The organism is bacterium 336/3, assembly GCA_001281695.1.
Taxonomy (GTDB): Bacteria; Bacteroidota; Bacteroidia; order Cytophagales; family Thermonemataceae; genus Raineya.
This window is the reverse complement of record LJIE01000001.1, coordinates 2,658,994-2,716,664: the sequence shown is the minus strand read 5'-3', so window position 1 is coordinate 2,716,664 and position 57,671 is coordinate 2,658,994. Positions and strand designations below refer to the sequence as shown.

64 protein-coding genes (2 of these 64 only partly in view) are annotated in these 57,671 nt (G+C 32.6%); 38 read left to right on the top strand and 26 right to left on the bottom strand.

Annotated features, from left to right (window positions below):
• Positions 1-368, bottom strand: partial view of a Fur family transcriptional regulator gene (locus AD998_12625; GenBank protein KOY86875.1) — the 5' portion only. It extends 58 nt beyond the left edge of the window; only the first 368 of its 426 coding nucleotides appear in the window; its start codon is at positions 366-368; the stop codon falls past the left edge of the window.
• 123 nt (positions 369-491) lie between these two features.
• Between AD998_12625 and AD998_12620 the strand changes: the two genes are divergently transcribed.
• Positions 492-1,160 carry a TetR family transcriptional regulator gene (locus AD998_12620; GenBank protein KOY86874.1) on the top strand — a complete coding sequence of 223 codons (669 nt, stop codon included), beginning with the start codon at positions 492-494 and terminating at the stop codon, positions 1,158-1,160.
• A 34-nt stretch (positions 1,161-1,194) separates the two neighbouring features.
• Here AD998_12620 and AD998_12615 read toward each other — a convergent pair whose 3' ends face one another.
• Entirely contained in the window at positions 1,195-1,482 is a 288-nt protein-coding gene (locus tag AD998_12615; protein KOY86873.1) for a hypothetical protein, read from the bottom strand.
• Between the two features lie 155 nt (positions 1,483-1,637).
• On the opposite strand from AD998_12615, the gene AD998_12610 reads away from it, so the two are divergent.
• The 4 genes from AD998_12610 to AD998_12595 all read left to right on the top strand — a co-directional run bounded on the left by AD998_12610 (position 1,638) and on the right by AD998_12595 (position 4,363).
• Entirely contained in the window at positions 1,638-2,426 is a 789-nt protein-coding gene (locus AD998_12610) for a 16S rRNA methyltransferase (protein KOY86872.1), read from the top strand.
• A 97-nt stretch (positions 2,427-2,523) separates the two neighbouring features.
• A complete protein-coding gene (locus tag AD998_12605) occupies positions 2,524-3,117 on the top strand; it encodes a Clp protease ClpP (protein ID KOY86871.1) in 594 nt (197 codons plus the stop codon).
• Positions 3,118-3,192: 75 nt separating this feature from the next.
• Positions 3,193-3,687, top strand: coding sequence for a hypothetical protein (locus AD998_12600; protein KOY86870.1), 495 nt, complete (start codon positions 3,193-3,195; stop codon positions 3,685-3,687).
• The gene (locus tag AD998_12595; GenBank protein KOY86869.1) at positions 3,671-4,363 is read left to right on the top strand and encodes a hypothetical protein; all 693 of its coding nucleotides are present in this window, start codon (positions 3,671-3,673) and stop codon (positions 4,361-4,363) included. The genes AD998_12600 and AD998_12595 overlap by 17 nt, the downstream gene beginning before the upstream one ends.
• Positions 4,364-4,464: 101 nt before the next feature.
• Here AD998_12595 and AD998_12590 read toward each other — a convergent pair whose 3' ends face one another.
• From AD998_12590 to AD998_12525, 14 genes are all read right to left on the bottom strand, one after another.
• The gene (locus tag AD998_12590) at positions 4,465-5,166 is read right to left on the bottom strand and encodes a hypothetical protein (protein ID KOY86868.1); all 702 of its coding nucleotides are present in this window, start codon (positions 5,164-5,166) and stop codon (positions 4,465-4,467) included.
• A gap of 27 nt (positions 5,167-5,193) precedes the next feature.
• Positions 5,194-5,679 (bottom strand): hypothetical protein, encoded by a 486-nt coding sequence (locus tag AD998_12585; GenBank protein KOY86867.1) that lies wholly within the window; start codon positions 5,677-5,679, stop codon positions 5,194-5,196.
• 120 nt (positions 5,680-5,799) lie between these two features.
• Complete coding sequence (locus AD998_12580; protein ID KOY86866.1) at positions 5,800-6,003, bottom strand: hypothetical protein; 204 nt, start codon at positions 6,001-6,003, stop codon at positions 5,800-5,802.
• Between the two features lie 76 nt (positions 6,004-6,079).
• Positions 6,080-6,421 carry a hypothetical protein gene (locus AD998_12575; GenBank protein KOY86865.1) on the bottom strand — a complete coding sequence of 114 codons (342 nt, stop codon included), beginning with the start codon at positions 6,419-6,421 and terminating at the stop codon, positions 6,080-6,082.
• A gap of 34 nt (positions 6,422-6,455) precedes the next feature.
• On the bottom strand, positions 6,456-6,884 hold the full coding sequence (locus tag AD998_12570; protein KOY86864.1) for a hypothetical protein: 429 nt from the start codon (positions 6,882-6,884) through the stop codon (positions 6,456-6,458).
• Between the two features lie 72 nt (positions 6,885-6,956).
• Positions 6,957-7,490: a TetR family transcriptional regulator gene (locus AD998_12565; protein ID KOY86863.1), complete on the bottom strand. Its 534-nt coding sequence runs from the start codon at positions 7,488-7,490 to the stop codon at positions 6,957-6,959.
• A 131-nt stretch (positions 7,491-7,621) separates the two neighbouring features.
• Positions 7,622-8,047: a hypothetical protein gene (locus AD998_12560; GenBank protein ID KOY86862.1), complete on the bottom strand. Its 426-nt coding sequence runs from the start codon at positions 8,045-8,047 to the stop codon at positions 7,622-7,624.
• The gene (locus AD998_12555) at positions 8,044-8,730 is read right to left on the bottom strand and encodes a hypothetical protein (protein KOY86861.1); all 687 of its coding nucleotides are present in this window, start codon (positions 8,728-8,730) and stop codon (positions 8,044-8,046) included. The genes AD998_12560 and AD998_12555 overlap by 4 nt, the downstream gene beginning before the upstream one ends.
• 55 nt (positions 8,731-8,785) lie before the next feature.
• Positions 8,786-9,151, bottom strand: coding sequence for a hypothetical protein (locus AD998_12550; GenBank protein KOY86860.1), 366 nt, complete (start codon positions 9,149-9,151; stop codon positions 8,786-8,788).
• 32 nt (positions 9,152-9,183) lie between these two features.
• Entirely contained in the window at positions 9,184-9,738 is a 555-nt protein-coding gene (locus tag AD998_12545; GenBank protein ID KOY86859.1) for a hypothetical protein, read from the bottom strand.
• Between the two features lie 16 nt (positions 9,739-9,754).
• Positions 9,755-11,146, bottom strand: coding sequence for a hypothetical protein (locus tag AD998_12540; protein KOY86858.1), 1,392 nt, complete (start codon positions 11,144-11,146; stop codon positions 9,755-9,757).
• A 63-nt stretch (positions 11,147-11,209) separates the two neighbouring features.
• Positions 11,210-12,589, bottom strand: a complete 1,380-nt coding sequence (locus tag AD998_12535; protein KOY88189.1) for a tRNA modification GTPase MnmE — start codon at positions 12,587-12,589, stop codon at positions 11,210-11,212.
• Positions 12,590-12,833: 244 nt separating this feature from the next.
• The gene (locus tag AD998_12530) at positions 12,834-14,228 is read right to left on the bottom strand and encodes a hypothetical protein (GenBank protein ID KOY86857.1); all 1,395 of its coding nucleotides are present in this window, start codon (positions 14,226-14,228) and stop codon (positions 12,834-12,836) included.
• A 39-nt stretch (positions 14,229-14,267) separates the two neighbouring features.
• Positions 14,268-15,674, bottom strand: a complete 1,407-nt coding sequence (locus AD998_12525; protein ID KOY86856.1) for a hypothetical protein — start codon at positions 15,672-15,674, stop codon at positions 14,268-14,270.
• Positions 15,675-15,835: 161 nt separating this feature from the next.
• Between AD998_12525 and AD998_12520 the strand changes: the two genes are divergently transcribed.
• The 3 genes from AD998_12520 (at position 15,836) to AD998_12510 (ending at position 19,416) form a co-directional block, all read left to right on the top strand.
• Complete coding sequence (locus AD998_12520) at positions 15,836-16,075, top strand: hypothetical protein (GenBank protein ID KOY86855.1); 240 nt, start codon at positions 15,836-15,838, stop codon at positions 16,073-16,075.
• A 129-nt stretch (positions 16,076-16,204) separates the two neighbouring features.
• On the top strand, positions 16,205-18,364 hold the full coding sequence (locus tag AD998_12515) for an aminopeptidase (protein KOY88188.1): 2,160 nt from the start codon (positions 16,205-16,207) through the stop codon (positions 18,362-18,364).
• 161 nt (positions 18,365-18,525) lie between these two features.
• Positions 18,526-19,416: a 4-hydroxy-3-methylbut-2-enyl diphosphate reductase gene (locus AD998_12510; GenBank protein KOY88187.1), complete on the top strand. Its 891-nt coding sequence runs from the start codon at positions 18,526-18,528 to the stop codon at positions 19,414-19,416.
• A gap of 5 nt (positions 19,417-19,421) precedes the next feature.
• Here the strand turns inward: AD998_12510 and AD998_12505 are convergent, their stop codons facing one another.
• Positions 19,422-19,892, bottom strand: coding sequence for a hypothetical protein (locus AD998_12505; protein ID KOY86854.1), 471 nt, complete (start codon positions 19,890-19,892; stop codon positions 19,422-19,424).
• 89 nt (positions 19,893-19,981) lie between these two features.
• Here AD998_12505 and AD998_12500 point away from each other — a divergent pair, with 89 nt between their 5' ends.
• Positions 19,982-21,208 (top strand): 3-phosphoshikimate 1-carboxyvinyltransferase, encoded by a 1,227-nt coding sequence (locus AD998_12500; GenBank protein KOY86853.1) that lies wholly within the window; start codon positions 19,982-19,984, stop codon positions 21,206-21,208.
• Positions 21,209-21,227: 19 nt separating this feature from the next.
• Here the strand turns inward: AD998_12500 and AD998_12495 are convergent, their stop codons facing one another.
• Positions 21,228-21,476, bottom strand: coding sequence for a hypothetical protein (locus AD998_12495; GenBank protein KOY86852.1), 249 nt, complete (start codon positions 21,474-21,476; stop codon positions 21,228-21,230).
• A gap of 395 nt (positions 21,477-21,871) precedes the next feature.
• On the opposite strand from AD998_12495, the gene AD998_12490 reads away from it, so the two are divergent.
• From AD998_12490 to AD998_12410, 17 genes are all read left to right on the top strand, one after another.
• The gene (locus AD998_12490) at positions 21,872-22,978 is read left to right on the top strand and encodes a hypothetical protein (GenBank protein ID KOY86851.1); all 1,107 of its coding nucleotides are present in this window, start codon (positions 21,872-21,874) and stop codon (positions 22,976-22,978) included.
• Positions 22,979-23,019: 41 nt separating this feature from the next.
• Positions 23,020-24,270: a damage-inducible protein CinA gene (locus AD998_12485; GenBank protein ID KOY86850.1), complete on the top strand. Its 1,251-nt coding sequence runs from the start codon at positions 23,020-23,022 to the stop codon at positions 24,268-24,270.
• Positions 24,271-24,305: 35 nt separating this feature from the next.
• Complete coding sequence (locus tag AD998_12480; protein ID KOY86849.1) at positions 24,306-25,790, top strand: hypothetical protein; 1,485 nt, start codon at positions 24,306-24,308, stop codon at positions 25,788-25,790.
• A gap of 106 nt (positions 25,791-25,896) precedes the next feature.
• Positions 25,897-26,193, top strand: coding sequence for an ArsR family transcriptional regulator (locus AD998_12475; GenBank protein KOY86848.1), 297 nt, complete (start codon positions 25,897-25,899; stop codon positions 26,191-26,193).
• Positions 26,194-26,235: 42 nt separating this feature from the next.
• Positions 26,236-27,066, top strand: a complete 831-nt coding sequence (locus AD998_12470) for a permease (GenBank protein ID KOY86847.1) — start codon at positions 26,236-26,238, stop codon at positions 27,064-27,066.
• 12 nt (positions 27,067-27,078) lie between these two features.
• Positions 27,079-28,491: an MBL fold metallo-hydrolase gene (locus tag AD998_12465; GenBank protein ID KOY86846.1), complete on the top strand. Its 1,413-nt coding sequence runs from the start codon at positions 27,079-27,081 to the stop codon at positions 28,489-28,491.
• A gap of 13 nt (positions 28,492-28,504) precedes the next feature.
• Entirely contained in the window at positions 28,505-28,888 is a 384-nt protein-coding gene (locus AD998_12460) for a hypothetical protein (GenBank protein ID KOY86845.1), read from the top strand.
• Positions 28,889-28,898: 10 nt separating this feature from the next.
• Positions 28,899-29,210, top strand: coding sequence for a sulfurtransferase (locus AD998_12455; GenBank protein KOY86844.1), 312 nt, complete (start codon positions 28,899-28,901; stop codon positions 29,208-29,210).
• An 11-nt stretch (positions 29,211-29,221) separates the two neighbouring features.
• Positions 29,222-29,431, top strand: a complete 210-nt coding sequence (locus AD998_12450) for a hypothetical protein (protein KOY86843.1) — start codon at positions 29,222-29,224, stop codon at positions 29,429-29,431.
• Between the two features lie 22 nt (positions 29,432-29,453).
• The gene (locus AD998_12445; GenBank protein KOY86842.1) at positions 29,454-29,750 is read left to right on the top strand and encodes a thioredoxin; all 297 of its coding nucleotides are present in this window, start codon (positions 29,454-29,456) and stop codon (positions 29,748-29,750) included.
• 4 nt (positions 29,751-29,754) lie between these two features.
• Positions 29,755-29,994 (top strand): hypothetical protein, encoded by a 240-nt coding sequence (locus AD998_12440; GenBank protein ID KOY86841.1) that lies wholly within the window; start codon positions 29,755-29,757, stop codon positions 29,992-29,994.
• A 74-nt stretch (positions 29,995-30,068) separates the two neighbouring features.
• The gene (locus tag AD998_12435) at positions 30,069-30,287 is read left to right on the top strand and encodes a heavy metal transporter (protein KOY88186.1); all 219 of its coding nucleotides are present in this window, start codon (positions 30,069-30,071) and stop codon (positions 30,285-30,287) included.
• A gap of 221 nt (positions 30,288-30,508) precedes the next feature.
• On the top strand, positions 30,509-33,355 hold the full coding sequence (locus AD998_12430) for a hypothetical protein (GenBank protein KOY86840.1): 2,847 nt from the start codon (positions 30,509-30,511) through the stop codon (positions 33,353-33,355).
• Positions 33,356-33,376: 21 nt separating this feature from the next.
• Positions 33,377-34,747, top strand: a complete 1,371-nt coding sequence (locus AD998_12425) for a hypothetical protein (GenBank protein KOY86839.1) — start codon at positions 33,377-33,379, stop codon at positions 34,745-34,747.
• A gap of 105 nt (positions 34,748-34,852) precedes the next feature.
• Positions 34,853-35,134: a hypothetical protein gene (locus AD998_12420; GenBank protein ID KOY86838.1), complete on the top strand. Its 282-nt coding sequence runs from the start codon at positions 34,853-34,855 to the stop codon at positions 35,132-35,134.
• Positions 35,134-35,907: a hypothetical protein gene (locus AD998_12415; protein ID KOY88185.1), complete on the top strand. Its 774-nt coding sequence runs from the start codon at positions 35,134-35,136 to the stop codon at positions 35,905-35,907. The genes AD998_12420 and AD998_12415 overlap by 1 nt, the downstream gene beginning before the upstream one ends.
• A 21-nt stretch (positions 35,908-35,928) precedes the next feature.
• Positions 35,929-36,939, top strand: coding sequence for a hypothetical protein (locus AD998_12410; protein KOY86837.1), 1,011 nt, complete (start codon positions 35,929-35,931; stop codon positions 36,937-36,939).
• A gap of 27 nt (positions 36,940-36,966) precedes the next feature.
• On the opposite strand, the gene AD998_12405 is transcribed toward AD998_12410, so the two are convergent.
• Together AD998_12405 and AD998_12400 are read right to left on the bottom strand one after the other, a co-directional pair.
• On the bottom strand, positions 36,967-37,983 hold the full coding sequence (locus AD998_12405; protein KOY88184.1) for a hypothetical protein: 1,017 nt from the start codon (positions 37,981-37,983) through the stop codon (positions 36,967-36,969).
• A 33-nt stretch (positions 37,984-38,016) separates the two neighbouring features.
• Entirely contained in the window at positions 38,017-39,219 is a 1,203-nt protein-coding gene (locus AD998_12400) for a hypothetical protein (protein KOY86836.1), read from the bottom strand.
• Positions 39,220-39,287: 68 nt separating this feature from the next.
• Here AD998_12400 and AD998_12395 point away from each other — a divergent pair, with 68 nt between their 5' ends.
• From AD998_12395 to AD998_12355, 9 genes are all read left to right on the top strand, one after another.
• A complete protein-coding gene (locus tag AD998_12395) occupies positions 39,288-40,580 on the top strand; it encodes a hypothetical protein (GenBank protein KOY86835.1) in 1,293 nt (430 codons plus the stop codon).
• A gap of 64 nt (positions 40,581-40,644) precedes the next feature.
• Complete coding sequence (locus tag AD998_12390) at positions 40,645-40,839, top strand: cold-shock protein (GenBank protein ID KOY86834.1); 195 nt, start codon at positions 40,645-40,647, stop codon at positions 40,837-40,839.
• 291 nt (positions 40,840-41,130) lie between these two features.
• The gene (locus AD998_12385; protein ID KOY86833.1) at positions 41,131-41,442 is read left to right on the top strand and encodes a hypothetical protein; all 312 of its coding nucleotides are present in this window, start codon (positions 41,131-41,133) and stop codon (positions 41,440-41,442) included.
• Between the two features lie 132 nt (positions 41,443-41,574).
• Positions 41,575-41,985, top strand: coding sequence for a ubiquinol-cytochrome C reductase (locus tag AD998_12380; protein ID KOY86832.1), 411 nt, complete (start codon positions 41,575-41,577; stop codon positions 41,983-41,985).
• Entirely contained in the window at positions 41,969-45,238 is a 3,270-nt protein-coding gene (locus AD998_12375) for a hypothetical protein (protein KOY86831.1), read from the top strand. Before AD998_12380 ends, AD998_12375 begins: the two co-directional genes overlap by 17 nt.
• Before the next feature lie 55 nt (positions 45,239-45,293).
• Positions 45,294-47,798, top strand: coding sequence for a hypothetical protein (locus tag AD998_12370; GenBank protein KOY86830.1), 2,505 nt, complete (start codon positions 45,294-45,296; stop codon positions 47,796-47,798).
• Between the two features lie 62 nt (positions 47,799-47,860).
• On the top strand, positions 47,861-48,052 hold the full coding sequence (locus AD998_12365; protein ID KOY88183.1) for a hypothetical protein: 192 nt from the start codon (positions 47,861-47,863) through the stop codon (positions 48,050-48,052).
• Between the two features lie 85 nt (positions 48,053-48,137).
• Positions 48,138-48,518 carry a hypothetical protein gene (locus tag AD998_12360; GenBank protein KOY86829.1) on the top strand — a complete coding sequence of 127 codons (381 nt, stop codon included), beginning with the start codon at positions 48,138-48,140 and terminating at the stop codon, positions 48,516-48,518.
• 145 nt (positions 48,519-48,663) lie between these two features.
• Positions 48,664-49,056 (top strand): hypothetical protein, encoded by a 393-nt coding sequence (locus AD998_12355; protein ID KOY88182.1) that lies wholly within the window; start codon positions 48,664-48,666, stop codon positions 49,054-49,056.
• A gap of 103 nt (positions 49,057-49,159) precedes the next feature.
• On the opposite strand, the gene AD998_12350 is transcribed toward AD998_12355, so the two are convergent.
• The 4 genes from AD998_12350 to AD998_12335 all read right to left on the bottom strand — a co-directional run bounded on the left by AD998_12350 (position 49,160) and on the right by AD998_12335 (position 53,878).
• Positions 49,160-50,167, bottom strand: a complete 1,008-nt coding sequence (locus AD998_12350) for a hypothetical protein (GenBank protein KOY86828.1) — start codon at positions 50,165-50,167, stop codon at positions 49,160-49,162.
• Positions 50,168-50,980 (bottom strand): orotidine 5'-phosphate decarboxylase, encoded by an 813-nt coding sequence (locus AD998_12345; GenBank protein KOY86827.1) that lies wholly within the window; start codon positions 50,978-50,980, stop codon positions 50,168-50,170. It lies immediately after the preceding gene.
• Positions 50,981-51,051: 71 nt separating this feature from the next.
• Positions 51,052-52,608, bottom strand: a complete 1,557-nt coding sequence (locus AD998_12340; protein ID KOY86826.1) for a hypothetical protein — start codon at positions 52,606-52,608, stop codon at positions 51,052-51,054.
• A gap of 103 nt (positions 52,609-52,711) precedes the next feature.
• Positions 52,712-53,878, bottom strand: a complete 1,167-nt coding sequence (locus AD998_12335) for a hypothetical protein (GenBank protein ID KOY88181.1) — start codon at positions 53,876-53,878, stop codon at positions 52,712-52,714.
• A 96-nt stretch (positions 53,879-53,974) separates the two neighbouring features.
• Here AD998_12335 and AD998_12330 point away from each other — a divergent pair, with 96 nt between their 5' ends.
• Complete coding sequence (locus tag AD998_12330; GenBank protein KOY86825.1) at positions 53,975-54,235, top strand: 50S ribosomal protein L31 type B; 261 nt, start codon at positions 53,975-53,977, stop codon at positions 54,233-54,235.
• A gap of 34 nt (positions 54,236-54,269) precedes the next feature.
• Here the strand turns inward: AD998_12330 and AD998_12325 are convergent, their stop codons facing one another.
• On the bottom strand, positions 54,270-55,076 hold the full coding sequence (locus tag AD998_12325; GenBank protein ID KOY86824.1) for a hypothetical protein: 807 nt from the start codon (positions 55,074-55,076) through the stop codon (positions 54,270-54,272).
• Positions 55,077-55,159: 83 nt separating this feature from the next.
• Positions 55,160-55,534, bottom strand: coding sequence for a hypothetical protein (locus tag AD998_12320; protein ID KOY86823.1), 375 nt, complete (start codon positions 55,532-55,534; stop codon positions 55,160-55,162).
• Between the two features lie 98 nt (positions 55,535-55,632).
• On the opposite strand from AD998_12320, the gene AD998_12315 reads away from it, so the two are divergent.
• Complete coding sequence (locus tag AD998_12315) at positions 55,633-56,172, top strand: hypothetical protein (protein KOY86822.1); 540 nt, start codon at positions 55,633-55,635, stop codon at positions 56,170-56,172.
• 59 nt (positions 56,173-56,231) lie between these two features.
• Positions 56,232-57,671, top strand: partial view of a hypothetical protein gene (locus AD998_12310; GenBank protein ID KOY86821.1) — the 5' portion only. Its footprint extends 579 nt past the window's final position; 1,440 of the gene's 2,019 nt are visible here — the first part of the coding sequence; it begins with the start codon at positions 56,232-56,234; its stop codon lies beyond the right edge, outside the window.

The following is a 57,671-nucleotide window of genomic DNA, read 5'->3' as shown; positions in this document are numbered from 1 at the left end:
GCTTTAAAACCATTGGGTAACGAAATAGTTGGAATGGCTATGTCATCAAGACATTGAGTATGTCCACAAGTATCACACTTAAAGTGTACATGATTATGGTGGTGTTGATGAACTTCACAGTGTGAAGAACAGATAGCATATTTAGGAGTACCCTCATCATTCAATACTTTATGAATAATACCTTTTTCCAAAAAGGTTTTGAGCGTTCTGTACACAGTAACTCTATCAAATTTATTTGCTAAAGAATGCTCCAAATCAGCATGAGAAAGAGCAAACTTTTGTGTAAGAAAAATATCTAACACATCATATCTACAATCTGTATTACGTAATTTATGGTCTTTTAAGATATGTTCTATTTCGGGTTTCATAACAAGGAATGAATTTGATTCTATAGAATTAGTTTTTTTCAAAACAATTTTGAGATTAGAAAAGTTTTAATAGCTTTACAAGCTTTAATTACAACAAAAATACTTTAATAAAACATTTAAGCCATGACAGCTACCATCCGAATGACAATCAACGAAAAAATCTATGTGAGAGATCCTGAACAAACTGCTCTCGGGCGTAAAATTATTAATTTTGGAATTTTACTGATTGATGAAATGGGTTTTGAAGCATTTACATTTAAAAAGTTAGCAGATAAAATAGATTCAACGGAAGCCTCAATATATCGATATTTTGAGAATAAGCATAATTTTTTAGTATATCTTGTAAATTGGTATTGGAATTGGCTTGAATTTCAGATTGATTATCAAAGCAATAATATCATAGATATAAGAAAGAAAATAAATATTGCTATCAAAACTATTAGCGAAGTATCTTTTGTAGAAAGTTCACTAGGTAGTGTAGACAAAAAAGCTTTGCACAGAATAGTGGTCATGGAATCTCCGAAAGCATATCACACCAAAGGAGTAGATGCTGAAAATAAAGAAGGCTTTTTTAAAAGCTATAAATCTTTATGCAAAAAAATAGCAGAGATGATAAAGGAATTACACCCTAATCATCCTTATCCTTTTGCATTGAGCAGTACTATATTAGAAGCATCACATCTTCAAGTTCACTTTGCCAAACATCTTCCTTCTCTTACAGAAATAAGAATTGAGAAAGAAGATTATAATCCTCTTATAAAGTATTTAGAATTCTTGGTATTTGAAAAATAAAAATAAAGGCTATTGAGTAAATAGCCTTTATTTTCTATAACAATTCTTTGATACTACCTAAAATATCTTTAATTTTTGGGCTACCAAGCATATAATAAATATTCTTTCCATTTCTTTTGCTCGTAAGCAAACCACTCTTTCTCATACCTGCTAAATGGTGAGATGTAAGAGATTGTTCTAAATCGAGCTTTTCACAGATGGTATTGACTGTAAGTTGCTCTTGCTCCATCAGTAGTTGAACAATGCTCATGCGAGTTGGATGAGCTATCGCTTTGAAAAAAGCGACCAACTTCTTATTTTTATCAGTGTTTTTTTTTGCCATGATTTTAATTTCTTTAATTTTAACTATGATTTATTTAGTGATGTTTGATTTTTACTACTTGTAAGGTTTTAATAAAAATTTTACGAAATTACAAAAAAAAACTTTTTTTTCACAACAAAATTTTATTCATTTGTCGTTTTTTACATATCCTTTACATGGTAAAACCTAAAAAAAGCTTAGGTCAGCATTTCTTAAAAGACCTAAATATCGCAGAAAACATAGCCAAACTACTTGAGATAGACTCTTCTAATACTGATGTCCTCGAAATAGGACCAGGTACTGGAGTACTGACGAAATTTGTACTAGATTCATATACAAATAGTTATGTAATTGAGATTGATACAGAATCTGTTGAATATTTAAAAAAGAATTTTCCAATACTATCTGATAATCAAAGAATTATAGAAGGAGACTTTTTAGAATATGACTTAGGAAAAAAATTTAAAAATAATTTAGCCATCATTGGAAATTTCCCTTACAATATTTCTTCTCAAATTTTCTTTAAAATCTTACAACATAAAAACCAAGTAAGCCAAGTGGTCTGTATGTTACAAAAAGAGGTAGCTGTTCGAATAGCTTCTAAAGAAGGTAACAAGGATTATGGCATACTAAGTGTTTTATTACAAGCTTATTACGATATTGCTTACCATTTTACAGTAGATGAGCATGTTTTTTTGCCACCACCCAAAGTAAAGTCTGGAGTTATTACATTAAAACGTAATTCTGTAGAAAAATTGGATTGTGATGAAAAATTATTTTTTAGAGTGGTCAAAGCTGGCTTCAACCAAAGACGTAAAATGCTTAGAAATGCTCTGAAAGAATTTATTAAAACTGAAGAATTTAAGTCTGAATCAATACTAGATAAAAGAGCAGAACAGCTTTCAGTTGAATCCTTTATTTTGCTTACTCAAAAAATTCAGGCTCAAGAATTGAATAAATCTTGAATTTTTTTCCGTTTTGGAATGTTTTGTGTATGTTGCGTTTAAACAATCAAGTATTAGCAATAATCAAAGAACATTTATAAACCATAACTCATTTATTATGTTTACATCTGACGATAAAACCCTCCGAGAACTATTTGAAGACCTCAGTAGTGGTAATAAGTTTGACAATAAATTTTTAGAACAACGTAAAGTATTTTTGTGGGGTGCAGTACATGATGGAACTGCAAAATATATTGTAGATAGACTCTTATATTTGGAAGCCCAAAAACCTGGTGAAGAAATTACATTTTATATCAATAGCCCTGGAGGAGTTGTAACTTCTGGTATGATTATCTATGATACCATGAAAATGATTTCTTCGCCTGTTAAAACTGTTTGTATTGGACTTGCCGCTTCTATGGGGTCTATCTTGCTTTCAGGTGGCACAAAAGGAAAACGCCTTATCTACCCAAGTGGAAGAGTGATGATTCATCAGCCAGCCATTGGAGGCTATATACAAGGGCAAGCCAGCGACCTTGCCATTACCGCCAAAGAAATTCTGAAAACAAAAGAATTGGGAGCGAGAATTTTAGCCGAAAATTGCGGAAAAACTTTTGAGCAACTCATGCAAGATTTTGACAGAGATTATTGGATGGATGCACAAGAATCCGTAAATTATGGCATTGTAGATGGCATTGTTGATAAAATCTAGAAATTATTTTACATCATTTCAAATATTGCAAAACTACAAAATACTTGTAGTTTTGTTTTTTTATACCAATGAGATATGAAAACCAAATTATTTTTTTGTGGATTATTGATAATCGCCTTTCTCAGTACCTGTGTAAAATTAGAACAAATCTGTGCTGATGCCGTTGAAACACCATTAACAGTAAATTTTAAAACAAGACAAATACTGAAAAATCGGAGTGGAGGAGATTCTATTGTAGTAAAAGATACATTTGTATATGTGAAAGATATTAGAATCAAGGAAAACAATACAATTGTTTATGAAGCTTCTAAAACTACGGACTCCATTACAACCACTAAACTAAAGTATAATCCACTCAAAGATTCTATCACTTATGCTTTTAGTTATAACAAGAATCCCACAAATCAAAAAGACACGTTTGCATTTAGTTACACTCGAAAAATAGCTCTTTCTTCACCAGAATGTGGCGTAAGAACTGACTATGCTAATTTGCAGGTAAAAACCTCATTGATCTCTCCAACTCTCAAAACTACCAATCAAACGACTACTGTTGATGTATATTTTAAATAAAATATTTTTATTGAATATTCTGATATTCAGTTTTTTGTATTTGAATGTGCAAGCTCAAAAGTTAGACAGCCTGCCCAAAAAGAAAGAAAAAGATACCATACAAAAAGGCTTTTCCAAACCTACAGGTATACGTATTGGTATTGATTTAATAGGATTGGGGCAATTTGCTTTTGCAGATAAAAATGCAGTACATATTACGTCTGATATATCATTCAATAACAAGCATTTGTGGGCTTTAGAGTACACACTGGCAAGTAACCAGACCTCTCAAAAAGCAATTTACAAATCGCAAGCTTCTATTATAAGATTTGGTTGGATGTATAATTTTTTAGGAAAACAAAGCCAAGAAGATGTATTTGCTTTGGGTTTGAGGCTTGGAAATGCTTGGTACAATGAAAGTATCAAAGCAGAGGTACAAAGTGCTACCTTTGGAACATTACCTGTCGATCTTTCTAATAGGCTGGGTGCAACATGGATAGAACTTAATATGGAGCTCAAAGCTCGTATCTGGAAGAGATGGCTTACGGGATATACAGCTCGTTATCAGTTTAAATCACAAGTAAGGGGAGATCAAGCTTTTAGTTCTTACTCTATCCCTTCTGTTGGTAGGCTGGGGCGTAATAATTGGGGCTTTCAGTATTGTGTTTGGTATTTGATAGATTTTAAGAAAAAGTAAAAAGTCTAAAGAAAAAATCTTTAGACTTTTATGAAAATGCCCATAATGGCATTAGTTAATCGTCATTTGTGTATATATTCACACAAAAGTCTTAAATATTTTTAGTCTCTTCTAATACCTAAAAGTTGAAGTACATAGTAGGCAAGCATGGCTATAGAACCCAAAGCGGCTACTACGTATGTCATGGCAGCCCAGAATAAAGCGTCTTTAGCCATTGCATGTTCTTGTCCACTTACCACTCCTTGATTTTGTATCCAATTCAATGCTCTCTTACTTGCATCAAACTCTACGGGAAGCGTTATAATGCTAAACAATGTAATGACACTATAAGCTGCAATAATAATTAACAACACCAATTCTGTAGGAAATGCTTGGGATTGTCTAAGTGCAGCCCCACCAATAAAGGAAAGCATCATCACAGCATTGAGTACGGTAGCACTTACATTTTGTACAGGTACCATTACCGAACGGAATTTTAGCATGCTGTAGGCTGTGGCATGTTGCACAGCGTGTCCACATTCGTGGGCGGCTACTGCCATAGATGCAGCCGAATTTCCATAATAAACTGGTTCACTCAGGTTTACAGTTTTATTCATGGGGTTGTAATGGTCTGTAAGCTCACCAGGTACGCAAGTTACATGCACATCTTGAATACCATAATCTCTCAACATTTTTTCAGCAGTTTCTTTGCCAGTGATATTGGCTTTTAAATGAATCTGTGAATAATGACGAAATTTACTCTTGAGTCGGCTACTCACAAGCCAACTTACCAAAAAAGTTACACCTAAAATAATCCAGTACATATCGCTCTAAAAGTTTGGGTTACAAGATTAATAAAAATTTTTGATTTTGTCAATAATTTTTGAGGTAGAAAACCCATCAACTAATGAGATTGTTTTTACCTCTCCACCATGAGCTAATACAAAATCTGCACCAACGATATTTTCGACTTTATAATCGTCTCCTTTTACCAAAATGTCAGGACAAATTGCTTCAATCAGACTTTTTGGCGTATCTTCTTCAAAATAACAGACAGCATCTACAAACTCCATAGCCGCTAGCATTCTAGCCCTTGCATATTCAGGGACAATGGGTCTTTTTTCACCTTTCAATCTTTTTACAGAAGTATCTGTATTTAAACCTACAACCAATCTGCTACCAAGATTTCTAGCTTTTTCAAGATAATCAATATGTCCTAAATGTACAATATCAAAACAGCCATTAGAGAATACAACTTTCTCATTTTGAGACTGCCATGTTTTTACCTGATTTTGTAAATCTGAAAGAGAAAGTATTTTTTTTGAAGAGTTAGACATAAAGCTAAAGATATTAAACTAGATTTTTCTTTTTAATTCATTCAAACAAAATTAAAACAAAAAATCCTAATTTTTCAACTCTTAGAAAAATTAGGATGTACGAATATAACAAATATTTTTTTACTTAGTTCTTATGGTAGCAAGTCTTTTTCTGTTTTTTTGAGATACAATTATGCTCAAAATAATCAAACCAATGGATGTACCTTTGAAGAGTCCGTTGCTAAAATCGGATAATGGACTATAATGATGAATGATAAAACTCAAACTAAATGCCACGATACCCAAAATAAAAAGTATCAAACTGTTTTTTTGCATGTTTTTCATATAATTTTGGTTTTATAAAGATTATTAATAATCAAACGAAAAACAGAGTTTTATTGTATAATTTTTAGGAACTTATTTATCTGTTACCAACCAATACAGTTTTCAAATCTCCGTTTTCTTTGATGATAAGATACACCAAATAAGGTGCAAAAACGATAATACCAATAATAGCTGCTATAATTGCCAGTAAGATAGAGGAACTTGTAAATTGATTTCTCCACATAATCCAAATACCTGAAAGAGTTAAGTAACAACTAAAATCAAAATTGAATTGTCCATTCCAGTTAATAGAAGTGATATTTGTCAGGAAAACACCAAATAAGTTTACTCCTTCATTGCTAAAAGCAAAAAAAGTATAAATAAGTACACCAATTGCCTGAATAATCAATAGTCCTTTGAGAAAATATAATTTTTTCATGATTAGAATTATTTTAAAGAATATGTTAGTTAATTTATTTAGCAGATTTCCAAAGAGGACCTACAGCAATCAGCAATACAATAATGTTGAAAAAGATATTGGATACATTGCCTGAGGCAAAAGAACCTGCACTATCTAGACAACACCAAGCTAAAATTCCAACTAAAACAGATTTTCTAACACCTTCTGGGGCAAGGTCATACACCCATTTTTGTAAACACCAAATACAGACTCCCCAGCCAAATAAAAATCCACCTGTTAATGCTGACAAAAATCTAGTAGTAGGGGCATCATAATTTTGAACACCATCTAAGGGTAAGCTTAGAAAGTCAAGCGTCCATCGGGCTGGTTCTGAAGTAGAAAGCATTGTCCCTAAAAAAAATATTGGACCAAAAGAGCCAATTACAAAGGCTGTAAATTTTAGATATGATTTGTGAAATTTTTGAGTTTGTATGTTACTCATGGTGTTAGGAGTTAAATTTACTGCAAAGGTAAATCAACATCATGAGCTGTTTTAGACGCTTGCGTACAATGGCTATTCAAAGTTTTTGGCAATCTTATTCAAATTCTTAAAAAAATCTGATAACCATTGATAATGAATGTTTTCTGAATTGATTTGTAAGTAAAAATTTTCAAGAGCAAGTTCATACAAACCTTCCATCTGTTTTTGACTTAGGTTTAATTGTGCATCCTTCATCCAAATATGGACAAACTCATATCCTATCATTCTGTTAGCTTCTATTAAAACCTTTTGATAAGCCTTGTTATTTTGATGAAACCTCAATTGTCTATTGAAAAGTAAGTCTGTTTTGTGTTCAACCAAAACATGAATGAGTTCAGGATCAATACATTTTACTTTTCGTTCTTTTTCTGCAAGGATTTGAGATTGATGGAGATGAAGTTTTAGAAGAAACTCCATAAAAACCTCCAAATCAGCAAAATGATGATAAAATGATGATTTGCTAATTCCTACTTTTTTGGCAAGTGTTTCTATTTTAAGACCTGTTTCGCCTTGTAAGGCAAAAACTTCATAACCTGTTTTTACCCAGATTTCTTTGTTTTCAGTCATAGATGCTTTATTCTTAAATGTTTTTGATAAAACAAACAATTCTTGTTATTTCGGAAAAACCAATCTTTTTACGAAAATTGATGCTAGAGGTATTGGTTACTTCTGTTAAGTTATTTTTTATTCTCTAAAAACTACTCAAGTTTTATTCGAAAAAGAAATAGTTTTCTTCTATTCTCTTCGTAAAAGTATACATCAAAATAGTTAGTATTATATTTTTTTTTATATATAAGTAGTTTTGTTGCTGAAACGGAAATAGGGGTGAAAGTACCTTTGTCAGAGCCAATAGTAACAATATAATGTTTCTCATCCTCTACAATTAGCTTTGTTGGACAATCATGACAAGGAGTATCCCGAAAATATGCAACAGTAATACTGTCTTCCTTTTTGATATTTGTAGTTTTAAATACCAATATCTCATGCATATTGTGTCCATTATATTCCTTAACTTTTATTTTATTGTAGAAAACATGCCAAAAACTGAGGGTATCTGCCGAAAAAGATTTAGCATTTGCAATGATTTGAGCAGAAAGAAATAGAGTTAAAAATAATGCTTTCATTGGAATGAATAATATGATTTTACAGATTCTTGTCCAGTATAGTTTTTTCCATGATTATCATCAGCTCCTAAATAAGAAATATTAAAATTAATCGTTGCATATCCATTCTTTATTAAAAGTTTTTTACGAGAATGATATTCAAAATTATTCTTTTTGAGTAGAAAAGTAAGAATATCATTTGATAAAGCATTTTCAACAACAATATCGTTGAAATCAAGATTTGCAATAAAAAGCCAATTTTCTGATAACAGAGAGCATGCTTTTTCTATAGCCTTTAATTTGTCACCAATGTAATGAAGCCCATGAACACATGTAATGAGATCAAAAGTTTCGTTGGATGTAAACTCCAGTAAGGGAGTTATGTAAATTTCTATCTCACTTTCTGAGTCAATATTCGTTTGGAAGTCTTTGACAAGATCAACACCAACTAATTTAATCTTTTTGGATAGATTCTTTTTGCTAAAAAATTGATAAACCTGCGATAATGCTTTGCCCTGACCACAACACAAATCAAGCCAAGCAACTTTTCCTTTTTGATTGAGTATATCTTGAAGATAGATTTCTGGTTTGAAATGAATATCTTGCTCATAGCTATTGATGCCACTTGCATTTCGTTCTCGATTCATTCTTGAATTGGCAACTGTGGCAGACCAAATAAGCTTGTCTTCTGAGAGTAATTGCATAATATTTTATAAATCAAATGTATTGAATTTTATCTTGCAGGAAATAATATTCATTTTATTCCACATTTGGAATAGCAAGTTTCATATTTGTCTCTTTTTCAAATTTCTGTATCCAATCTTTTCCATATTTAGACTGCATCATTGAGCTACTTTTTTGATTGATAACCTTCACACTATCAATTAATTCTGGAGTTACTTCACAGCCTGTAATTCTATGCACACAAAAACCAAATTTTTGTGTGATGCTACTGTCTTTTTCTTCTACATAGCCAGTAGGAGCCAATTCTCCATAAATCAGAAATACAGCTTTATCAGGTTCTTTTTTAGAAAAATTCTGAGTATTTTGATTTTGAGGTTTATCTGTTTCTTGATTACAAGAGAGGGATAAGATGGTAATTATAAAAAAGAAGGTGTATTTCATTTTAAAAAAGTGTTGGAAGCTAAAATTTTATATTACTCATAATCAAGCTCTTTTGCAATAATTGTCTTTGTTTTCTTTCTGTCTTTCTTCTGCTGAAGAGATTTTTCTTTTTTTGGATAGAAAAAATTATTACGCTTATCTGTATAAAAATGCATGCCACCTTCTGCAAAGAAAGAGCCTTGTTTAATCATGAGTCCATTGTAGAAACAATTCTCATCACCACAATTATGTTTCGAATAATCGCCAAAGTTTCTGTGTTTGATTTTTTTGTCAGCTAATATCTTTTTCTGATTATTTCTGAGGTTTCTCCAAATCTGGTCTTTATCAGCTTTTGTAAGAGTTTGTCCTAATGTAGATATTTCTACAAAAATATAAGGGTCTTTTACTTGTAGAAAATCAAAAGGCTTTTTGAAAAACTGATGAGCATATTCTCTTACTTCAACTTTTTCATCAATACTCAGTTTTGAGTTCTCAAGAATGGAACGATACAAACCAAGTGTATTGAAATCAGTAAATCTTTTATGATTATCAATATAGAAAAAATACTCTTTGTAGGTGAATGTATTAAATTTTTTATCAATTTTCATGGTTTTCTAAGTGATTTTAGTTAATAATTCTATTTAACTTCCAATCTTTAATACCCATTAAATTTAAAATTAGTATCCCACTAATTCTGTATAATAATATATTTGCTTTTCTTAGTTGTTCTACATCCACTTTTGAAATACTCCCATGTGTAATATTATTTCGTAAGTCCTTCAAATCTTTAATTTTAATAGGAAAAGAATTAATATCTAAATTTTGGCTTTCTAAAAATGAAATCAACTGATTTTTCATGGGTTTGTTCTGTAGATTAGCTTGAACATCTTGCCAACGTTTTCTAAAATCTTCATGTTCATTTGGAATAATAGTTTCTAATAATTTTTCTAAGGCTTCACCATGTTTTATTTTTATTTGTTGTTTAGTTAAACTAGAAGTAAATTTTTCTGCATCTTGTTTTTGCTTATCACAAATTTCAATGATATTATAACGAATTAGAAATGCAGAATAGTTATCAACCAAAAGGGCTTGATTAAATAATTCAATTGCTTTTGAAAGTAGAATAAAGTTCCTCAATGTTTCTACTTGCCAACTGGACTGTAAAAATTTATTAAAGTCCCAATTAATCCCAAAACCTTGGAGATTGCCATCTATATCATAATAGTTTTTTTGTTCAATAGTTTTTGTGGTGATAGTATATTCTTTCAAATATATTTTACGGATTGTATAATCAATTTTGATGTGGTGATAGAACGAAGCCAACATTAAAACTACATCTCCATACAAAATAGCTTTTTCTTCTGTTATTCCATTTTGATATTTGAATTGAATTTTTGGCTTTTTTATAATTGTAGCTGTTCTATCTTTTTTGTTGTCACTGGAATGAACATCAAATTCTGGACGGAATGAAGACTTCTCAAGTTTATAAAACTTTTTTGAATCATTCATTCGATTGATCTCGAATTTACCGTCATTTTTAAAAAAGGACTTTCGTGTAAAAACTGTATAAAATGGCTCTACAACCCTAAACCCTTTATCATCTAAATAAAACTCTCCAATATTTTGTATTTCTTTATTAGGATTCCAATAAAATTTTAGAGAATTGATTTTTATAATAATATACTTTTTTCCATTCTCATAATATTGAGAACTGCTTTTATAACCAATTAATTCTGCTTCTGATAAATCAATTTTTTGTAAAGATTTATTTGTATGGTTTTTTGTTAATTCCACTTTTATAAATGAACCAAATTTTCGCCAATTAATTTCTCTTGACCATTCCATTAATTTTTCACCAAAATATGTTTGCTCATCATAAAAAAATCTCAATTCAATATTATTTACATCTGTATATAAATGTGCATGATGAACACTATTAACTTTGTTACCTCTAATGTAGTAAGAATCAAAGTTAATATTTGGAAATTCAATATCTAAGCAATGGTAATCACTCATACAATTTTATTGTTTTTATATACAGTTATGTGCAAAATACTGTTTTTTTTATTTATCCTTATTTTACTTTCCAATACAAAATTTGGAGAAAATGTAATCAAGGAGGTCGTCATTGGTAACTTCACCAATAATACTGCCTAAATGCATCACAGCCTCTCGGATGTCCATTGCCAGTAGGTCTGTTGTGAGCTGTGTTTCAATATCTTCCAACACCTTTTCTAAAGACTTTTGCGTAAGAGAAAGAGCTTCAAAATGCCTGAGGTTGTTAATCACCACATCGCCAGTTTTTACTTGCTTATTTTTTACCACCGAAAGTAAAGCATTATGTAATGCTGTAAGGTTTTTTTGTTCTTTGGCAGAAATACAAATGCTGTGTTCAAAGTTTTTAAGTTTCTCAATAACCGTTGAATCCACTTTGTCAATTTTATTAAAAAGCAGAAAATAAGGCTTTTGTAATTTTTTAAGTTCTTGTTCAATCGTTTCTACTTCCGAAATAGGAGTGGAGGCAGCATCAAAGAGATACATCACTAATGACGCTTCTTGTATTTTCTGTTTGGCTCTCTCAACACCAATCGCTTCGATTTGGTCAGTAGTTTCACGCAAACCAGCTGTATCAATGAAGCGGAAACGAATACCTTCTAAAATAATCTCATCTTCAATGCTATCACGAGTAGTGCCTGCAATATCGGAAACAATGGCTTTTTCTTCTTGGAGTAAGGCATTGAGCAGGGTAGATTTCCCTGCGTTGGGTTTTCCTACAATGACAGTCGGGATGCCATTTTTGAGAACGTTGCCCAACTGAAAAGAGCTTAAAAGCTCATTGACATAACTCAAAACTCCATCCAAAAAACTTCTAAGTTGAACTCTATTAGCGAATTCGACATCTTCTTCTGCAAAATCGAGTTCAAGCTCCACAAGAGCAGCAAAACGAATGAGTTCTTCTCGTAAATCCTTGATTTTTTTGGAAAAACCTCCTCGCATTTGGTTCATGGCAACTTGGTGAGAAGCCTGAGAATCAGAGGAAATCAGGTCAGCAACTGCTTCGGCTTGGGCAAGGTCAAACTGTCCATTTAAAAAAGCTCTGCGTGTAAACTCGCCTGCATGAGCCATTCTAGCTCCTTTATTTACAAGCAGTTGCAAAATTTGCTCCACAATAAAAGGCGAACCATGCGAAGAAATTTCAATCACATTTTCTTTGGTAAAAGAACGAGGTTCTTTGAAAAGTGAAACCAACACTTCATCTACAATTTCTCCAGAATCCTTTCGGATTGTTCCAAAATGAATGGTATGAGTTTCTTGAGCTTCTAAATTTTTACCTTTAAAAACACTGTTTACTATTTGAATAGCGTTTTTGCCTGAAATTCTAATGACTGCAATGGCTCCCACACCTTGTGGAGTAGCAGGGGCAACAATGGTATCGGATATATCTAAATATTTCAAAATGAATAAATTTATTTGTGTTAAGACTAAAGATACAAGTTGTTCTTTTTGTCTTGATACAAAAAGAACGAAAAAAATCAAGACGCTCCAATGCTTCTACGCAAAAGCCTTCGCTCACCTCGCTGGAGCGTCAGCCCATGCTCATAAGGAAGTTTCATACACAAAATTACTTGAATTTCCTTAAAAAGACAAAACGCTCTGATTTTCATCAGAACGTTTTGGAAATGAGTTGTTTTGAATTAAAATATTAAAGAATTTCAGCCAATTTACTTGCAAAAGATTCATCAATATTTTTGGAAGCTTTTTGATAAGCATCGTTTCCTGCTCTTTCAAAAGAAGTTTGTCCACCTTTTACTTCGGGTAGGCTCTCATTAAAGATTTCCTGTTCTGTTTTTGCATCAATGGCTTTTACATTTGCAGAAAGAAAGGCAAAGAAAATACCATTTGATTCAGCACCTTGTCTTGTATCAGACTCCAATTCTAACCAAACTTCAGCTTTTTCTTTGCTATTGACAAAAGTATAACCTTTTGATGTAAGCATAGCTTTGAGTTGGTTGCTTAATAGCATAGTTTTGAGTGGATTACCTAAGTTTCTTTCATCACTAATGATAAACAAAGTAGGTTTAGCCAAATTGATGGTAACAGTTTGGGAAGGACTTCTAAAGCTATTGAGTAAAAACTTATAGAATTTATCTTCTGCATTTCCACTGATAATTTTTGTAACATCCACATTGATATTCACTGTAAAGCTATTCCTAACGCCAGAAATTTTATCCAACAAAATGCTTAATTCACCTTTTTCAGTAGTTGTATAATCTTGTTTGTTACGAATATAGCTCGCCAAAATCGGGAAACTACGTTGTGGCTGATTTTTATAGGTAACTTGTACAGGAATAGAAGGTGTTTGAGTTGTTTGTTTTTTGAGCTGGATATTTGCTGAGGGTGTCGAGATAATCACTTTATCCAAAATTTGTTGGATACGTGTATAACTTTCGTTAGAAAGCATTAAACTCTTTCCATTCAGATCGGCTTGTACATTTTCAGCCCAATAATCTTTAAGAGCTAAAGTTGTTTTTGCATAAAAATCAATGGCTGTACCTGTTTGTCCTTCTTGCTCAGCTTGTTCAGCTTTCTGAAAAAAGTCTTTGGCAACAGCCACAGCACCTTCTACTTTTTTGCGTTTTTGCTCAGCGTATTTTGATTTTGACAAACGATAATATATCCAGTAACCTGCTTCTTGAGCATTTTCGTAAGTATCTACAATCTCAAAATCCTCAATTTCATTTCTTACAGTACTCTTGATGGTTGATTCATATTCATCTTTGAAAGAACTTTTCTTATCCATTTGATAAAGTACAGAAGTACTTGAGATATTTACCTTGATTTCGGAGAGCAAATCTTCAAAGGCATTGCTTTTTGCAGATTGCTGATAATTAGGCACTCGTGTAGAAGAATAACCAATGCCCACATAATACATGGAGGTAATAGGTTTGGCAATGACCCAATCAGGTTTGGGCTTAGAAGCTTCTATGGTTTGTTTTTTCTTATTTTTCTTACGTTGTGATTGAGCAGTTTGTGGCGAACAAGCCAAAACTACAAAAGCAAGCAAGAAATATATAAAAGGAGTAAAAAACTTTTTCATACAAAATTTTATTAAGAATTGTTTTCAATAGATATATTGTTATTTTCCAATAGCTCTGAATACATCAGCAGATACTTCATCAGAGATTTGTTTGTAAAGATTTTGTGTAATATCAGTAGTAGGGCGTAAATCTCTTCTGCCTTGGAACAGTTTGTCAAAACGATTTTTTTCATTTCCACCTGCAAAAACACCATTCGCATCACCAGGAAACAAATTTCTTGCATCGCCTTGGTATGTACCATAACGTACTTCATCTTTTACGTTTTTGGTAACTACATTGGAAGCCAATATTTTACCTGTTTCAGAAGAAATAAGTTGATACTCAAAGGTTACATTTACATCTTTATCGTTGTAGTACTCCATATAATTGGTACGGCGATATTTGGTTACATTTTGATACTGATTAAGGGTAGCATTCCATTCTTTAGCCTGATAGCTTTCATAAGCAACCCTTTCTTCGTTACGAAGTCTACCTGTATTTTCTGTAAAATTGGTTACTTTACCAATCAAAACAGCTTTGACACCCAATAAATTACCTACTTTGGCTGCTGTAGCTTCATCTACTTGTCCAGAAAGACCGAATTTCTGTTCATCCAAAATGGTTTGTAAATTTTCTCTATCTACCAAATCTATAAAAGGACTTTTTAAGCCTATCACAGAAGAAATTACACCACCCTGAATGGTACGCTCTACATTGTTATAACGAGTATAATTTTGGAAAGGCAATACAGAAACAGTGATAGCAGCCTCTTTACGAGCTTTTTCACGTAGAGTTGTGGCATCTTTGTAAGATTTATCATTCTGATAAATTTGGTCAAAGAAATAATAAGCTTGTTTGTAATTCTTAGCATCTAATTCTGCTTTGCCACTTCTATACAGAGGCTCATTAGATGAAGTACGCTTCAGCGTCTTAACATCTTTATAGTTAGGGTCAAGTTTCTTGATTTCAGCAAGAATAGGGTCTGCTGACTCAAATTGTTCTTGAGCTAAAAGTTCAGTAGCTTGTTTGTACAAATCATCCAAATATTTTGCTTTGGATTGGTTAAAATATTGCTCATATTGAGGAGGAGTAGAAAGCCCAACATTGTATTGTCCAACCTGATTTGCAAAATCTTGAGCACCCAAGTAAGCATAAACAGCTCCTTTGTGGTTATCAGTGCTATGAGCTTTGAAAACATCACCCAATTTGGTATCTAAAACTGCTTGACCAGTTTTTTTGAGCTGTATTTGGGCATCAATATTATTTCTGTTACGGGCAAGCGATTGTAGATACATCTGAGAGGCTTCTTGGTACATCCCTGCTTGTTCTAGTTTCATGCCTTTTTTAAAATAACTCTTTGAGCCAGAGCAGGCTTGTAATGCAAACACTAAAAATGTTAGAAAGTATAAATATCTCATAAAACAGTTAGATTGATTCTGTACAGATGTAAGTAATAATTGTGCCAAAATTAAGAATTTTGATAAAAAAAACAACAAAACTGCACAATAAAACTAAACTGAAAAAAATCTTTACAATATTTTATAATTTTACTAGCTTTGCCAAAATCCAATAATTTCGGCTTTTACCGAATTAAATTTTTTAATTCTGTTAAAACAAAAAAAAAATTATGGAACGCAATGTTTTAGAAAATGCCCTCCGAGAATCTGTTCGAGAATCTATGAACGAATTGGGTTGGGCTAATTTGGCAGAAATAGGTGCTGCTTTACGTAATAGAGGTATTAAATATGGGAAACTCTCAACTTTTATTGCAAGTTTTCCTCATATCATAGAAACACGTATAGATAACTCGCTTTCTCCACCAGTTATATATGCTAGACTCAAACAACAATACCAAGCTTCTGCTTAACATAAAAAGAAATTTTATAATAATAATTGGTATAATTCGTTACACTTAAATATATTTTTTAGAAATATCATCTTTTTCAACATGAAAAAATACATACTTTCTTTTCTATTTGGAGCAGGTGTGCTAAGTATGCAAGCACAAGTTTTAGGCTCTAAATTTGAACAATTAGATTATTTGTTGCCAACTCCCAACAATTATCGTACAGCTGATGGCTCACCAGGGCATGAGTATTGGCAGCAAAAAGCTGACTATAAAATTAATGTTACCTTAGACGATACAAAGCAGTGGGTAAAAGGTTCAGAAACCATTACATATTATAATAACTCTCCTAATGAGTTACGTTATCTTTGGCTACAATTAGACCAAAATATGTTTTCAAAGGAATCAAATACTTATAAATCAGAAAGTTTTGATTTGGATGGAAATAGTGGTAGAAATCTCTTGGGTTGGGCATCTAGTACCAACTCTCCTCACGGATTTATGATTTCTAATGTAAAAGATAGTAAAGGTGGACTTTTAAAATATACAGAAAACTATACCATGATGCGTATAGATTTGCCTGAACCCCTCAAAAAAGGACAAAAGTTTACTTTCTCTTTGGAATGGAGCTTTTATGTAATTGATGCCAATAAAATGGGAGGTAGAGGAGGATATGAGTATTTTCCTGCTGATGGCAATTATTTGTATGAAATGGCTCAGTGGTTTCCACGTATGTGTGTATATAGCGATGTATATGGCTGGCAACACAAACAATTCTTAGGTCGTGGTGAGTTTGCTTTGGTATTTGGTGACTATGAAGTAAATATCAATGTTCCTGCTGACCATGTGGTGGCAGCTACTGGAGAATTACAAAATGCGTCATCTTTACTTACACCAGCTCAACTACAACGTTGGGAAAAAGCAAAAACAGCTAAAGAACCTACAGTCATCGTAACACAAGATGAGGCTGTTCAGTCTGAAAAGAAAAAAGCAACTGAACGCAAAACCTGGACTTATAAAGCTCAAAATGTTCGTGATTTTGCATGGGCTAGCTCTCGTAAATTTATTTGGGATGCATTCCAAGTAGATAATGGTGGTAAAAAAGTTTGGGCAATGTCTTATTACCCTAAAGAAGGTAACCCACTTTGGGGTGAAAAATCTACATGGACTGTAGCTCATACACTCAATATTTACTCAAAATATAGTATTGATTATCCTTATCCAGTAGCTATTTCTGTTCATGGACCTGTATTTGGTATGGAATATCCTATGATTTGCTTCAATGGAGGAAGACCAATTCCTATGCCTGCAAATGCAACAGAAGAAGACCGTAAGAAAAATGCAGATGCCAACGATAGAACAAAATATGCAATGGTTTCTGTAATTATTCATGAAGTAGGACACAATTACTTCCCTATGATTATCAACTCTGATGAGCGTCAGTGGTCTTGGATGGATGAAGGTTTGAACTCTTTCTTACAATTTAGAGCAGAACAAGAATTGCCTGAAGTAGCTTGGACAAAAGATTTAAAACGTCCTTATCCTTCTCGTAGAGGTCCTGCCGCTAATATTGTAGGTTATATGAAATCTGCTGCTGATACTCAAGTACCTATTATGACAAACTCTGAGCAAGTAAAACAATTCGGAAACAATGCTTATGGTAAACCTGCTACAGCTCTGAATGTACTTCGTGAGACAGTTATGGGTAAAGACTTATTTGATTATGCTTTCAAACAATATTCAAATAAATGGAAATTTAGACATCCTGAGCCTGCTGATTTCTTCCGTACTATGGAAGATGCTTCTGGAGTTGACTTAGATTGGTTCTGGAGAGGTTGGTTCTATACAGTAGATTTCTATGAGCCTAGTCTTGAGTCAGTTACGTTGTATAAGATTTTAGAAAATGGACAATCTTTGCCTACAGCTTCGGCTTTCCCTACTAAAGAAGTAAAGTTAGGCAATGCTGTAAAAAGAATGGAAGAAAATGGTATCATATTAAGTGATGCTGAAAAAAAATCTCTTTCTCCAAACAAAAACTTTTATGTTTTGAAAGTGAAAAATAATGGAGAACTGGTAATGCCTCTGATTGTAGAAGTAACTTATAAAGATGGTACAAAGCAAGTTGAACGTTTCCCAGCTGAGATTTGGCGTATGAACCACAAGGAAATATTCAGAATGATAGCTACTGATAAAGAAGTTTCTTCATTCCGTTTGGATCCAAGTTTGGAAACAACTGATACAGATGCCAATAACAACTCATTTCCTAAAACGGCTGGTTCTGGTAGTTTTGATGGAATTAAAGAAAAATAACATAGAATATTAAATAGAGAAGAATAAAAAATAAGTCGGTTCTACAACCGACTTATTTTTTTTATAACTTTGTACCAAAATGAACAAAAAAAGGCAAAGAATTTGTTATAAGATTGAACAAAGATTGCATTTTTTACCTTAATGCTTTTAAAGACGCAATAATGAAAGTTAATATTGATAAAAACTCTGGATATTGTTTTGGAGTAGAGTATGCTATCACAATGGCAGAAGAGGAATTACAAGAATCTCAGAAACTATATTGTCTGGGCGATATTGTACACAATGACAAAGAAGTAAAAAGGCTAGCCCAAAAAGGACTTACTATTATTGATAGAGAACAATTAGCCACCATTCACGACTGTAAAGTCCTCATCAGAGCCCATGGTGAACCCCCAGAAACTTATCAAATAGCACTTCAAAATAATATAGAACTCATAGATGCTTCTTGTCCTGTAGTTCTCAAATTACAAAATCGAATAAAATCGGCATACGATAAAGCCAAAGAAATGCAAGGGCAAATTGTGATTTATGGTAAAAAAGGACATGCTGAAGTGATTGGCCTTTCAGGACAAACCAATAAAGAAGCTATTATCGTTACAACTGAAGAAGATTTAGACTTGATAGATTATTCCAAGCCAATCGTTTTATTTAGTCAAACAACCAAAAGTACAGAGGGCTTCTATAAAATGAAGGAGTTGATTGAAAAACGTATTGAAGAAAAAGGATTTACGGAAAATTTAGCTCTATTTGATGCCAATGATAGTATTTGTCGACAAGTGTCGAACAGAGAACCTCAATTAGAGAAATTCTCTCAAGACAATGATGTAATTATTTTTGTAAGTGGTAAAAAAAGCTCCAATGGGAAATCTTTGTTTCTGGTATGCCAAAGATATAATATAAAGAGTTACTTTGTTGAGGATGAGCAAGAAATACAGCCTATATGGTTCTCTCCTGAAGACAAAGTAGGAATCTGTGGAGCAACTTCTACTCCTATGTGGCTCATGGAAAAAGTAAAAGAGAAAATAGAAGAGTTAGATTTAATTAGTGCTTAAAAAAATTATATACCATGACAAGCTCTCAAATACTCCAAAAAAGGCTTGAGAGTTTTTTTTAATATTTGATAACCCTCTTCAAAATCTTTGAGTGTACCATAATAAGGGTCAGGAACTTCCAGATTTTTACCTTCCCATTCCCTGATTAAATGCAAAGAAGCCCTGTCATTTGCAGATTGAAAAACTTTCAAATTATTATAATTCGATTTATCAGCAGCTAAAACATAATCAAATAGCTGAAAATCTTCTTTTTGTACTTGTCTGGCTTTGTGTGTGAGTTTTATTCCATGTTGTTCAGCTGTTTGACGAGTTCTGTAATCAGCGAGTTCGCCGATATGATAAGCTGATGTACCTGCTGAATCTACTTTGATTTTATCATTCAATTCAGCTTCTTTGATGAGTTCTAAAAAAACACCCTCAGCAAGTGGTGAACGGCAAATATTTCCTAAACAAACAAATAAAACTTTAATTTCCATTAGTATTTCAATTTTAAGGCAATTTATATAAGAAAATTGAAAATATTTGTAAAAATCTTACTTTTGAGAAAATATCTTTAAACATATTTATGTATTTATCTATTTCGAAAAAAAATATCAAAGAAACCATAGAATTACCAGCCTCCAAAAGTGAAAGTAATAGAACTTTACTTATTGAAGCATTGGCTCAATTTCAAGGTGTTGAAGTTCAGAACACACAACTATCTAATATTTCGGAGGCAAGAGATACCCAGACATTACAGCGTTTGTTGGCATCCAAAGACAAAACTTTAGATGTATTGGATGCTGGAACAACCATGCGTTTCTTGACAGCTTTTTGTACCGTTACTAATAGAGAAACAATCTTGACTGGAACGCCTAGAATGAAAGAACGCCCCATTCATATTTTAGTTGAGGCTCTTATGGATTTAGGTGCTGAAATAGAATATCTTGAAAAAAGGGGCTTTCCACCTATTCATATTAAACATTTTAAACAAACCAAAAAGCAGATAGAAGTTGAAAGCAATATAAGTAGTCAATATATTTCAGCTTTATTAATGATAGCTCCAGTGTTGGAACAAGGTTTAGAAATAACCCTTAAAAATGCAGTGGCTTCCAAGCCTTATATCGAAATGACACTTGCCTTGATGAGCCATTTTGGGATACATCATATTTGGAACAATCATGAAATTCATATCGAACCACAAAAATATCAGCTACAAGCTTATACAATTGAAGCAGATTGGTCAGCAGCAAGTTATTGGTATAGTGTAGTAGCTATTTCCGAAAAAGCGACCATCTTTTTACCACATTTGAAAGAAACCTCACTACAAGGTGATAAAGCAATTGTAGAAATTATGAAGAACTTTGGTGTAGAAACCAAATTTGAGAAAGATGGGATTTTGATTACTAAAACTGAAAATTCAGTAGAAAATAATCAAAGCTATGATTTTACGCATTGTCCCGATTTAGCTCAAACCATTGTAGCGTTGTGTGTAGCCAAAAATATTAGTTTTTTAGCAAAAGGAGTAGAAAGCCTTAAAATCAAAGAAACAAATCGCTTACTGGCCCTAAAGAATGAAGTCGCTAAATTTGGCTTTGATTTTCAAGAGCAAACAGATGGGAGTTGGTTGTTAAGAAAAGTTAAAGAAGTTCAAAATATTGATAATACACAAATTAATACCTACGAAGACCACCGAATGGCTATGGCATTTGCTCCTTTAGCTATGTTGTATCTTTTGGAAATAGAACAAGCTGATGAAGTGGTAAAGAAATCCTACCCTCATTTTTGGAAAGAAATACAAAAGCTCTCCTGATGGAGAGCTTTTGTAATAATTAGCCTGTATGTAACCAATCTTTGAATGTAACATTTGTAAATAGGCCAATAATACTTCCCAATAATGTCCCCAAAGCATCATAATCCTCTGAGTCTGTAGTTTTCTCCTCAGGCTCTGGTGTGTCATTGCCACAGTCAGGACGTGGAGAATAAACTACATTTTCGCTCATAGCTTGGTTTTGCACTAAGCTATCTACACCTTTCCATAAAGTAGGGCACTTTGTACCCTTTTCGTTAAAATTGTTCATAAAATAAAATTTAGAGTTAAAAAATCTTTATAAAGAAAAAGCCCGAACTATGAGCAGTTCGGGCTTTTATTAAACGTTTGTTTTTAAATCAACTTAAAAGAAAAAACGCTTTTTTATTTTCACCCGAATAGTAGAATAGACCTTTGACATACGGCAAATCAGTCCAACCTCTAGAGTTTGGCAGATTGTAATTGCAATATGTGGGTTACTTAAAAGCATTTATATGATGTTTTAGATTATGTCACAAGTGTAAAAAGTTATTTTCTTATTTACAAGAAAAACTTATACTTTTTACATCAAAAATTATGCCTGTTAAATTTGAGTATTAAATTTTTGTGAATATTCGCTTATTTTCATAGCTTCGCTTTTATTCGTTTATTATTTATCACTAAATTATGTCAGAATCCATAGAGCAAAGAAAGCTAATACTTTATATAGATGATGAGCCCAAAAATCTCAGTAGCTTCAAAGCTGTATTCAGAAGGCATTATGAAATTTATTTAGCAAATTCCGCAGATGAAGGACTTGAAATAATGGAGAAAATTCCCATTCAGTTAGTGATTACTGATCAACGAATGCCAAGAACGACAGGTGTGGAGTTTTTAGAAAGAATTAATCATCAATTTCCTGATGTAACACGCATTCTGCTAACGGGTTATTCAGACTTGGATGCTATTATTACAGCCATTAACAAAGGACGAATTTTCAAATACATTTCTAAACCATGGAAAGCCGAAGAACTTAAAGAGACCATTGATCATGCTTTAGAAATAGCAGAGCTAAAAAAACAAAATAAAATTTTAATAGATAGCCTTCAAAAAACCAACCATGAGTTAGACCAATTTGTATATCGTTCAGCACATGATATTAGAGGGCCCATTGCAAATTTACTTGGTTTGATAAATTTGGTAAAGATGGAGAATGATGTAAACCTTATTCGTACATATACAGAACTTCAAGAACAAACTGTTAAACGTTTAGATAGCTTTATTCATGATATTGTAAACTATTCTGGTAATCTGAGAAGATTAGTACATAAAGAAAGTATTAATTTCAAAGAGATATTGGATAAAGTTTTAGAAGGACATTATTATACGCCTAAATCAGAACAAATAACAAAAGAGACCTTTGTGAAGCAACAAGGAGAATTTGTTTCTGATAAAGAAAGGCTATCGATATTATTGAGCAATCTTATCAGTAATTCTATTCGGTATAGTGTTACAAACCGATTTAATCCTGCTTTTGTACGTATAGAAATAGAAAGTGATGAAACAAAAGCTACTATTAAAGTTATTGATAATGGAGAGGGAATAGACGAAGAGTTTTTAGATAAAATATTTGAAATGTTCTTCAGAGCTAGCCCAAATGCTCGTGATGGCTCAGGACTAGGCTTATTTATATGTAAAGAAGTGGTAGAAAAATTGGGAGGAGAAATTTTTGTAGAATCTCAGAAAGACAAAGGCTCTACTTTTACTGTAGAAGTTCCTAACTTAATGATGTAAAATAATAATGTTTTCTAATGAAAAATATTAGATAAGTTTGTATGATAAAAGCAGAAATTTTAAATATAGGTGATGAAATTCTATATGGGCAAATCACCAATACCAATGCCCAGTGGATGAGTAGTGAGTTGGATAAAATAGGTATCAGAGTAATCAGGCATAGTGTTGTATCTGATTTGGAACAAGATATACTTGAAGGCTTACAAGAAGCTCAGCAAAGAGCTGATGTGGTATTGATTACTGGTGGTTTAGGACCTACTAAAGATGATATTACCAAGAAAACGCTCTGTAAATTCTTTGGGACAGAACTTATCAGAAATTCAGAAGCCCTTAAAACAGTTACTGAGTTTTTTGAAAGTAGAGGCAGAGAAATGCTTGAAGTAAACAGACAACAAGCTGATTTACCCTCTAATGCTGTTTATATCCCAAATTTAAAAGGAACAGCTCCTGGTATGTGGTTTGAGAAGTCGGGCAAAATATTTGTGTCAATGCCTGGTGTACCACACGAAATGCAATTTCTAATGGAAAGCTATGTGATAGAGAATCTTCAAAAATTCTTTAAAACGCCTTATATCTTCCATAAAATGATTAAAACAGTTGGTATTGGAGAGTCATATTTGGCTAAAGAAATAGAAAAATGGGAAGATAATTTGCCTGAACACATCCGTTTAGCCTATTTACCAAGTTTTGGAATGGTACGTTTGAGATTAACAGGTTTTGGAAACGATAAAAGTTTAATTCAGAAAGAAGTAGATGAGCAGACAAACCAAGTATTGCCTATTATAGATAAATATGTCTATGGTTTTGATGAAGAAGATTTGGCTCAGTCAGTTGGGAAATTATTAGTTTCTCAAAATAAAACTATTGCACTTGCAGAAAGCTGTACAGGAGGCTTTTTAGCTCATTGTTTTACACAGCATTCAGGCAGTTCAGAGTATCTGAAAGGCTCTTTGGTTGCTTATAGCAATGATATTAAAATCAATATTTTGGGAGTAAAACCTGAAACTATAGAAGAGTATGGGGCTGTTAGCGAGCAAACTGTACTTCAAATGGCTGAAAATGTTAGAAAACTTTTTAAAACGGATGTAGGAATAGCCACTAGTGGTATTGCAGGGCCATTAGGAGCTACTAAAGATAAACCTGTAGGTACAATCTGGGTTGCTTATTCCGATGAAAATGAGACGGTTGCTAAATTATACCAACTAGGAAATGACAGAATGGTGAATATCCAAGTTACTTCTAATCTTTTAATTGACTGGGTTCGTAGAAAACAAGGTGGTAGAGCAAAGTAGAAATAAAGATAAAACCACTTTAACAGTGTGGAGACTTGCGTAGATTTTATTACATATTGTTGATAACATTTATTGGATTTTTATTGGAAAGTAAAGCTCAAAATGCTCTATTTTCTCAATATTATTATCCTACGCCTTTATTTTCTAATCCTGCTTGGGTAGCTGCCCGACAAGAAGTTTTTGTAGGTTTTAATTTCAGGCGACAGCAAATCAGTGTAGGGCAGGGTATCAGTACGTCTGCTTTGGAAGTTTCATTGCCAATTATAGATCAAAATAACAGAAGAGCTGGAGGTTTTGGTTTGGGGGTACTCAATGAAACAGCAGGAAAAGGTGGATTACTTCGAACAAATGCTTTTATTGGAAATTTAGCATATAATGTAGATTTTTCGGATTATGATCACTTAGCATTTGGAATGCAAGGAGGTTATTTCTTTCGCAGACTAGACCCAAACTTACTCACTTCCGAAAGCCAATATACTGTCAATGGTTATAATGCGGGCTTGCCTCTCAATGAGCCTTTTGTGGCTTTCAAGTCAGACTTTCCTGTTGTCAATGCAGGGCTTTTGTGGTACGGAGAAGATGATAACCAAAAGCTATTGTATCATTTTGGGGTATCGGGCTATACACTTAATCGCCCCAATACCACATGGTTTGCTGAAATAAGTCGTATACCTTGGCTTATCAATGCTTCAGGGGAGTTTTTAATTTATGAAAAAGATAGTTGGTCAATTTATCCAACTGTTCGTTATATAGAACAATCTAAAAAAAGAAACTTGCAAATAGGTTCTCATTTTAGATATCAAATAGATGGAAAGAGCCTGCTGTATTTAGGTTCTTGGTATAACACCAATAAAAAAGTGATTGTAAGCTTAGATTTTGCAAAAGAAAACTATCATTTTGCTTTTAGCTACGATTTTGCTTTGGGTAACAGAAATGTACTGGGGCAAACCAATAGTGCTTTTGAACTCAGTATGATTTGGAAGAAGCCTGTAGAAGGTAGGAAAAAACGCCCTAACAAACGTCCAATTATTTATCCAGATAAAAAGAAACCTGTTATTACCAAAGATACAGCCAAAAAAGAAGAAAATATTACAAGAGTTGATACAACTCTTAAATTTAAAAAAGAACTTGGAGATGCTAACAGAGTTGAGAAATCAGGAGGAATGAAAATCATTATTCAAGAACCTTTAGAAGTAAGTGTAAAGAAGAAAAAACAAGCTCTTAAAGATGCTGATAAAAGATTGCTTGTTCCTATTTGGATTCGTCAAGATGATGTTATTATTGACCAAGAAAAACTATATCAAATAGCTCAGTTAATGCTCAACGATACTAGTCTGAAAATCAAAATGGTGCTTTTCACAGAGCCAAATAATGAAAACCAGATTTTGCTTGAAAGCCAAACAGACGAAATACGTAAACAACTAATTCTGCAAGGTATAGAACCTGAAAGGATTCTTAGACAAAATATTAAGAAGAAAGGTGAAAAAAATAGAGTAGAGTGGGTAGTTTTAAGAAAATAAAAATGCTTTTAGGTAGTCTATAAGCATTTTTTGTAAAACAAAGTAAATAAATATTTTTATATATAGATATGTTTATATATATTTGTATCATAATTTTATAAAACCTATGGAAATAATAGAATTTTCTCAAGAACGACTCGAAAAGGTAGCTAATATACTCAAAGCCATTGCACACCCTATTAGAATACAGATTGTAAACTTATTACACATAAATACACGCATGAATGTTTCCGAATTGCTTGAAATTATTCATATAGATCAAGGTTTACTTTCTCATCATCTTATTAATATGAAAGATAAAGGTATTTTGGCTTGTGAGAGAGAAGGGAAAAATATTTATTATTCTTTGAAAGAAACGGCTATTGTAGGCGTTTTGGAATGTATGAAAAAGTGTAAAATCTAAATATATATTAAACATATAAAAAAATAAAGATATTTATATAAAATGCAAGAAATTATAGGTTACATATTGGCATCATTAATAGGCATTTCTTTGGGATTGATAGGAGGTGGAGGCTCAATATTAACCATACCAGTACTTGTATTGGTGATGGGAATAGGGGCTACGACAGCCACGGCCTATTCGCTATTTATTGTAGGTTTTACGGCTTTTGTAGGATGTTTGACTTATCTTAGGAAAGGATTAGTAGATACTAAAATAGGTATTTGGTTTGCTTTACCCTCATTAATAGCAGTTTTTTTGGTCAGAAAATTTTTGATGCCATTAATACCTATAAAAATCATAGAAACAGTTGATTTTACTCTTTATAAAGACAGCCTCTTAATGCTTATATTTGCTGCTATCATGCTTATAGCCTCTTTTTTTATTATTCGAGATAAAAAAACAGAAGAAACAAAATCAGTGAATCAAGCACTAAATTCTTATTTTTTTGTTTTTATAATAGGTTTGGGAGTGGGAGTTATTACAGGTATTGTAGGTGTTGGAGGAGGTTTTATGATTATTCCTACGTTGGTGTTATTTTTGAAATTAGAGATGAAAAAAGCTGTAGGAACATCTTTATTCATCATTGCTATAAACTCCTTATTAGGTTTTTTATTAGCCGATTTGAATAATCAGGCTCTCAAAATAGATTGGAAAATCTTGATTACATTTTCAGTAGTGGCTTCAGGTGGAATATTTGTAGGGTCTTATCTATCAAACTGGATAGCAGGTGAAAAGCTCAAAAAAGGCTTTGGTTATTTTGTACTTGTGATGGCATGTTATATTTTAATACACGAATTATTTATTACGAATAAATTTATCAATCAGAATTAAATATTTGAAAAGATGAAAGTAGAACAAATTTATACAGGTTGCTTGGCTCAAGGGGCTTACTACATTCAATCAGGCAATGAAGTAGCTATTATAGATCCTTTACGAGAAGTAGAAAGTTATATCCAGAAAGCAGAAAAGAATGGAGCAAAGATAAAATATGTTTTAGAAACGCATTTCCATGCTGATTTTGTTTCAGGACATTTGGATTTGGCTAAAAAAACAGGAGCAACCATCGTGTTTGGAACAAATGCTCTTCCAGAATATGATGTACATATTGCTCAAGATGGGGAAATTTTGACACTTGGAAATACAAAAATCAAGGTGATCCATACTCCAGGGCATACGATGGAATCAACTACTTATCTGCTTTTTGATGAACAAGACAAAGAATACGCTATATTCACAGGAGATACTTTATTTATTGGAGATGTTGGAAGACCAGATTTGGCTGTGAAAAGCGATTTGAGTCAGGAGGATTTAGCAGGACATTTATACGAATCTTTGAAAAAGTTAACAGTTTTACCAGATGAGGTAATTGTTTACCCTGCTCATGGAGCTGGTTCAGCTTGTGGAAAAAATATGAGCAAAGAAACCTTTGATACTTTAGGGCATCAAAAACAAGTAAATTATGCCCTTCAAGCGATGAGCAAAGAAGAATTTATTGAAAAAGTATTAGATGGATTAGCACCTCCACCGTATTATTTTCCTCAAAATGTGATGATAAATAAAAAAGGTTATGTGAGTTTTGATGAGGTAATGAATACAGCTTTAAATCCATTGAATCCTGAAGAGTTGGAAATGGTTGTGGAAGCACATGGAGCTTTGGTACTTGATACCAGAAAACCAGATGAATTTGTACAAGGTTTTATTCCTCGTTCTATCAATATTGGAGTAAGTGGCGATTTTGCCCCTTGGGTGGGAACACTCATCACAGACATCAAACAGCCATTAGTAATAGTTGCAGAAGATGATAAATTAGAAGAGGTCATCACTCGTCTGGCTCGTGTGGGTTATGAAAACGTGTTGGGTTATTTGAAAGGAGGCATCAATGCTTGGAAAAATGCTGGAAAAGACGTAGATATGATAGAAAGTATCACAGCTCAAGAATTTGAAGAAAGACTCAAAATAGATAAAACTGCCAAAGTAATAGATGTAAGAAAGAGTTCAGAATTTTCTGCTCAGCACATAGAAGGTGCAACTTTTGCACCATTGGCTCAAATCAATGAACATTTGGTAGATTTTGAAGAAAATAAAACCAATTATATTCATTGTGCTGGTGGTTACCGTTCTGTAATAGCAGCCTCCATTTTGAAATCAAGAGGTATACATAATATAGTGAATATAGCAGGAGGTTTTAAAGCAATTGAACAAACCAATATTCCTAAGACAAATTTTGTTTGCACTTCTACACTGTCTCAACTTTAAAAATAAATTATGTATGAAAAGATATTTTTTGCTTGTGTTTGTAGCATTTATCACAACATTTTGTGTAAATGCTCAGAAAAAAGTTAAAAACTTAACAGTAGAAGAATTTGAAAAAGGTTCACAAACAACAGGAGTAGTTATCTTAGATGTAAGAACCCCTGAAGAATACCAAACTGGGCATTTGAAAAATTCAAAGCTATTAGATATTAGTGAACAGAGCTTTTCTGCTAGTTTAGATAAATTAGATAAAAATAAAGCCTATTATGTGTATTGTCAGGCAGGTGGTAGAAGTAGTACAGCAGTAGAAATTATGTTAGAAAAAGGATTTAAGAAAGTATATAACCTCTCTGGAGGTATAGCAGCATGGAAAAAAGCTCAAAAAGTGGTAGAAAAATAAAACTTAAAAAATTATGTTCGGATTCTTAAAAAAATTGTTTGGTCAAGACGAAAAACTCTCAGAAGCAATTGCAGCAGGAGCTTTTTTGGTGGATGTTCGTACACCTGTGGAGTTTAAATCGGGGAGTGTAAAGGGTGCTGTAAATATCCCATTAGATACGATTTCGGGGCAGTTGCATCGTTTTAAAAGTAAAAATCACATAGTTGTGTTTTGTCGTAGTGGTATGAGAAGTAGCCAAGCCAAAAGTATTTTAGAAAAAAATGGCTTTGAAAATGTAGTAAATGGTGGTTCTTGGGGAAATGTAGCTTCTTTGGTAGATTAAAGGAAAAAACTATGTTAGCATTTTTAAATAAAAATAAATTGTATGTATTGGGAGCTATTTTAGGAGCTTTGGCTGGTTATGCTTACTGGCATTTTGTAGGTTGTGCAAGTGGAACGTGTGCGATTACTTCAAAACCCTTGAATAGTACTTTATATGGTAGCCTGGTGGGCACATTGGGCTTGGGAATGTTTGTTCAGGACAAACCCCAAACTAAAAGCTAATTTTAACTAAAAAAAGTAGAAAATGACATTCCAAGAAATAATCAATCAAGATACACCTGTATTGGTAGATTTTTATGCCGAATGGTGTGGACCTTGCAAAATGATGGCTCCTATTTTGCAAGAAGTAAAGGCAGAGGTAGGAGAAACATCTAATATTATTAAAATTGATGTAGATAAAAACCCTCAAGTAGCCCAAAATTATCAGATTATGGGTGTGCCTACACTCATGTTATTTAAAAATGGAGAATTGCTTTGGAGACAAAGTGGAGTAGTTCCTAAAAATGGACTTGTAAATTTATTGAAACAACATATTTCCTAGAACGATGAAAAACAGAATTTTGACAGGTTGGAATGTGAGAAGAGCAATCTATTTAATCATGGGAATCATGATTATGGTACAGGCTTGGAAAGAAAATCAGTGGATATTGAGTATATTTGGTGGTTATTTTGCAATCATGGGCTTATTTGCTTTGGGTTGTGCGGGTTCAAATTGTGCTATCAATACAGCCTCAAAATACTCTAAAAATGAAATCAAGAAAATAGAATTTGAAGAAGTAAAGTAGTTTTTGTTTACATTAAAAATATTAAAGTTATGGAATATCTAATTCAAGTAGAAAATATAAAATGTGGTGGCTGTATGAACAGCATTAAAAAAGCTCTCAGTAGTTTGGTTGGTGTTGAAAAAGTAGAAGTAGAAAAAGAAACTATAACGGTAATTGGTACAAATGATATTAGAAATAACCTTGTAGAAAAACTTTCTCAGTTAGGCTATCCTGAAAAAGGAAATAACAATTTGCTACATAAAGCGAAATCTTTTGTAAGTTGTGCAGTAGGCAGAATGACAAAAGAGAATTAATACAAGAGAAAAAATTTTTGATACAAAACAGCTTATTTTACGAAATATTTAACAAAACAGGCTGTTTCGTATATTAATTTTATGTAAAGAAATTTATGTTAAGATTAATAAAAAGTCTTTAAAAAGCCTTTAAACATAAAAAATACTTAATATCCTTTTAAGCAAAGCGTAATACGCCTACTATACCTTTGCACCAAAATTTAACGGATATAAGGTTTTTTATGAGACACATTTTTTCACTCATTCTATTTTTTGCTCTCCAAAGTGCTTTTGCACAAAATACTGGAACAATTAAGGGTAATCTAAAAGATGATGCAGCCAATGAAGCAATTATTGGGGCAACTATTTTACTAAAAGGTACATCTTTGGGTGGCTCAACAGATATAGATGGTAACTTTCAGATTACCAATATTCCAGAGGGTAAATACACTGTAGTTATCACTTCAGTAGGTTATGATACCAAAGAAGTTGAAAACGTGGAAGTTCCTGCGGGAAAAATCGTTATCATCAACACATCCCTAAATCCTGAAAATAATAATATTACAGGCATTGAAATTGTAGCTCGTAAAGAAACAGGTACAAGTATTGCTGTTATTGCTGAAATCAAAGAAGCCGAACAAGTAGCTGTAGGGATAGGTTCAGAGCAAATTCAAAAATCACAAGACAAAGATGCAGCACAGGTACTTCGCCGTATTCCTGGTGTATCCCTTCAAGAAAATCGTTTTGCCATTATCAGAGGATTGCCACAACGTTATAACGCTGTCTTAATCAATGATATATATGCACCCAGTACAGAAGTAGATAGCAGAGCTTTCTCTTTCGACTTAGTACCTAGTAACATGATTGATAGAGTTTTAATTTTTAAATCAGGTGGACCTGAATTGCCCGGTGATTTTGCTGGTGGTGCTGTGAAAATTTATACTAAAAATGCTCCAGAAGAAAATTTTGCAAATGTGAGTTTTGGATATGGTGGTAGAGTAGGAACAACATTTAATGAAGTATCTGATTATCAAAGAAGCAATACTGATTTCTTAGGCTTTGACAATGGATTGAGAAAGCTTCCAAGCAATTTCCCTTCTTTTTTAAGTAATGATTTGAGTGCTGTTCAGAGAGCTCAATTAGGTGCAAATGCCTTATCTTCTGATTTAGCATTTATTCGTAAAAAAATAATGCCTGACCACCGTTTTGGATTCAATCTAGGCAGACGCTTCGATAAAGGTCGTTTCCGTTTTGGAACACTTACTTCTATCAACTATTCTAATACACATCAATATTATTCAGCTAACCAGAATAGTTTACTAAACGACCAGATTACATTCCCAGCACAAGTAATTGGTACATTCAAAGATGATACTTATACAAATAACTTGCGTTTGAGTGCTTTACACAATTGGTCTTTGAGTTGGAATGCAGATAACAGAATAGAATTCAAAAATTTATTCAACCAACAATCTTTTAGACAATCTCTTATTCGTGAAGGAACAGATTTATTGAATAACTTTGATTTCAGAAACTTCTCTCAGCGTTTTGAACAAAAAAGCTTTTATGGTGGTCAGATTACAGGTAAACACAAATTGAATGATGAAAGATTTGTACTTACTTGGGCAACTGGCTTGAACTATACCAACAAGCAAGAACCAGATTGGAGACGTTTCAATACCAACAGAACAAGACAAGTAGGTGAAAATAACGAACCTTATGTTATGGCTATCCCTGGTTCTGCAAACTTAACAGATGGTCGTTATTTTTCTAATTTGAATGAATTGGCTTATTCTGCCAATGTTGCTGTAGAACAAAAAATAGGAAAAGAAGTAGAAGGTAGTAATCCTATGAAACTTCGTTATGGATTTTATACAGAACGCAAAACAAGAGATTTTGATGCTCGTTATTTCAGCTATTTACAATCACCAGGAGCAGATATTTCACCTTTGAAATTGCTACCACTTGACCAAATATTCAGACCTGAAAATATCAATGGAACAACAGGCTTCACTTTTGCTGAAGGTACAAGCCCTATTGATAGTTACAAAGGATTTAATACACTGATGGCAGGTTATGTAGGAGGTTATATTCCTTTGGGCAAAAAAATGAGTGTTACACCAGGTGTTCGTACAGAATATAACATTCAAGAATTAGAATCATTAAACCTTTCTGGCTTACCTGAAAATGCAGATAATAGAATATTGAGTGTTCTACCATCTTTGAATGCAGTATATAATCTTTCAGATAAACAATTAATTCGCTTTGCATATTCTCGTACAGTGAATCGTCCTGAATTTAGAGAACTTGCTCCATTTAATTTCTATGATTTCAACTTAAATGCTGATACAAGAGGTAATGTAAGATTAAAAACAGCTACCATTGATAATGCTGACTTACGTTGGGAATATTACCCTTCTACAAGCGAACTCATTTCTTTGGGAGTATTTTATAAAAATTTCCAAAATCCTGTGGAAGCTTACTTACAAAATGCTTCTGCTGGTGGTACAGCTATCGCTTTTGGTTATGGAAATGCTCAAAGTGCACAAGGTTATGGTGTTGAGGCAGAAGTGAGAAAGTCTTTCTATAATTTTACTTCATCTAAATTTATCCAAAGAATGAGCATTGTTGCCAATGCATCTTATTTGGTGAGTAATGTGAATGTTGGAAACCAAGTAGATTTAGGGCCCAGCTCATCAGGACTTACTGATGTAGATGCTCCTAAAAACAGAACATTGGTAGGACAATCACCTTATTTAGTGAATGCAGGTTTGTATTATAATGATGAAGATAGAGGGTTCCAAGTGAATGTGCTTTATAATGTAGCAGGACCTAGATTGTATTTGGTAGGAAATAATAACCAACCCAGTTTGTACGAAGTGCCTCGTAACATTATAGATTTTAATATTTCTAAGTCGTTCTTAGATAAAAAGTGGGAAGCTCGTTTAAGTGTACAAGACGTTTTAAATCAGAAGTTTAAGTTTTTACAAGATTCTAACTTAAATGGTAAAATTGATGGTCAAGATTCTGATTTCAGAGCTTTTAGACCTGGAACAACCGTAAATGCAACCGTTACTTATAACTTTTAATAATAAACCCGACAAACAACCATGAGAAAGCTAACTTTCCTATTTCTAACTTTCATCGCACTATCTATGATAGCTTGTAAAAAAGATGAAACTACAACAACGCCTGTACAAACAACTCCTGATGGTAAAATCATTATTACGGGAGAATTAAAAGGGGAAACAACTTTTAAAGCAACTAACAAATATCTTTTAAAAGGATTTGTGTATGTAACAGAAGGAGCAAAACTTACCATTGAAGCTGGTACAGTTATTTTTGGAGATAAAGATAGCAAGGGTACATTGGTAGTAGAAAGAGGTGGACAACTTATCGCTGAAGGTACTGCTGAAAAACCGATTGTATTTACTTCTAATCAGGTTGCTGGTTCACGTGGTTATGGTGACTGGGGTGGTGTTGTAATTGCTGGAAAAGCACCTGTAAACCAATCATCTCCTACAATGGAAGGTGGTATTCGTGGTTCTTATGGTGGTTCTGATGAAAACGATAACTCTGGTATTTTAAAATATGCTCGTATTGAGTTTGGAGGTATTGCTTTCCAACCCAATAGTGAGATTAACGGTCTTACTCTGTATGGTGTAGGTAGAGGTACTACTATTGAGTACATTCAGGTTTCTTATTGTGGTGATGACTCTTTTGAATGGTTTGGTGGAACAGTAAATTCTAAATATTTAGTAGCTTTCAGAGGTTGGGATGATGATTTTGATACTGATTTTGGATTTAATGGAAAAGTACAATACGGTTTTGCTTTAAGAGATAAAAACTTTGCAGATGCATCTGCTTCTAATGGTTTTGAGTCTGATAACTTCAACCCTGGTACTCCTGAAAGTGGACCTAAAACATCTCCTGTATTTGCTAATATTACAGTTTTTGCTTCAGACACATCTTCTACAATACCTGCTACTGGTTTAGGTTCTGGAACATACCAAAATGCTATGCACTTACGTAGAAATACTTCAAAAAGTGTATTTAACTCTGTATTTGTAGGTTATCCTAATGGTTTGCGTCTAGATGGCTCACCTACTTGGGCTAATGCTCAAAGTGATGCTTTACAAGTAAGAGGTGTTGTAATAGCTGGTACAGTAACAGCAAATAGAACAATTGCTGCGGGTTCTACTACACCTGCATTTACTACTACAGATGTTACAAACTGGTTCAATACAGTTGCTTATGGCAATGCTGTTGCCAATACTGCTGATTTGAGATTAGGTACAATTAGTAGCTTAAATACTCCTCAAACATTACCAACAGCAGGTTCTCCTTTACTTACTGGTGCTGTTTGGACGGGTAAAGGTACAGATGCTTACTTTGATAAAGTAAACTTCAGAGGTGCATTTGGTACAAACAACTGGACAGCTACTTGGACTAACTTTAATCCACAAACTACACAATACTAAGATTTGAAAATATTTTAATATAAAAAGCTTCCCAAAAGTTTAATACTTTGGGAAGCTTTTTTATTTAAAAAACGTATATTTGCAAAAAAGTAAGTTTTCAAACTAATGGAAATCAAATATACACCAGCTTTTTTGAGTAAAATAGAGGATATTTTTGCAGAATCAGATCATTTCTTACGTTATGAAAAAGGGAATTTTAAATCTGGATACTGCATTCTTAAAGAAAAAAAAGTTATCATTGTTAATAAATATTTTTCTTTAGAAGGAAAAGTAAATTGTTTAATAGAAATAGTAAAACAGATTGTTGTGGACACTCAAAAACTCTCTGAAAAAACAGCACAACTGTATGAAGGTTTGATTGCTAAAGAAATTATTACACAGGAATGATTAAAGTAACATTTTTAGGAACAGGTACTTCACAAGGCATACCCGTTATCACCTGCGATTGTGAAGTGTGTAGTTCCCAAAATCCTAAAGATAAAAGATTGCGTTCTTCAGTACTCATTGAAACTGAGGAAACAAACTTTGTGATTGATACAGGACCTGATTTTAGACAACAAATGCTTCGTGAAAAAGTGCAAAAACTTGATGCTGTACTTTTTACTCACGAACACAAAGACCATACAGCAGGTTTGGATGACATTAGGGCATTCAACTTTAAACAACAAAAAGATATGCCTTTGTATGGAACACATAAAGTTTTGAATCAGATCAAAAGTGAGTTTGCTTATATTTTTGCCGAAAAACGATACCCAGGAATACCACAAGTAGAACTTTGTGAAATTACAAAGAGTCATTATTTTCAGGTAGAAAATGTAAAAGTATTGCCTATAGAGGTTTTTCATCATCATTTACCTGTTTTGGGTTTTAGAATAGGAGATTTTACTTATATTACAGACGCAAATTATATAGCAACTGAAGAAATAGCGAAAATATATGGTTCTAAAGTATTGGTTATAAATGCCTTGCAAAGAGCAGATCATTTATCACATTTTAATTTAACTCAAGCCATTGAAATGGCGGAACATATTGGTGCAGAAAAAACATACTTAACACATCTGAGCCATAGAATGGGTTTACATGAAGAAGTAACGAAAGAATTACCTAAGAATATTGAAATAGCCCATGATGGCTTAGTTTTAGAAATAGATTCACAATAAAAATTTTATAAAAATCTGATTATGGTAAGCATGCAAGATTTAATTGCCTCATTTCCTGCTCAATTGAGCAAATCTATAGAAATTGGTCGCAATCAAAAAGTTACAAATCCAACAAACGAAATTAAAAATGTAGTCATTGCTGGTTTAGGAGGCTCTGGAATAGGAGGAAGCATTGTTGAAAGCATCATTATCAATGAAATAAAAGTACCAGTTATTATCTGTAAAACATACGATATTCCTGCTTTTGTGGGTAAACATACATTATTTATCGCATCTTCTTTTTCGGGAGGTACAGAAGAAACTTTGATAGCTTTGAGCCAAGTAAAAGATGCTAAAATTGCTTGTGTAACATCAGGTGGAGAACTTTTAAATATTTGCGTAGAAAATAACTACGATTACGTTCAAATCCCGAATGAAGCACCATGTCCAAGAGCATTTTTGGGCTATTCGTTTATTCAGGTTTTATTTTTACTTAAAAATTACGGCTTGATTAACGATAGTTTTGAGGCTGAACTTGAAAAAGCAGTAAAAGCATTACATGAAAAGAAAGAATTGATACACTTGGAAGCCAAGCGTTTAGCTGATATTTTTCGCGGAGAATTGCCCATTATTTATTCTGATACTCGTTTGCTTGCGACCATTACACGCTTCCAACAACAAATTAATGAAAATGCTAAACAACTTTGTCATATTAACCATATGCCCGAAATGAACCATAATGAACTGGTAGGCTGGCAGTTAGACAAAGAGGTGTATAAAAATACGGCTGTATTGCTTGTAAAAACAGCTTACGATAATCCTCGTACACGCTTACGTATGGATATATGTGAGGAAATCTTTTTGCAAAAAACGCCCAGTGTATTTTCGTTATATGCTGAAGGAGAGAGTTTTATAGAGCAAGTAATTTTCTTGATTAATATTTTTGACTGGGCTTCGTGGTATTTGGCAGAAAAGAATGGAGTGGACTCTTTTGAAGTCAATATCATCTCACATCTTAAAAATGAACTAGGCAAAGTGCCTCTGAGTTTATAATAAAAAAGCCACATTCAAGTGGCTTTTTTATTTTTTGAAACTGATTTCACTGAGTTTGGTAGAATACTCAATACGCTGATTATCTGATATATCCCAAATTTCCATTTTGATAGTAGGATTTTTTTCATCAGAAATGGTAAGTAGCCCAAAATGGTTTTCCATGATAGGTCCTTCGATTCGGTTTTTATTGGGTGTAGCAAAATGCCAAGTAGAAGAAAGTCCACTGGAAGTTATATCATAAATTGGGTATAAATCAGGATCTTGTAGCTTAGAAATTTCTGCATAATGTACATCTCCAGACATAAAAATAATGCCATTGGCTTTGGTTTTTTTGATGAGATTGAGCATTCTTTTTTGTTCATGTGGGAAATTAGCCCAAGCCTCATAACCATTCAATTCTATTCCAAATTGAGAACCAGAACCAATAATACGAATGTCAGCAGGCTTTAAAAGCTCTTTTTCAAGCCATTGCCATTGTTCATTTCCCAAAAAAGTAGAATCAGATGTTTGATAAGGTAAGTAATCGAAATCATAAAACTGATGCCTTTTTTCCTTCTTGAAAGAACTGTGATAAGGTATTAAATCATCTCGAAATGTCCTGTTATCCAATAAAATAACCTGTATTTTTTTATCTTGAAAATGATAGAAATAGGATGTATAAATGCCTTTGTGTTTTCTGCGTTCGGAGTTTTTTGGTTCTTCAAAAAAATCTAAAAAAATCTCTTTGGATTGTGCTTTAAAAGGATAATGCCTGCCTATATCATTTGCTCCATAGTCGTGGTCGTCCCAAGTAGCAATGATGGGTGTATTTTTCTTGAGATTCAAAAATGAGGATTTTCTACCCAATTTCTGATATTTAGCTTTGAGTGTATCCATGTTGTAGGTATCACCATAGATATTGTCGCCTAAAAACACAAACAAATTGGGACGATGTTTTACTACTACATCAAAAATAGGGAGTGAATGGTCTTGATGTCCACAAGAGCCAAAAGCTATTTTAAAAGTGTTGTTCTGAGAAAATCCTAATTGGCTAGAAATTAGCAAAAACAAGAAAATAATTTTACTTTTCATATTTTTTTATGGGTTTTGAGCATAAGCTAAAATTCCTTTAAAGTAAGCTTCTGCAATTTCTAATACTCTTGGAGAAGTATAAATATCACCAACTTTTAATGTTTTTTCATTCAAACGTCTGATTTCCTGTTCACTATCTTGTAAAAGACTTTCCCCATAACACACAATTCCTTCAATGGCTCTTGCAAGTAATAAATTACGGGTATATACGCCTTGTACGCCTGTATAAAGGCATTTATCTTGTAGATAATCTTGGTCATTAGCAAGAGACACAATAGGCACTTTGGCATCTTGCTGATGAAATTGAAGCACTTTTTGAGCCACTGAAATGGATTTTTCTGTATCTTGTGTACACATCAAACGGACAAAATCATCTAAGCTTTCTTCTTTAAGGTCTTCCAATTCAAAAGCTCCACCCACAAAAGCCATTGAAAAGTTTTTTGAAATAGGTTTATTCCAATTTGTATTTTTCTCATCTACATTGTAATGCATAATGAGGGTTAAATCAGGCTGAAAAGCATTGATTTTTTCTACTCGTTTTCTCAATTCATTTCTTTTGAACGAAACCTGAAAAAAAGTGTTTTGAGGAAGTGGCATTCTTGTTTTTTGACTCTTCATAGATTTTCGCATTTTTTGCTCAGCGTACATATGTCTATGAGTATATTCTTGATATTCAGATTTAAAAGTGGACTCAAAGGCTGTATATTCTGGCTTTGAACGGGTAAGCATTACGGTTGCACCTGCATTTGCAAGCTTTTCTTGCAGAAGTTTGGCTGTTGCCCAAGCCAAATGTGATTCCCAAAACTCAATTTGAGTACTATCAGAAAGCGTCATTTGTAGATATTTACCTTCTATTCTGGCTGTTTGCAAATCTCCTGCAAAATGTCCAGGGTCTAAGGCAATTTTCCAACCCAAAAGAGGTTTATTGGGAACAATTGAAAATTGTTGTAACAAAAGACGAGCTTTTTGTTGTTTTATTTTTATTGAATATAGATTTTCAATTTTTTGTAAGCTATCCCAGTTTACTAATATTTTCTTTTTAAAAACTAAGCCAGTTTCATTCACCTTGACTAAGTTAGAATCTTTAGAACTCAAAAGTAAATACTTTTTTATTTTCTGATTGTAGAGAGCTATTTTGGATTGAATATCTTGAGCCAAGCCAATAGAGTTAAAAAATAAAGAAAAACAAAAAATGAAAAGAAAACGCATAAAGTATAGTTATTTTAGCAAAAATAGCATTTTTTTATAGTTTTGCAGTGGATTATTTCTAAAAATCTATGAATTATCAAGAGGCAACAAACTACCTTATGCAACGCCTACCCATGTTTCAGAATGTGGGAGGAGCAGCTTTTAAAGCTGGTTTAGAACGGATTACATGGCTTTGTGAAGCATTGGGCAACCCACAAAATCAATTTAAAAGCATTCATATTGCAGGAACAAACGGAAAGGGGAGCAGTTCTCATTTTTTAGCATCTATCTTGCAAGAAAGTGGCTACAAAACAGGACTAACCACTTCTCCACATCTCAAATCGTTTACAGAAAGAATAAGAGTGAATGGCATAGAAATAGAAGAAAAAGCATTTGCTCATTTTGTAACACATAACCAAAAGCTAATTGAAGATTCTGAAGCCTCATTTTTTGAAGTGGGTATTGCTATGGCTTTTTGGTATTTTTCTGAAAAACAAGTAGATATAGGAGTTATTGAAACAGGTTTGGGTGGAAGGCTTGATGCAACGAATATTATTAAGCCTATTGTTTCTTTAATTACAAACATAGGTTTCGATCATCAGTCTTTTTTGGGAGATACTTTGCCCAAAATAGCCCAAGAAAAAGCAGGAATTATCAAAAATGAAACGCCTGTTGTAATTAGTGAACATCATTCAGAAACTAAACAAGTATTTTTAGATAAAGCAAGCCAAGAAAACGCTCCTATTTACTTTGCAGAGGACTTCTATAGAACTTTAAATCATAGTATAGAACAAAATATTTTAAATATTACGATACAAAACATAGAAAATCAAGAAAATAAAATGATTAAATCTGGTTTACTGGGCAATTATCAACTCAAAAACGTATTGGGCATATTGAAAACAGTAGATGTATTGAATGAGAAACGAATCTTGATTTCAGAAGAAAATTTACAGAACGGACTTAAAAATGTCATAAAAAACACCAATCTGAAAGGGCGTTGGCAAATATTACAACAGCACCCTTTGGTCATTGCTGATACGGCTCATAACACGAATGGAATAGAGGAAGTAGTAGAGCAAATATTACAAACACCTCATCAACAATTACACTTTGTTCTTGGCTTTATGAAAGATAAAGATGTAGATAAAATTTTATCATTATACCCTCCAGAGGCATATTTTTATTTCTGTAAACCCAATTTGCCAAGAGCTATGGATTTGTCAGTATTGGAGGCAAAAGCCGAAAAATTAAAAATCAAATATACCATCATAGAAGACGTAAATAAAGCATTGGAGCATGCTTTAGGACAGTCAGATGAAAATGATTTAATATTGATAGGAGGAAGCACATTTGTGGTAGCAGAAATTAAAAATCTATAATTCTTTTGATTTATGAAAATATACTCTACCTTTGTGGGAGTTATTTATTTATTTTAAAATTACAATGCAAAAAGGAAAAGTAAAATTCTTTAATGAAACTAAAGGTTTCGGTTTCATTAAAACTGAGGGTTCTCAGCAAGATGTGTTCGTTCACGTATCAGGTCTAGTTGATGAAATCCAACAAGATGACGAAGTAAGCTTTGAAATCGAACAAGGTAAAAAGGGCTTAATCGCTGTCAATGTTAAGTTGGTTAAATAAGAATATAGTCTAGAACTTCATTTTTATAATATACATCAACTTTCCGAAAATAGAGCTACATAAATAGCTCTATTTTTTTTATGTTTTTACATTTTTATTACATGCAAAAAATATACTTGTTAAATTAAAAATATTGTTTTAACTCAATCAATGATAGTTAGTAAGTTTATTTACTTGAAAAACTTACACATGTAAAACTCTTTTCAGTATAGTACGTACATATACACAAATAGTAAAACAAAAAGAACACTGAGTCTCATAAAAGTATAACACTAAAACTTTTAATTATCTATGAATCTCAGTATCAACGATATCGACAACCTGCTTTGGAGTTTTCAGAAGCACGTTCCAGAAGATAAATTAGGGCATAAAACTAAAGTACAATTGCTTAAAATAGCTCTTATGCAAGAAATGAATCTTCCTTCTACTCAAATGGAAGCACCAAAAGATCCTTTTTCTGTAAAATGGCATGATCTTTTTGAGACCAATACTACCAAATTGAAAAGTATATTTGGCAATTTGGGAGTAACAGAAGAACAAATAGAAGAAATTCTAAAAGAATACGGAAAGGTTACTCATCAAAGTATTTGGCGTAGAGCTTAATTTCATATATTATTTCCAAAAATTCCCACTTGCTATGAAGTTTGTGGGAATTTTTGTTTATATTCATAAGATTTTATTAAATTGCCATATAAGAAATTTTGACTTAATAATATAAAATTGCGTTGGTAAACTATGAATTGCTGGTTAATCAAATCCGAACCATTCAAATACAGTTGGGAAGATTTGGAAAAAGATACAACAACTTTTTGGGATGGTGTTCGGAATTTTCAGGCTCGTAATAACCTGAGAGCTATGAAAAAAGGGGATTATGCTTTGTTTTATCATAGCAATGAAGGGAAAGAAATTGTAGGAATTGCTCAAATTAGTAAAGAGGCTTATCCAGACCCTACAGATGAAACATGGGTACTTGTGGATGTTGTTCCTTACCAAAAATTGGAAAAAACAATCAGTCTTGAGACACTTAAACAACACCCTATTCTTAAGAATATGGCACTTGTACGCCAAAGTAGGCTATCTGTATGCCCAGTAACTCAAGAGGAATTTGAAATTATTTGTACGCTTGTAAATGCAAAAATTGAATAAAGTATATTATCTTTTAATTGCTTATTGGCTCTGCTTTGTCTTTTCTTATGCCCAAGATAAAGTCAAGAAAGATGTGTTTTTGCTTAGTTCGCCTAAAGTCGGCTTGCCATTTATTCAAAATTTTTCTCCTAAAAATTATCATGCTGGTGGACAAAACTTTTGTGTTTTACAAGATAAGAGAGGCATCATGTATTTTGGCAATAGTGAAGGTATTTTAGAATATGATGGAGCAACATGGAGAGTACTACCTTTGCCTAATCGCTCAGAAGTACATTCGTTGGCAACAGATGATGAAACAGGTGTTATTTATGTGGGTGGTCAAAAAGAATTTGGTTTCTTGACAACAAATACATCAGGTAGTTTAGAATATACTTCTCTTTTAAAATATGTAGATGAGAAATATCGTAGTTTTGGAGATGTTTGGAGCATTACACCTACAAAAAATGGAATTTATTTTAGAACAGCAAGAGCCTTGTATCGTTGGGAGAAAGAAAAACAAAAAATGAAAATTTGGGAGTTGGAAGGAGGGACAAATTGGGGCTATTGGGTCAATAATCGTTTCTTTATTTACTTCGAGAATAAAGGATTGTTTGAACTACAAAATGATGAAATTAAACCTATAAAAATTGGTGAAAAATTTAAAACAGAAGTAATATATGGAATAATTCCTTCTTCTAAAAAAGGAGAAATGATTTTGTTTGCGGAAAATACAGGCATGATGACTTGGGATGGTATCAATGAGCCAAAGGCTATGCAGAATGCACCTGTCAATGCTTTTGTTAAAAAACAAACACTTCAAATAAAAGTAATTAATTCAGAATTGATTGCCATTGGTACTCGTCGAAACGGGCTTATTCTTTGTGATTATCAGGGTAATATACAATATACTTTAAATATGAGCAAGGGTCTACAAGATAATTTTATGTGGGCTCTCTATTTAGATAATACTGGGAATCTATGGGTTGCTTTCAATAATGGTATATCTCTTATTGAAATTAACACACACTTTACTTATTACAACGAAAATGCAGGTTTATATGGGCATGTATATCAGATTTTACCCTACAAAAATTATTTACTAGCAGCCACTTCTGTTGGAACTTTCTATAAGCCATTATTACCTAAAAACGCTGAAGATAATAAATTTAAACCTATTACTAATATTAATACACAAACTTGGAAATTTCAACCAGTAGATGATGGAGTTCTAATTACAGCTAATAATGGAATATTTTTCCTCAAAGATACTGTTGCAACATTGATACCTGTAAATATTAAAGATGAAATCTCCACACCTAGAAGTTGGTTTGTAATGCCTATTCCAAACTATCCTGAAAACTTATTTATCAACACAGCATTAGGGCTTCTATTAGCAGAGAAAAAAGATGGAAAATGGCAAATTACAAAAAAAATAAAGGGGATAGCAAGGGAAAATCTTTTTTACATGGTAAAAGATGATAAAAACAATATATGGATTGATAATTATAGCAGAGGTGTTTTTTCTTTATATTTTCATAAACCAGATTCTGCGACACTAAAACTTTATGGTAAGAAAGATGGATTGCCTGAAGATGTGAAAAATAGGATTTTTAAGAATGATCATACTTGGTTTATATCTAGTAGTAAGGGAATTTTTACATTTAATTATACCAACAATATTTTTGAATATAATCCTCAATTAAGCCAACAATATTTTTCATCAAAAATAAATACAGAAGTCACTTTGACACGAAAAAATGCAATCAAAAATGAGGAATGGGTAGTTATTAATGAAGAAAATAAAGAATTCAAGAAAAAAACAAGGGTTTTTAGTATCCAAAATGGAAAACCCTCAGAGTATTATTTTTTTGGAAAAACAGATAAACTTACAATTCGTGACATTATAGGTGTAGATTCTATCACTTTTTTTGCAACTTCAGAAGGAGTTTATGAACACCACCATAGTTTACCACAAAACAATTTTGCCAATTGGAGAACATATATCAGACAAGTAATATGGAAAGACTCTATTCTATATAATGGTTCGGGTACACCCAAAATATTTACGTTGCCTTACTCCAATACCAATATCAATTTTGTGTGGGCTAGTACAGACTACTCCAACAATGCTTCTATGCACTATCAATTTATTTTAGAAGGCTTTGATAAAGAATGGTCTGATTGGAATATGAGTAGCTCCAAAAGTTACACCAATCTGCCTGAAGGGCGTTATACTTTTAGAATAAAAGCTCGTAATATTTATGGAAATATAGGCAATGAATCAACTTATGTTGTTGAAATACAACCCCCTTGGTATAGAACTATTTGGGCTTATCTAATGTATTTCTGCTTATTGGTGATTTTGATATTTCTTGTAGCACAAATATATGCTCGCAGACTCAAATGGCAAAATAAAAGGCTAGAGGCACTGATTGAAGAACGTTCTGCTGAAATTAGACATCAAAAAGAAGATATTGAAGCTAAAAATATTATTATTTCCAAACAAAATGAAGAACTCAAAAATACAAATTATTTATTAGAAAATAGAGTTCGAGAACGAACCACATCACTTGAAAGAGCCTACGAAGAATTACTTAGAATCAATAGAGAACTGGATAACTTTACCTATAGAGCAGCCCATGATATTAGAGGTCCAGTAAGCAGATTAATAGGGCTTTGTGTATTAGCTGAGATGGATTTAAAAGATAATGAAAAAGCTCTTAGTTATATAAATATATTTAAAGAAGAGGCCATAAATACACAAAATGTACTTGTTAAATTGGTTAGAGTTTATGAAGTAAAAGCTGCAAATGTTAGAATAGTATCGTTTAGTCTTTTAGACCTGATACATCAGGCAATCCAACAAGTAAAAGCGATGTATCCTGCTATTCACGCAGACATTGAGGCAAAGGTTGATTCAAAACTTTCTCATATTAAAACAGATCAGTATTTACTTTTACACTGTATAGTGAATATAGTAGAAAATGCAATGATATATAGCAAAGATATGCATAACAAAATTGTGGTGGAGGCAACATTGGAAAGTGAAAAGAAAGTAAAAATAAAAATTACAGATCAAGGTTTAGGAATTAATGGAGAAATTATTCCCAAAATATTTGATATGTTTTATAGAGGAACAGAACGCTCTAAAGGAACTGGTTTGGGACTTTATATAACACAAATAGCTATGGATAAATTAGATGGTAGCATCGAAGTAACAAGTGAAGGAACCAATAAAGGAGCAACATTTGTTTTAAATTTACCAATTCGGTAAATTTAAAGAGCATTTTAATTTTAAAGGCATCATAATCTGATGCAATAATACTTTTATGAAGGCAATTCTATTCTTTTTTTTATTTATATCATCCAATCTTTTAGCTCAAAAAATTACGCTAACAGGCAAAGTTGCTGACAATGCACAAGAGTCGCTTATAGGAGTAAGTGTATATCTTGCATCCAATAAAAAAATAGGAACTGTAACCAATGAAGAAGGTGTTTTTAGACTTACTTTTGACTATATAAAAGACTCACTAGTCATTGAATATGTGGGTTATGTTACTAAAAAAATAACTTTTACAAGAGCCGAAAAACAAAATTTTACAATCACTTTAGAAGAGGATAAAGGAGAGATAGAAGGTATTTCGGTTACCCCTGGAGAAAATCCTGCATGGGCTATTATCCGAAAAGTTATAAAAAATAAAGATAAAAATGATAAAAGAAGCCTACAAGCCTACGAATGTGATACTTATAACAGAATTGAGGGGTATGTAAATAACAATGAAAAAGGTTTGAGCAATTTGCGTGTCATGAAAGATATGACAAAAGTAGCTGAAAAAACGCCAGCTCTCAGAGATAGTAAAGGAAAAGTAATAGTTCCTATCCTTGTTAGTGAAAGTTTCTCAAAATATTATTACCAAGGTAAACCCGAAAAAGAAAGAGAAGATGTAAAAGCCACCAATCTAACAGGTTTGGGGCTTGAGGATGCTCAAGGATTTGGACAAATACTCACAGGAGGTAAACTTAACGAATACAATTTTTATCGTAATCAAATGAATATTTTGGATAAATATTTTACTTCACCTATTGCAGATGGCTGGCGTTTAAAATATGATTACGATTTAATGGATAGTGTTTGGGTAGATAAAGACTTCTGTTATGTGATTAATTTAGTGCCTCGTAGTGAACAAGATTTGGCTTTTGTAGGTAAAATGTGGATTACCAAAGAAGATTATGCCATCAAGAAAATAGAGGTTGAGATGAACCCTAAAGCCAATATCAATTTTATTAAAAATTTGAAAATCAAGCAAGAAATGGAACGTACCCAACAAGGAGCTTGGGTGCCTAAAAATATAGATTTTCAGGTGGAAATATCAGATTTTTCAGAGTTAATACCCAATATCTATGTGCGTGCCAAAACAATGCATCAAAACTATATTATTAATCAACTCAAAGAAAAAGAGTTTTATAATACTTTGCCACTTCCTCCAGAAAATGAGGTGAAAGATGAAAAATACTGGTTAGAATATAGAAAAAATGATAGCACACTTACTTCACAAATCAATGTTTATAAGATTATAGATTCACTCAAAACTATTCCGTCTGTAAAAAGATATACAACGGCTCTAATGGTACTCAGCACAGGCTATTACGAAATGAATGGATTGGATTTAGGACATTATGCTCGTTATTATGCATGGAATGATATAGAAGGGCATAGACCAGGCATGGGCTTTAGAACAAATTATCTTTTAAGCAAAAATTTTACACTCAAAGGACGTTTGGGATACGGTTTTACGGATAAAAAACTAAAATACCATGTAGAAGTGAGTCAAGTAGTTTCTCGAAAAAACTTTACACAAGTTGGTATCAAACGAACTGAAGAAATAGAACCTACCATTCAACTCAATACTACAGACCCACTTCCAGAACTTTTTGTAGCTTCTAATAGGTTTTTTACTTTGTCAACGAGAAAACCTTTCATGAAAAAAGAAACTATTTTATGGGTTGAAAGCAAAGTAAGTCCTTCATTGACAGAGCGTTTATATTTTCAAAACAGAACTTTGATTCCTGTACACCCTTTTGCATATCGAGTAGATGCAAATTCAGATTTACAAACTAATATCACAGTCTCAGAAATGATATTACAAAGTTCTTTTCGTAAAGGAGGAAACAGAGTAAGACTATTAGATAACAGCGAAATCAATTTGGGTGGAAGTGGCACTCCTCGTATTACTTTTACAGGAATGTTTGGTTTTAAAGGTATTGCAGGAGGGCAATTTAATTATCAAAGAGTTTCTTTGGATATTTCACAATATAATGCTCGTGTATTTGGAATAGGACATGCAAATTATGCTATCAATGCAGGCTATATTTTTGGTAAACTACCCTTTCCGCTCTTACGTGTACACTTAGGCAATAATACGCCTATCATGATAGAGAGGGCTTTCAACCAAATGAATGGCTTCGAGTTTGTAAGTGACCATTATGTTGCCTTACATTATGCTCACTTTTTTGAAGGTTTGTTTTTCAATAGATTACCATTACTCAAAAAAGCTAATAAATTCTTGGATTGGAGACTTGTTTTAAGCTTAAACGCTGTTTATGGAGGAATGAGGGATGAAAATAAAGCAATGCTTTCTAATGTAGATATACAAGGTAACACAATTGAACCTATACAAAGTTTAGATTATAAGAAGCCTTATGTAGAAGTAGGTTATGGGGTAGATAATATTCTTAAATTTTTTAGAGTGGACTTTTTTCATCGTCTTACTTACTTGGATAGACCTAATGCCAAGCCTTTTGGGATTAAAATTTCAGCTCAAATTAAATTATAGTTTTGAATATTCTTAAGAAAATTATTGCTTCTATCCTTATAGGGCTTGTTCGTTTTTATCAAATGGCAATATCACCGCTATATCCTGCTACTTGTCGTTATACACCTACTTGTTCGCAATATATGATAGAAGCTATCAAAGAGCATGGAGTATTGAGGGGGGCTTGGTTGGGATTAAAACGCATAGGAAAATGCCATCCTTGGGGTGGAAGTGGTTATGATCCTGTACCTAAAAAAGAAAAAAAAGATAAATAAATTATTTTTGAGCCTCAAAATATCTGTTTTTATAAAATACTATTATATTTACATCCTAAGACAGTTTTATACTTAAATCAAAATTATGCAAGATGAATCGCATCCAGAACAATTCTATGTAGCCATAGATGACGATGCTATTAATAATTTAGTTTGTCAAAAAGTAATACAAAGAATGAATCCTAATGCTGAAGTATTGTGCTTTACAAGTCCTGCAAAAGCATTAGATTATTTAGTTAATACAAATTATAGAACCCCCGATTTAATTATTTTAGACATCAATATGCCTGAAATAGATGGATGGGAGTTTTTGAATCGCTATCAGAAATTAGAAAAGCCTGCTTCTGTTGTAATGTTATCATCTTCTAAAGATGAGTCAGACATCAAAAAATCACGGACATACTCTATTGTAAAAGGTTATATTGAAAAGCCTTTGAATATAGAGAAATTAAAAGCATTTGTCTGAATTTTTTAAACTCTATTGTCAATTATAATTAAAAATAAAGGTATTTTTTTGTTTTCTATATGATTTTTTGTATCTTTTTATTAAGAAATACGTATAAAATATTATTTATATAAACAATGCAATTAACTATGCCTTTATGAATTTTATACAAAATAAAAAGCTGTTTTTTATGATTATAGACGATGATAAATTGAATAATATCATTTGTCAAACTATCATAGCAAAAAACTATCCTCAATCTACTTATCTTTCATTTATAGACCCCAATGAAGCTCTAGAATATCTTCAGAATACTGTAAATAAACAACCTGATGTGATTTTTTTAGATATTCACATGCCTTATGTAGATGGGTGGAAATTTTTAGAAAATTTCAAAAAGTTAGAGATTTCAAGAAAAGCTTATATAGTTATAATTTCCTCATCCATTAACGAAAGAGATATACGCAAAGCTTCTGAACATCCATTGGTAAAAGCCTATATTGAAAAACCTATTGTCATAGATAAAATCAATCAAACCTTAAAAGATTTACTTGAATGATATAATTGCTTGATATATGACTCATAACAACTCCACAAGAGAGAATCCATAAAAAGAATATACTTATAGAAAAACAGCTATCTCTAACAAAATAAACAGAGGTTTAATTTAAGTTTTTTAACTCTAAAGCCTGTTTTTTTAATTCTTCATCCAAACCATGTTGATGAATATACTCTAAATCTGGCTCATAGATTCTTGTTATCTGAATAAGCTTATTCCATGCTTTCAAACGAAGCTCTTTATCAGGGCAATGGCATGAAATATCTCGATATACAGAGCTATCTTGTTTACGTTTGAGAAGTCTTTTGGTAGCTTCTATCTTATAATCATGGTTGGAGGCTTTACTAACAATGGCTATTAAGGGCAATGTGTCTTTTGTATTCTGTTCAAGAATTCTTTTAGAAGCCTCTAAAATATTACTTTCTACATGGCTGTTAGCAACAATGTAACCCAAATTGGCTACATGAGGGTTGAGAGGTAATAACAGACTTCCTATTTCATCTCTTATTTTTTGATATTTACAAAAAACTAATATATGAGCTAAATCACCTTCTGAAAAAGGCATTTTTTTGAACATTTCCCAGAAAGTATCTAAAAAAGGCAAATAAACTTTTTCATCATAAGTATAGCTTTTAAAAATATGGGAGTAGTCATTTATACTCAAATCTGATTTTAATAGCTTTTGAACGACTTTTTCAGCAATATGTGTGTGATGAGAAAACAAAGAAGCTGTAATCAGTATAGAAATCTTGTTGTCGCTTTTTTCAAGCATTTTTTCAATAGCTTCATCTCCAACAACTGTTCTTGTACTAGATAGAAGAATGTCTTCTAATTCATCAGTAGAAGGATTCATTTTTAAAAGCTTTCTAGCAACTTCAATACGTAAATCTTTAGATGCACTTCTCACAAGAATTATTAATTCTTGTGAAGTCAAATCCATTTTAAAGAGTTTTTGACTAGCTAAAATTTCTAAATTTTCTGGATACCTAATATTTTTAACAAGAATCAGTAATTGTTCTTTGGAAAGGGAATTGATAAAAATTTCTTCCCAGTTGGGTGCTTCTTTTAGAGAAATACCCAAAAACTCTTTTATCTTTTTAAAAACAGACATTTACAACTTATCTAAAAACCTTTCCATTTGACGTTGTAAATCTTCAGCTTTTTGAGCTGATTTTTTAGCAAAATCTTTTTCGTTGGAGGCATAAATAATCTCTCGAGAAGAATTTACAAGCAAACCTACATGACTATTCAAGCCATATTTGGATACTTCCTCAAGACTACCACCTTGAGCTCCTACACCAGGAACTAAAAGAAAGTGATCAGGGGCTAATGCTCTGATTTCTTGTAGTTTTTCAGCTTTGGTTGCACCCACCACATACATCATTTGGGTTTCGTCCGCCCACATTTGCGATTTTTTAATGACTTCCTCAAATAACAAACCCTCCTTTTGTAAAGGAAGTTGTTCAAAATCCTGACTGCCTATATTAGAAGTAAGGGCTAAAAGAATTACCCATTTCCCATTAAAATCTAAAAAAGGTTTTACAGAGTCTTCACCCATATAAGGAGCAATCGTAACAGCATCAAAATTCATTCGTTCAAAAAAAGCTTTGGCATACATCGTTGAAGTATTACCAATATCACCTCTTTTGGCATCAGCAATATTGAATGTATCTTTTGGTAAATATTCTATGGTCTTTTGAAGGCTTTCCCAGCCTCTTGCCCCTAAAGCTTCATAAAAAGCTGTATTGGGTTTGTAGGCAACAGCAAAAGGATAAGTGGCATCAATAATTTGCTTGTTGAACTCAAAAATAGGATCTTCTTCAGAAAGAAGGTGAGGAGGGATTTTTGATAAATCTGTATCTAAACCAACACATAAATAAGATTTCTTATTTTTAATATTTTGATAAAGAGATTGATAATTCATTTTTATATAATGGGTTAAAGTATAGGTTTCCTATACTCTTGTTGCTAAAAAATTAAACAATAATTTTATACTTACTTTATAATTTCATACAAATCTTTGATTTGCATAAAGTCATGATAACTCTGTGTATAATTGTTTTTTCTCCAGTTATCAGTCTGAGTGGTCAGTTCTAATGGTATTTTACTGAAGGCATTGATGTCTATTCGATGTATTACGCTTTCCAAAAAGTTAAAAATTTCTTTTGCATGACTATCTTGCGTCAGAATTTCTAATAAACCCTCTAGAATATATATAGAAAATTTCTCCGACCATTTCCAAGCACTTGAATGTTCCTTTAAAACGTCTCTAAGAGCGTATCCATCTGCACTATTGAGCTTGATGTATTTGATATAAATTTCCTCAATTTCTTTGGGACTGTGTAAGAAAAATAATTTGCTGATAGAATTTTCTTGAATTTTATAAACATCTTTGAAATAATCAATCCAAGCCTTAGCCCAAGCTTCATTCCTAAAATTCCAAGAAGAGTCAGCAATGGCTCTTGTATAGAGGGCTAAAGTCTCTTTTTTGACTTTACGAATAAGTGTTTCGTTGTTATTGAACTGATGTAAAATCTCTCTTTTATCTAAACCTAAATGCTTCTCAATATTATCAAGTGATGTAAGGCGTAAAAGCTCAAAAGCCCAAGCTTCTATATCGTTATACCAAGTAGTGTTATAACTTTGCTCAATAAGTCCTAAACGTTCCCACATGACTTCCTTACAAAAGAAATCATCTTCTTTTTTAGGGAGTTTAAAAGCTATTTTTTCTTTATCTAAAATGATGTATTTTTTGAATTTATCCCAAATTTCAATACTCAAAGCAGAATTGGGTATGCAGAGTAAAAAGGCAATAGCTTTTTTACGTAATTCTTGCAATTGAGCGTTGGTTGTAAGTTTTTTCTGATTGATTTGTTCTATGACATTCACCAAAAAAGACTCATCATCTTTGCTTAAATTTTCTTCTAAAATAGTAAGGTGAAGATTTTTATCTTGAGTGTTGAAATTATCCCAAGCTTCCACAAGCATTTCTCTTGCTTTTGTAGGGTTTTCTTTACGAGTAGCAACAAGCTGATTATACAAAGATATTTCTAAATCCTTCTCATAAGCATTTTGCCATTGTGTATTGAACTGAATAAGCCACTTACCTCGATTACCCACCACAGACAAAATACGTTTCATCATGGCTGTACTTTTATTTTTTATACCCATATTTAGTAAACGTACCAAATATTTTGGAGGAACAATCTGATTATCAGCAATACACAAATCAAGAAGTTTATACCAAAAATAAAAATGGGTAGCTTTTGCTTCTAATAACTTTCTAAATGCTTGTAATCTTGTATCAGATATATAAACTTGCGTTTCTTCAGTGGCAAGAGCATTTTGTGGCAAATCGGTCATAATCTCCAAATTACCACCTTTATAATATTGATTGAGCAAAGCTATAGATTGAAAAAAGAAGGCTTCTTTTTCAGTTTTATTGAGTTTAGCTGTTATATCTTGTATGCTTTTGGGCAAAGATTGTGTACTCAATTCTTTTTTTTGAGTTCCCAAAAGGGCTGTATTGATAATTTCTTCGTTGAATTTCATAACATCAATTTACAATGAGCATTGAACAATAAACAATATTTACTATCAAGAAATCAATTCTAAAGGTCTTTTTTCTGATTCTTTTCTCTTGTTTCTAAAAAAATCAAGGCAATTTTGCATGTGTACTTACCCATCTATCAGGAATCATGCCTTCTGTAGCAGCCAAATAATCTTGATAAGAACAAGCAATTTTGATAGGCTTTGAATTTATCTGATTATAAGGAACTTCCATCCACCATTGGTTAGTTGATAATTGTTTGTAAAATACCAATTCGTCTACATTTTGTGTAAAGTCTTTCTCATTTCCAAAAGGGACAATATATTTTGCAAAAGCTCTGCTATCAAAATCATCTTCACGTTTTCTATGATAAAACCCTTCAATAAAATACCAAATCATTACAGCTAGCACTTGTGCATTGTGTCCATGAGTATCCAATTGTGGATTGTATTCATAAAAACCGATAGAAGAAGTTTTAGGACTAATGCCTGCATACCAGCAAATTTGGGCTGCTTCATCAGAAGTAAGTCCAAAAGGTTGTGCATAAATGGTAGCTCCTGCATCTGCTTTCCTGATAGCTGAAATGTCAAAAGTAACCATATCAGCGTCTCTGATAATAGGTTCTAAATTAACAATATTTTCTCTAATTTTCCCAACACTATAAATATCAAAATACATTTTTTCAAATATCTCAAGAAATCCTGAAGAACTCAAATAACCTTGATGTCCTACTTGACTGAAATTGAAAAGATAATTGGGTTGATGAGTAAGGATTTGCAATAAATGATTTTTATTAGCTTCTGATTGGTTTTCGTCCACATCTACCATGGAATCAATATTAGCAATTGAGATGATTTGGTCAAGGTTTTGGTATGCCCAAAATTGCCCAATCATCAAATCGTGTGAACCCCCTAGAAGGAGAGGAATAACATTTTCAGAAATCAAAAGTTCACAAACAACTTTCAATCTTTGATAAGTCTCTTGTAGACTGGGAGCAGGGCGTAGATTCCCCAAATCTACTACTTTATAGGGTACTTTACTTTTTTTGAGTTTATAAAGCTGTTGCCTGATGGCATCGGCTGCTCCAGCTACACCCAAATTTTTTTGAGTACCTCGTTCTTCCAATAAACCAATGATGGCGATATCGGCATCTTGCCAATTGGGTAATGAATTATAATGTATGCTTAATTGGTGGAATAGAGCAGAAATATCTTGCTCTGCTTGTGTCCAAAGGTCTTCTTCTAGCTGATTGAAAAATAGAGTTAAGTTAATCATAAAAAGATTTTATTGAAAAAAGTTTGAATATATATGTTTTTTTCTATAAATTTGCACTCCTTTATGAGTAATCACGCATAATTGCATAAAAAAATGAAAAAAGAAATTCATCCTAACTACAACGAGGTAGTATTTTGGGATTTGAGCTGCGACTTCAAATTCCTTACTCGTTCTACTATGTCTTCCAAAGAAACTATCAAGTGGGAAGACGGTAAAGAATACCCTGTCATCAAGATAGAGGTTAGCTCTCAATCTCACCCTTTCTTCACAGGTAAGAAAATGATGTTGGATACTGCAGGTCGTGTGGACAAGTTTAACCAACGTATGGCAAAAAAACAAGTAGTAAAGAAATAAAAATAGCGTGGTATCTACCACGCTATTCTTATTTTCAGGCTACAGAGGTTATACTCTGCTGATTATCTAATTTTTCTTGTTCTTTGAGTCTATATTCTACACGCTCCATATATTCTTGTAAAGGAAATAAGGCAACTTCAGAAGCTCCTACGGATTCATGTTCACTGTGCTCAAATGGATCATCTATATCACGAATTAGTTTGTACATATAAATATAAACTAAAGTAATAAAGAATACTACCACAATAGCAGCAATAAGGTGTTTAAACTTCACAATGAGCATAACACCTGTGATTACAAAAAGTAGAACCTCTAATAAAGCATAACCAGTTGCCAAAAAACCAGTTCTTGAAATTACATTGGTGCGTGTAAGTACTCTGCGTAAAGAACTTAATTCATTGAATACACGTGACAAGATAGAAGGATTTGCTCCAGCTCTTTCAAGATTTGAAAAAAGTTCTTTAAAATTAGTAAGAGCTTGGAACATCTGTTCTGTGGAAATTTTTTTATAAAACCAGTCATGAATTTGATGACTAACAGTATGACATTCTTGGTAAACAGTTTTGATAGGGAAATTAGGTCTATCAGCTAATAATACACAAGTTTCTTCTATAGATTCTAAAGCAGAAGCTATTTCACCAGGTATCCTCTCACTTTCTTTATAGTCTGACATGGTACCAGCCAACATAAAACCTATTAAAAATACGCCTGCACTGACTATCAGGGCTATATCGCTGAGTTCTACCAAACCTTGGAATTGAAAAGATTCAATAAGCACTAATTTGATAATCACGATTGCCATAGAGATAGGAATCGTGGTTTTCATGATTTTCCATTTCATAATCTTAAAGTGTTAATTCTTATTTTTCAAAATTAACAAAAAATTAACATTAAGATAATTTTTAATGAAAAAAAATTATATGATTATTTTAATAAAACAGATTTTCTTTTTTCAAATTCTTCAAAGGTAATCAGCCCTTTATCCATTAAAGAAGCCAGTTTACTAAGTTCATCAGCAACATCTAACTTCTGCGTTTGAGTTCCTCCATTGAAAACACCTTTGCCAAATTGTTCAAGCATCTGTTTATGATAATGAGATGTGTTGTATTTAAGATTAAACTCTTCATCACTCATCATAAATAGTTTAATAGATTCAATAAAAGATGTTATACGAGGAATAAATGTCCAAGAGAATAAAATGGAAAGTATACCATTACTATTTTTTCCTAAATAAAAATGATGAATACCTATACCTCCAAGAAATAAAGCTAATAATGCGGTAGTGATACGACTTTTCATAATGTTTTTTGATTATGTAAACAAATAACGGAATTTTATAAAAAATCTGTTAAAATTGTATGTAAAAATTTAATCAGCAAAAATCGTACAAAACCAACGTGTTGAAAATAGCCATTGTAGGAGCAGAGTCCACAGGGAAATCTGATTTAGCTCAAAACTTAGCCAAACACTTCAAAACGGTTTGGATAGAGGAATATGCTCGTAAATATTTGGAACATAAAATAGAAAAATATACTTATGATGACATTTTGTCAATAGCTCAGGAGCAATATTACCAAGCCCAAGAAGCTATTCAAAACTATCAAGATAAAGAGTACATTTTTTTTGATACAGAACTTCTTGTTACGAAAATATGGGCAGAGTATGTATTTGGCAAGTGTCATTCATGGATTTTAGATACTTTACCTACTCAAAACTATGATTTTTATTTGCTTACAAACATTGATTTGCCTTGGGAAGAAGACCCTTTGAGAGAACATCCTGAACCAGAAAAAAGAATAGAATTACACAATTTGTACAAGCAAAACCTGATAGATTTGGGCTTCCCATTTGCTGAAATTTCTGGAATAGGAAATGAGAGAGTAGAGTATGCTATTGATATAATCAGAAATCTTACCATAAACAGGAAAAAGGCTTGATAATTTGGTAAAAGCTCATAAATTGGTTAAATTGAACAATCAACCAACTTTTATGAGCTATGTGGAAACTTGTTTTTGATGAATTGAAAGCCAATCACCAAGAAAAAAAATACACTTTAAAAACGGTTTTACATTTTGTGAAAAACTTAAGACCAGCAAGTTGGAAAAGTGTTAATTATGCAAAAGACCGATTTGAAGAAATGTTGAATCATCTTAAATCTGATGAAGAACTTTCTCAGGCACTCCAAAAGCATATTGAAGAAATATGTTTAGCCAATAATCTTTTGGTTTTACTTACAGACATTGGTGTTATGGGTAGTAAAGGTTTTGTATTAGGGCTTTTTGAACGATTATCGTATAAGATGCTACCTCCTCTGATGCCTAAAAATGAGCTACGAAATACCCTGAATGAAATTTTTTATAAAGATGATGATTTTGAATGGGTTTGGGCTATTCCTGATGAATTATGGATAGAGTTTTTTCAGACAATACACTTGTTTGAAAATGAAAAAGTGAAGGAATACTGGGAAAATGAAATGCTCAATGCCATTGTAGTACTTTCACAAAGGGCTACTGCCTTGGGGTTAGAGCCTGAAATTATAGCCAAATTGCCAGATATGGATGATTTGACTTCACCATTTCTTACACTAAGTCGAGAAATTTCGCATTTTGTAGAAAATTATAAAAATAATCCTTTGTATAAATCTGATAATGAAGAGGATTACAAACATATTTTGGTTATGATACAACAATGCGAGGAGAGTATCAGTCGTTTGCAAAAAGGTAAAAAACAATATGGGGTAAGTTTGAGAATTACCTATTTTATCCTTAGGCTTACACAAAATATTGAACGTTTGAGGGCTCTTTTATTCATATTACAAAATCCACAAAAATTAGAAAAGTATGACAGAGTTGTAGATTTACTGAAAGAAATGGTTTTTGCAGAAAATAAAAAATATAGTGTTCGTAAGCACTTATCTGATAATCTGGGTTATCTGGCTTATAAAGTAGTAGAACATACTTCAAAAACAGGGGAGCATTACATTACCTCCAACAAAAAAGAATACTGGAAGCTCTTTGGGTATGCTTTGGGAGGAGGCTTTATAGTAGCTTTTTTGTGTATTTTTAAAGCTCGAATCAGCATTCAGCATTTTGCACCTTTTTGGGAAGCCTTTTTCTTTGGACTCAACTATTCTTTGGGTTTTATCATGATTCATATTTTGCATTTTACACTGGCTACTAAACAACCAGCCATGACAGCCTCTACAATTGCTGAAACATTAGGAACATGGGAAGAAGAAACCCCAAATTCCAAAAGGAGAGATAAAAAACTCCAAGAAGTAGCACCTATTATTGCAAGACTGGTGAGAAGCCAGTTTATTTCGTTAGTAGGAAATGTGCTTATGGTTTTTCCAGTGGCTTACGGACTTACATGGCTGTACGAATATATTTTTAATGATACAGTTGTTCCTATTGAAAAATCTCAAAAAATGATTGCA

Coding starts and splice junctions, on each gene's coding strand:
- AD998_12620 (KOY86874.1), top strand. CDS start 492: ATGACAGCTACCATCCGAATGACAATCAACGAAAAAATCTATGTGAGA.
- AD998_12615 (KOY86873.1), bottom strand. CDS start 1,482: ATGGCAAAAAAAAACACTGATAAAAATAAGAAGTTGGTCGCTTTTTTC.
- AD998_12610 (KOY86872.1), top strand. CDS start 1,638: ATGGTAAAACCTAAAAAAAGCTTAGGTCAGCATTTCTTAAAAGACCTA.
- AD998_12605 (KOY86871.1), top strand. CDS start 2,524: ATGTTTACATCTGACGATAAAACCCTCCGAGAACTATTTGAAGACCTC.
- AD998_12600 (KOY86870.1), top strand. CDS start 3,193: ATGAAAACCAAATTATTTTTTTGTGGATTATTGATAATCGCCTTTCTC.
- AD998_12595 (KOY86869.1), top strand. CDS start 3,671: ATGTATATTTTAAATAAAATATTTTTATTGAATATTCTGATATTCAGT.
- AD998_12590 (KOY86868.1), bottom strand. CDS start 5,166: ATGTACTGGATTATTTTAGGTGTAACTTTTTTGGTAAGTTGGCTTGTG.
- AD998_12585 (KOY86867.1), bottom strand. CDS start 5,679: ATGTCTAACTCTTCAAAAAAAATACTTTCTCTTTCAGATTTACAAAAT.
- AD998_12580 (KOY86866.1), bottom strand. CDS start 6,003: ATGAAAAACATGCAAAAAAACAGTTTGATACTTTTTATTTTGGGTATC.
- AD998_12575 (KOY86865.1), bottom strand. CDS start 6,421: ATGAAAAAATTATATTTTCTCAAAGGACTATTGATTATTCAGGCAATT.
- AD998_12570 (KOY86864.1), bottom strand. CDS start 6,884: ATGAGTAACATACAAACTCAAAAATTTCACAAATCATATCTAAAATTT.
- AD998_12565 (KOY86863.1), bottom strand. CDS start 7,490: ATGACTGAAAACAAAGAAATCTGGGTAAAAACAGGTTATGAAGTTTTT.
- AD998_12560 (KOY86862.1), bottom strand. CDS start 8,047: ATGAAAGCATTATTTTTAACTCTATTTCTTTCTGCTCAAATCATTGCA.
- AD998_12555 (KOY86861.1), bottom strand. CDS start 8,730: ATGCAATTACTCTCAGAAGACAAGCTTATTTGGTCTGCCACAGTTGCC.
- AD998_12550 (KOY86860.1), bottom strand. CDS start 9,151: ATGAAATACACCTTCTTTTTTATAATTACCATCTTATCCCTCTCTTGT.
- AD998_12545 (KOY86859.1), bottom strand. CDS start 9,738: ATGAAAATTGATAAAAAATTTAATACATTCACCTACAAAGAGTATTTT.
- AD998_12540 (KOY86858.1), bottom strand. CDS start 11,146: ATGAGTGATTACCATTGCTTAGATATTGAATTTCCAAATATTAACTTT.
- AD998_12530 (KOY86857.1), bottom strand. CDS start 14,228: ATGAAAAAGTTTTTTACTCCTTTTATATATTTCTTGCTTGCTTTTGTA.
- AD998_12520 (KOY86855.1), top strand. CDS start 15,836: ATGGAACGCAATGTTTTAGAAAATGCCCTCCGAGAATCTGTTCGAGAA.
- AD998_12515 (KOY88188.1), top strand. CDS start 16,205: ATGCAAGCACAAGTTTTAGGCTCTAAATTTGAACAATTAGATTATTTG.
- AD998_12510 (KOY88187.1), top strand. CDS start 18,526: ATGAAAGTTAATATTGATAAAAACTCTGGATATTGTTTTGGAGTAGAG.
- AD998_12505 (KOY86854.1), bottom strand. CDS start 19,892: ATGGAAATTAAAGTTTTATTTGTTTGTTTAGGAAATATTTGCCGTTCA.
- AD998_12500 (KOY86853.1), top strand. CDS start 19,982: ATGTATTTATCTATTTCGAAAAAAAATATCAAAGAAACCATAGAATTA.
- AD998_12495 (KOY86852.1), bottom strand. CDS start 21,476: ATGAACAATTTTAACGAAAAGGGTACAAAGTGCCCTACTTTATGGAAA.
- AD998_12490 (KOY86851.1), top strand. CDS start 21,872: ATGTCAGAATCCATAGAGCAAAGAAAGCTAATACTTTATATAGATGAT.
- AD998_12485 (KOY86850.1), top strand. CDS start 23,020: ATGATAAAAGCAGAAATTTTAAATATAGGTGATGAAATTCTATATGGG.
- AD998_12475 (KOY86848.1), top strand. CDS start 25,897: ATGGAAATAATAGAATTTTCTCAAGAACGACTCGAAAAGGTAGCTAAT.
- AD998_12470 (KOY86847.1), top strand. CDS start 26,236: ATGCAAGAAATTATAGGTTACATATTGGCATCATTAATAGGCATTTCT.
- AD998_12465 (KOY86846.1), top strand. CDS start 27,079: ATGAAAGTAGAACAAATTTATACAGGTTGCTTGGCTCAAGGGGCTTAC.
- AD998_12460 (KOY86845.1), top strand. CDS start 28,505: ATGAAAAGATATTTTTTGCTTGTGTTTGTAGCATTTATCACAACATTT.
- AD998_12450 (KOY86843.1), top strand. CDS start 29,222: ATGTTAGCATTTTTAAATAAAAATAAATTGTATGTATTGGGAGCTATT.
- AD998_12445 (KOY86842.1), top strand. CDS start 29,454: ATGACATTCCAAGAAATAATCAATCAAGATACACCTGTATTGGTAGAT.
- AD998_12440 (KOY86841.1), top strand. CDS start 29,755: ATGAAAAACAGAATTTTGACAGGTTGGAATGTGAGAAGAGCAATCTAT.
- AD998_12435 (KOY88186.1), top strand. CDS start 30,069: ATGAACAGCATTAAAAAAGCTCTCAGTAGTTTGGTTGGTGTTGAAAAA.
- AD998_12430 (KOY86840.1), top strand. CDS start 30,509: ATGAGACACATTTTTTCACTCATTCTATTTTTTGCTCTCCAAAGTGCT.
- AD998_12425 (KOY86839.1), top strand. CDS start 33,377: ATGAGAAAGCTAACTTTCCTATTTCTAACTTTCATCGCACTATCTATG.
- AD998_12420 (KOY86838.1), top strand. CDS start 34,853: ATGGAAATCAAATATACACCAGCTTTTTTGAGTAAAATAGAGGATATT.
- AD998_12410 (KOY86837.1), top strand. CDS start 35,929: ATGGTAAGCATGCAAGATTTAATTGCCTCATTTCCTGCTCAATTGAGC.
- AD998_12400 (KOY86836.1), bottom strand. CDS start 39,219: ATGCGTTTTCTTTTCATTTTTTGTTTTTCTTTATTTTTTAACTCTATT.
- AD998_12395 (KOY86835.1), top strand. CDS start 39,288: ATGAATTATCAAGAGGCAACAAACTACCTTATGCAACGCCTACCCATG.
- AD998_12390 (KOY86834.1), top strand. CDS start 40,645: ATGCAAAAAGGAAAAGTAAAATTCTTTAATGAAACTAAAGGTTTCGGT.
- AD998_12385 (KOY86833.1), top strand. CDS start 41,131: ATGAATCTCAGTATCAACGATATCGACAACCTGCTTTGGAGTTTTCAG.
- AD998_12380 (KOY86832.1), top strand. CDS start 41,575: ATGAATTGCTGGTTAATCAAATCCGAACCATTCAAATACAGTTGGGAA.
- AD998_12375 (KOY86831.1), top strand. CDS start 41,969: ATGCAAAAATTGAATAAAGTATATTATCTTTTAATTGCTTATTGGCTC.
- AD998_12370 (KOY86830.1), top strand. CDS start 45,294: ATGAAGGCAATTCTATTCTTTTTTTTATTTATATCATCCAATCTTTTA.
- AD998_12365 (KOY88183.1), top strand. CDS start 47,861: ATGGCAATATCACCGCTATATCCTGCTACTTGTCGTTATACACCTACT.
- AD998_12360 (KOY86829.1), top strand. CDS start 48,138: ATGCAAGATGAATCGCATCCAGAACAATTCTATGTAGCCATAGATGAC.
- AD998_12350 (KOY86828.1), bottom strand. CDS start 50,167: ATGTCTGTTTTTAAAAAGATAAAAGAGTTTTTGGGTATTTCTCTAAAA.
- AD998_12345 (KOY86827.1), bottom strand. CDS start 50,980: ATGAATTATCAATCTCTTTATCAAAATATTAAAAATAAGAAATCTTAT.
- AD998_12340 (KOY86826.1), bottom strand. CDS start 52,608: ATGAAATTCAACGAAGAAATTATCAATACAGCCCTTTTGGGAACTCAA.
- AD998_12330 (KOY86825.1), top strand. CDS start 53,975: ATGAAAAAAGAAATTCATCCTAACTACAACGAGGTAGTATTTTGGGAT.
- AD998_12325 (KOY86824.1), bottom strand. CDS start 55,076: ATGAAATGGAAAATCATGAAAACCACGATTCCTATCTCTATGGCAATC.
- AD998_12320 (KOY86823.1), bottom strand. CDS start 55,534: ATGAAAAGTCGTATCACTACCGCATTATTAGCTTTATTTCTTGGAGGT.